General features: G+C 71.4%; 50 protein-coding genes (2 of these 50 running past the window's edge). 34 read left to right on the top strand and 16 right to left on the bottom strand.

Annotated features, from left to right (window positions below; translation table 11 throughout):
• From QMG73_RS12510 to QMG73_RS12530, 5 genes are all read right to left on the bottom strand, one after another.
• A protein-coding gene (locus tag QMG73_RS12510; RefSeq protein ID WP_281894877.1) for a multifunctional oxoglutarate decarboxylase/oxoglutarate dehydrogenase thiamine pyrophosphate-binding subunit/dihydrolipoyllysine-residue succinyltransferase subunit crosses the window boundary here: on the bottom strand, positions 1-3,391 show its 5' portion. It extends 284 nt beyond the left edge of the window; only the first 3,391 of its 3,675 coding nucleotides appear in the window; its start codon is at positions 3,389-3,391; its stop codon lies beyond the left edge, outside the window.
• A 165-nt stretch (positions 3,392-3,556) separates the two neighbouring features.
• On the bottom strand, positions 3,557-4,384 hold the full coding sequence (locus QMG73_RS12515) for an ABC transporter permease (protein ID WP_281894878.1): 828 nt from the start codon (positions 4,382-4,384) through the stop codon (positions 3,557-3,559).
• Positions 4,381-5,295 carry an ABC transporter ATP-binding protein gene (locus QMG73_RS12520; protein WP_281894879.1) on the bottom strand — a complete coding sequence of 305 codons (915 nt, stop codon included), beginning with the start codon at positions 5,293-5,295 and terminating at the stop codon, positions 4,381-4,383. The genes QMG73_RS12515 and QMG73_RS12520 overlap by 4 nt, the downstream gene beginning before the upstream one ends.
• A gap of 73 nt (positions 5,296-5,368) precedes the next feature.
• The gene (locus QMG73_RS12525) at positions 5,369-6,031 is read right to left on the bottom strand and encodes a hypothetical protein (RefSeq protein ID WP_281894881.1); all 663 of its coding nucleotides are present in this window, start codon (positions 6,029-6,031) and stop codon (positions 5,369-5,371) included.
• The gene (locus QMG73_RS12530; protein ID WP_281894882.1) at positions 6,028-6,417 is read right to left on the bottom strand and encodes a DUF3052 domain-containing protein; all 390 of its coding nucleotides are present in this window, start codon (positions 6,415-6,417) and stop codon (positions 6,028-6,030) included. Before QMG73_RS12530 ends, QMG73_RS12525 begins: the two co-directional genes overlap by 4 nt.
• Positions 6,418-6,496: 79 nt before the next feature.
• Between QMG73_RS12530 and QMG73_RS12535 the strand changes: the two genes are divergently transcribed.
• The 10 genes from QMG73_RS12535 to QMG73_RS12580 all read left to right on the top strand — a co-directional run bounded on the left by QMG73_RS12535 (position 6,497) and on the right by QMG73_RS12580 (position 20,219).
• A complete protein-coding gene (locus QMG73_RS12535; RefSeq protein WP_281894883.1) occupies positions 6,497-7,270 on the top strand; it encodes a GNAT family N-acetyltransferase in 774 nt (257 codons plus the stop codon).
• Positions 7,267-8,073, top strand: coding sequence for a lysophospholipid acyltransferase family protein (locus tag QMG73_RS12540; protein WP_281894885.1), 807 nt, complete (start codon positions 7,267-7,269; stop codon positions 8,071-8,073). The genes QMG73_RS12535 and QMG73_RS12540 overlap by 4 nt, the downstream gene beginning before the upstream one ends.
• Positions 8,074-8,114: 41 nt before the next feature.
• Entirely contained in the window at positions 8,115-8,939 is an 825-nt protein-coding gene (locus tag QMG73_RS12545) for a DUF4097 family beta strand repeat-containing protein (protein ID WP_281894888.1), read from the top strand.
• Positions 8,936-9,535 carry a PadR family transcriptional regulator gene (locus QMG73_RS12550; protein ID WP_281894889.1) on the top strand — a complete coding sequence of 200 codons (600 nt, stop codon included), beginning with the start codon at positions 8,936-8,938 and terminating at the stop codon, positions 9,533-9,535. The genes QMG73_RS12545 and QMG73_RS12550 overlap by 4 nt, the downstream gene beginning before the upstream one ends.
• A gap of 73 nt (positions 9,536-9,608) precedes the next feature.
• Positions 9,609-10,310, top strand: a complete 702-nt coding sequence (locus QMG73_RS12555; protein WP_281894891.1) for a response regulator transcription factor — start codon at positions 9,609-9,611, stop codon at positions 10,308-10,310.
• Entirely contained in the window at positions 10,285-11,859 is a 1,575-nt protein-coding gene (locus QMG73_RS12560) for a sensor histidine kinase (protein ID WP_281894892.1), read from the top strand. The genes QMG73_RS12555 and QMG73_RS12560 overlap by 26 nt, the downstream gene beginning before the upstream one ends.
• A 63-nt stretch (positions 11,860-11,922) precedes the next feature.
• Entirely contained in the window at positions 11,923-13,578 is a 1,656-nt protein-coding gene (locus tag QMG73_RS12565; protein ID WP_281894894.1) for a trypsin-like peptidase domain-containing protein, read from the top strand.
• Positions 13,579-13,881: 303 nt separating this feature from the next.
• Positions 13,882-17,334 (top strand): cyclic nucleotide-binding protein, encoded by a 3,453-nt coding sequence (locus QMG73_RS12570; protein WP_281894896.1) that lies wholly within the window; start codon positions 13,882-13,884, stop codon positions 17,332-17,334.
• A 255-nt stretch (positions 17,335-17,589) separates the two neighbouring features.
• Positions 17,590-18,783, top strand: a complete 1,194-nt coding sequence (locus QMG73_RS12575; protein ID WP_281894897.1) for an Os1348 family NHLP clan protein — start codon at positions 17,590-17,592, stop codon at positions 18,781-18,783.
• Between the two features lie 122 nt (positions 18,784-18,905).
• Entirely contained in the window at positions 18,906-20,219 is a 1,314-nt protein-coding gene (locus QMG73_RS12580; protein ID WP_281894899.1) for an ABC transporter ATP-binding protein, read from the top strand.
• A 7-nt stretch (positions 20,220-20,226) separates the two neighbouring features.
• Here QMG73_RS12580 and QMG73_RS12585 read toward each other — a convergent pair whose 3' ends face one another.
• Entirely contained in the window at positions 20,227-21,693 is a 1,467-nt protein-coding gene (locus QMG73_RS12585) for a serine/threonine-protein kinase (RefSeq protein ID WP_281894901.1), read from the bottom strand.
• 144 nt (positions 21,694-21,837) lie between these two features.
• On the opposite strand from QMG73_RS12585, the gene QMG73_RS12590 reads away from it, so the two are divergent.
• From QMG73_RS12590 to QMG73_RS12630, 9 genes are all read left to right on the top strand, one after another.
• The gene (locus QMG73_RS12590; RefSeq protein ID WP_281895066.1) at positions 21,838-22,674 is read left to right on the top strand and encodes a patatin-like phospholipase family protein; all 837 of its coding nucleotides are present in this window, start codon (positions 21,838-21,840) and stop codon (positions 22,672-22,674) included.
• Positions 22,674-23,696, top strand: a complete 1,023-nt coding sequence (locus QMG73_RS12595) for a 1-acyl-sn-glycerol-3-phosphate acyltransferase (RefSeq protein ID WP_281894903.1) — start codon at positions 22,674-22,676, stop codon at positions 23,694-23,696. The genes QMG73_RS12590 and QMG73_RS12595 overlap by 1 nt, the downstream gene beginning before the upstream one ends.
• 11 nt (positions 23,697-23,707) lie before the next feature.
• Positions 23,708-24,028, top strand: a complete 321-nt coding sequence (cutA, locus tag QMG73_RS12600) for a divalent-cation tolerance protein CutA (protein ID WP_265252876.1) — start codon at positions 23,708-23,710, stop codon at positions 24,026-24,028.
• A 48-nt stretch (positions 24,029-24,076) separates the two neighbouring features.
• On the top strand, positions 24,077-27,406 hold the full coding sequence (locus QMG73_RS12605) for an SCO7613 C-terminal domain-containing membrane protein (protein WP_281894905.1): 3,330 nt from the start codon (positions 24,077-24,079) through the stop codon (positions 27,404-27,406).
• A gap of 131 nt (positions 27,407-27,537) precedes the next feature.
• On the top strand, positions 27,538-28,560 hold the full coding sequence (locus QMG73_RS12610; RefSeq protein WP_281894907.1) for a fatty acid desaturase family protein: 1,023 nt from the start codon (positions 27,538-27,540) through the stop codon (positions 28,558-28,560).
• Positions 28,561-28,660: 100 nt separating this feature from the next.
• Positions 28,661-29,758 carry a golvesin C-terminal-like domain-containing protein gene (locus QMG73_RS12615; RefSeq protein WP_281894909.1) on the top strand — a complete coding sequence of 366 codons (1,098 nt, stop codon included), beginning with the start codon at positions 28,661-28,663 and terminating at the stop codon, positions 29,756-29,758.
• Positions 29,759-29,785: 27 nt separating this feature from the next.
• The gene (locus QMG73_RS12620) at positions 29,786-30,838 is read left to right on the top strand and encodes a cation diffusion facilitator family transporter (RefSeq protein WP_281894911.1); all 1,053 of its coding nucleotides are present in this window, start codon (positions 29,786-29,788) and stop codon (positions 30,836-30,838) included.
• The gene (locus QMG73_RS12625; RefSeq protein ID WP_281894913.1) at positions 30,777-31,037 is read left to right on the top strand and encodes a 4a-hydroxytetrahydrobiopterin dehydratase; all 261 of its coding nucleotides are present in this window, start codon (positions 30,777-30,779) and stop codon (positions 31,035-31,037) included. The genes QMG73_RS12620 and QMG73_RS12625 overlap by 62 nt, the downstream gene beginning before the upstream one ends.
• Before the next feature lie 46 nt (positions 31,038-31,083).
• The gene (locus QMG73_RS12630; protein WP_281894915.1) at positions 31,084-32,220 is read left to right on the top strand and encodes an FHA domain-containing protein; all 1,137 of its coding nucleotides are present in this window, start codon (positions 31,084-31,086) and stop codon (positions 32,218-32,220) included.
• A gap of 594 nt (positions 32,221-32,814) precedes the next feature.
• Here QMG73_RS12630 and rocD read toward each other — a convergent pair.
• From rocD to QMG73_RS12645, 3 genes are all read right to left on the bottom strand, one after another.
• Positions 32,815-34,023: an ornithine--oxo-acid transaminase gene (gene rocD / locus QMG73_RS12635; protein ID WP_281895069.1), complete on the bottom strand. Its 1,209-nt coding sequence runs from the start codon at positions 34,021-34,023 to the stop codon at positions 32,815-32,817.
• Positions 34,023-34,823 carry a dimethylargininase gene (gene ddaH, locus QMG73_RS12640; protein WP_281895072.1) on the bottom strand — a complete coding sequence of 267 codons (801 nt, stop codon included), beginning with the start codon at positions 34,821-34,823 and terminating at the stop codon, positions 34,023-34,025. Before ddaH ends, rocD begins: the two co-directional genes overlap by 1 nt.
• A gap of 128 nt (positions 34,824-34,951) precedes the next feature.
• Positions 34,952-35,554, bottom strand: coding sequence for a DUF308 domain-containing protein (locus QMG73_RS12645; RefSeq protein ID WP_281894917.1), 603 nt, complete (start codon positions 35,552-35,554; stop codon positions 34,952-34,954).
• A gap of 75 nt (positions 35,555-35,629) precedes the next feature.
• Between QMG73_RS12645 and QMG73_RS12650 the strand changes: the two genes are divergently transcribed.
• Entirely contained in the window at positions 35,630-36,436 is an 807-nt protein-coding gene (locus tag QMG73_RS12650; protein WP_281894918.1) for an Fpg/Nei family DNA glycosylase, read from the top strand.
• A 12-nt stretch (positions 36,437-36,448) separates the two neighbouring features.
• On the opposite strand, the gene QMG73_RS12655 is transcribed toward QMG73_RS12650, so the two are convergent.
• Entirely contained in the window at positions 36,449-37,546 is a 1,098-nt protein-coding gene (locus tag QMG73_RS12655) for a carboxylate-amine ligase (protein ID WP_281894919.1), read from the bottom strand.
• 88 nt (positions 37,547-37,634) lie between these two features.
• Between QMG73_RS12655 and lysX the strand changes: the two genes are divergently transcribed.
• From lysX to QMG73_RS12670, 3 genes are all read left to right on the top strand, one after another.
• Positions 37,635-40,712 (top strand): bifunctional lysylphosphatidylglycerol synthetase/lysine--tRNA ligase LysX, encoded by a 3,078-nt coding sequence (gene lysX, locus QMG73_RS12660; RefSeq protein ID WP_281894920.1) that lies wholly within the window; start codon positions 37,635-37,637, stop codon positions 40,710-40,712.
• A 160-nt stretch (positions 40,713-40,872) separates the two neighbouring features.
• Positions 40,873-42,279 (top strand): carbohydrate-binding protein, encoded by a 1,407-nt coding sequence (locus QMG73_RS12665; RefSeq protein WP_281894921.1) that lies wholly within the window; start codon positions 40,873-40,875, stop codon positions 42,277-42,279.
• A gap of 60 nt (positions 42,280-42,339) precedes the next feature.
• Positions 42,340-43,665, top strand: coding sequence for a cellulose binding domain-containing protein (locus QMG73_RS12670; protein ID WP_281894922.1), 1,326 nt, complete (start codon positions 42,340-42,342; stop codon positions 43,663-43,665).
• Here QMG73_RS12670 and QMG73_RS12675 read toward each other — a convergent pair.
• Positions 43,662-44,297 carry a DedA family protein gene (locus QMG73_RS12675; RefSeq protein WP_281894923.1) on the bottom strand — a complete coding sequence of 212 codons (636 nt, stop codon included), beginning with the start codon at positions 44,295-44,297 and terminating at the stop codon, positions 43,662-43,664. The genes QMG73_RS12670 and QMG73_RS12675 overlap by 4 nt on opposite strands.
• 10 nt (positions 44,298-44,307) lie before the next feature.
• Positions 44,308-45,324, bottom strand: coding sequence for a LacI family DNA-binding transcriptional regulator (locus QMG73_RS12680; RefSeq protein ID WP_281894924.1), 1,017 nt, complete (start codon positions 45,322-45,324; stop codon positions 44,308-44,310).
• 100 nt (positions 45,325-45,424) lie between these two features.
• Here QMG73_RS12680 and QMG73_RS12685 point away from each other — a divergent pair, with 100 nt between their 5' ends.
• Entirely contained in the window at positions 45,425-47,068 is a 1,644-nt protein-coding gene (locus tag QMG73_RS12685; protein WP_281894925.1) for an alpha-amylase family protein, read from the top strand.
• Between the two features lie 10 nt (positions 47,069-47,078).
• On the top strand, positions 47,079-47,834 hold the full coding sequence (gene fabG / locus QMG73_RS12690) for a 3-oxoacyl-ACP reductase FabG (RefSeq protein ID WP_281894927.1): 756 nt from the start codon (positions 47,079-47,081) through the stop codon (positions 47,832-47,834).
• 60 nt (positions 47,835-47,894) lie between these two features.
• Here the strand turns inward: fabG and QMG73_RS12695 are convergent, their stop codons facing one another.
• Together QMG73_RS12695 and QMG73_RS12700 are read right to left on the bottom strand one after the other, a co-directional pair.
• Positions 47,895-48,293, bottom strand: a complete 399-nt coding sequence (locus QMG73_RS12695; protein WP_281894929.1) for a hypothetical protein — start codon at positions 48,291-48,293, stop codon at positions 47,895-47,897.
• A complete protein-coding gene (locus QMG73_RS12700; protein ID WP_407676787.1) occupies positions 48,286-48,711 on the bottom strand; it encodes a hypothetical protein in 426 nt (141 codons plus the stop codon). The genes QMG73_RS12695 and QMG73_RS12700 overlap by 8 nt, the downstream gene beginning before the upstream one ends.
• A 29-nt stretch (positions 48,712-48,740) precedes the next feature.
• Between QMG73_RS12700 and QMG73_RS12705 the strand changes: the two genes are divergently transcribed.
• The gene (locus QMG73_RS12705; RefSeq protein ID WP_281894931.1) at positions 48,741-49,445 is read left to right on the top strand and encodes a hypothetical protein; all 705 of its coding nucleotides are present in this window, start codon (positions 48,741-48,743) and stop codon (positions 49,443-49,445) included.
• A gap of 27 nt (positions 49,446-49,472) precedes the next feature.
• Complete coding sequence (locus QMG73_RS12710; protein ID WP_281894933.1) at positions 49,473-50,381, top strand: Gfo/Idh/MocA family protein; 909 nt, start codon at positions 49,473-49,475, stop codon at positions 50,379-50,381.
• Here the strand turns inward: QMG73_RS12710 and QMG73_RS12715 are convergent.
• Positions 50,365-52,188: a hypothetical protein gene (locus tag QMG73_RS12715; protein WP_281894935.1), complete on the bottom strand. Its 1,824-nt coding sequence runs from the start codon at positions 52,186-52,188 to the stop codon at positions 50,365-50,367. The two genes, QMG73_RS12710 and QMG73_RS12715, sit on opposite strands and share 17 nt — an antisense overlap.
• A gap of 59 nt (positions 52,189-52,247) precedes the next feature.
• On the opposite strand from QMG73_RS12715, the gene QMG73_RS12720 reads away from it, so the two are divergent.
• The 6 genes from QMG73_RS12720 (at position 52,248) to QMG73_RS12745 (ending at position 56,817) form a co-directional block, all read left to right on the top strand.
• The gene (locus QMG73_RS12720) at positions 52,248-52,502 is read left to right on the top strand and encodes a helix-turn-helix domain-containing protein (protein ID WP_281894937.1); all 255 of its coding nucleotides are present in this window, start codon (positions 52,248-52,250) and stop codon (positions 52,500-52,502) included.
• Positions 52,503-52,577: 75 nt separating this feature from the next.
• Positions 52,578-53,198, top strand: coding sequence for an ATP-dependent Clp protease proteolytic subunit (locus QMG73_RS12725; protein ID WP_281894940.1), 621 nt, complete (start codon positions 52,578-52,580; stop codon positions 53,196-53,198).
• A gap of 113 nt (positions 53,199-53,311) precedes the next feature.
• Complete coding sequence (locus QMG73_RS12730) at positions 53,312-54,208, top strand: ABC transporter ATP-binding protein (RefSeq protein ID WP_281894941.1); 897 nt, start codon at positions 53,312-53,314, stop codon at positions 54,206-54,208.
• Positions 54,205-54,972, top strand: coding sequence for an ABC transporter permease subunit (locus QMG73_RS12735; RefSeq protein WP_281894944.1), 768 nt, complete (start codon positions 54,205-54,207; stop codon positions 54,970-54,972). The genes QMG73_RS12730 and QMG73_RS12735 overlap by 4 nt, the downstream gene beginning before the upstream one ends.
• Positions 54,973-54,982: 10 nt before the next feature.
• Entirely contained in the window at positions 54,983-56,146 is a 1,164-nt protein-coding gene (locus tag QMG73_RS12740; RefSeq protein ID WP_281894946.1) for a sensor histidine kinase, read from the top strand.
• Positions 56,143-56,817: a response regulator gene (locus tag QMG73_RS12745; protein ID WP_281894948.1), complete on the top strand. Its 675-nt coding sequence runs from the start codon at positions 56,143-56,145 to the stop codon at positions 56,815-56,817. Before QMG73_RS12740 ends, QMG73_RS12745 begins: the two co-directional genes overlap by 4 nt.
• A gap of 12 nt (positions 56,818-56,829) precedes the next feature.
• On the opposite strand, the gene QMG73_RS12750 is transcribed toward QMG73_RS12745, so the two are convergent.
• Complete coding sequence (locus QMG73_RS12750) at positions 56,830-57,324, bottom strand: hypothetical protein (protein WP_281894949.1); 495 nt, start codon at positions 57,322-57,324, stop codon at positions 56,830-56,832.
• A gap of 188 nt (positions 57,325-57,512) precedes the next feature.
• On the opposite strand from QMG73_RS12750, the gene QMG73_RS12755 reads away from it, so the two are divergent.
• A protein-coding gene (locus tag QMG73_RS12755; protein ID WP_281894950.1) for an RNA polymerase sigma factor crosses the window boundary here: on the top strand, positions 57,513-57,671 show its start. It continues 291 nt past the right edge of the window; only the first 159 of its 450 coding nucleotides appear in the window; its start codon is at positions 57,513-57,515; its stop codon lies beyond the right edge, outside the window.

Genomic DNA, 57,671 nt, shown 5'->3' on the forward strand with positions numbered 1-57,671 from the left:
CGGTGACGCCCCGCTCGGCGCGCGCCTGGAAGAGGTCGTAGTAGACCTTGCCCGTGCACAGCAGCACGCGCTTCACGGCCTCTGGCTTGAGCCCGCCGGGGTCGCCCATCACCGTCTGGAACGTGCCCTGGGTGAAGTCTTCGACCGCGGACACGGCCAGCTTGTGCCGCAGCAGCGACTTAGGCGTGAACACCACCAGCGGCTTGCGCTTCGGCGACAGGGCCTGGCGGCGCAGCAGATGGAAGTGGTTCGCCGGCGTGGTCGGTATCGCGACCCGCATGTTGTCTTCGGCGCAGAGCTGCAGGTAGCGCTCGGGGCGGCCGGACGTGTGGTCGGGGCCCTGACCCTCGTGCCCGTGCGGCAGCAGCAGCACCAGCGACGACTGCTGGCCCCACTTCACCTCACCGGACGAGATGAACTCGTCGACCACGGACTGCGCGCCGTTGGCGAAGTCGCCGAACTGCGCCTCCCACGCCACCAGCGCCTCGGTGTTCTCCACCGAGTAGCCGTACTCGAAGCCCATCGCCGCGTACTCGGACAGCAGCGAGTCGTGGATGAACAGCCGGGCCCGGTCCTTGCGCAGCGCGTACAGCGGCATGTGGTCCTGCCCGGTGCGAGCGTCGACCACCGACGCGTGCCGCTGCACGAACGTGCCGCGGCGCGAGTCCTGCCCCGCGAGCCGGACCGTGATGCCGTCGTTGAGCAGCGACCCGAACGCGATCAGCTCGCCGTAGCCCCAGTCGATGTTGCCCTCGGCCGACATCTTCGCCCGGCGCTCCAGCAGCTGCTGGACGCGCTTGTGCGGCGTGAAGCCCTCGGGCAGGTTGACGTGCGCGTCGCCGATCGCCTTGAGGACCGCCGGATCGACCGCGGTGGCCACCACCGGCTCCGGCTCGGGCTGCCGCGAGCGCGCTGGCCGGGTGCCCGTGAGCGCCGCGTCGCGGGTGGCCTTGAAGACCTGCTCCAGCTGCGACTGGTAGTCGCGGAGCAGCTCCTCGGCGTCGTCGACGGTGATGTCGCCGCGGCCGATCAGCTCCTCGGTGTACAGCTTCCGGACCGAGCGCTTCTTGTCGATGATCGCGTACATCAGCGGGTTGGTCATGGCCGGGTCGTCGCCCTCGTTGTGGCCACGCCGCCGGTAGCAGACCAGGTCGATCACGACGTCCTTGTTGAACGACTGGCGGTACTCGAACGCCAGCCGCGCGACCCGCACGACCGCCTCGGGGTCGTCGCCGTTCACGTGGAAGATCGGCGCCTGGATCATCCGGGCCACGTCGGTCGAGTAGAGCGACGAGCGGCTGTACTCCGGGGCGGTGGTGAAGCCGACCTGGTTGTTGACCACCACGTGCACCGAGCCACCGGTGCGGTACCCGCGGAGCTGGCTCAGGTTGAGGGTCTCGGCGACCACACCCTGGCCGGCGAACGCGGCGTCGCCGTGCACCGCCAGCGGCAGCACCGTGTAGCCCTCGAGCTTGAGGTCGATGCGGTCCTGCTTGGCCCGGACGATGCCCTCCATCACCGGGTCGACCGCCTCCAGGTGCGACGGGTTCGCGGTCACCGACACGGTGATCGCGTGCTCGCCGTCGGGGGTCGTGAACTTGCCGACCTGACCCAGGTGGTACTTCACGTCACCCGAGCCGTGCGCCGACTTCGGGTCGATGTGGCCCTCGAACTCGGAGAAGATCTTCTCGTACGGCTTGCCGACGATGTTGGCCAGCACGTTGAGCCGGCCACGGTGAGCCATGCCGATGACGACCTCGTCCAGGTCTGCCTCGGCCGCCGCCTGCAGGATCTCGTCGAGCAGCGGGATCAGCGATTCGCCGCCCTCCAGCGAGAACCTCTTCTGCCCCACGTACTTGGTCTGCAGGAACGTTTCGAACGCCTCGGCCGCGTTGAGCCTGTTCAGGATGTGCTTCTGCTCGTCACGGTCGGGCTTCTGGTACTGCAGCTCGATCCGCTCCTGGATCCAGCGGCGCTCTTCCGGGTCCTGGATGTGCATGTACTCGACGCCGACCCGGCGGCAGTACGAGTTGCGCAGCACACCGAGGATGTCGCGCAGCTTCATCCGCTGCTTGCCGGCGAAGCCGGCGACCGGGAAGCTGCGGTCGAGGTCCCAGAGCGTGAGACCGTGCTGAAGGACATCCAGGTCCGGATGCTTACGCATCGCGAATTCCAGCGGGTCGGTGTCCGCCATGAGGTGTCCGCGCACGCGGTACGCGTGGATGAGCTCGTGTACGCGGGCGGTCTTGTTGATCTGGCCCTCGGAGCTGACCGCGACATCGCGTACCCAGCGCACGGGCTCGTACGGGATCCGCAGCGACGTGAAGATCTCGTCGTAGAAGCCGTGCTCACCGAGCAGCAACTCGTGCACGATCTTGAGGAACTCGCCGGACTGCGCGCCCTGGATGATCCTGTGGTCGTACGTGCTGGTCAGCGTGATGATCTTGCTGACGGCCAGGTCGGCGAGGGTCTCCTCGGACATGCCCGCGTACGGCGCCGGGTACTCCATCGCGCCAACGCCGATGATCGTGCCCTGCCCGGTCATCAGGCGCGGCATCGAGTGCACCGTGCCGATGCCACCCGGGTTGGTCAGCGAGATCGTGGTGCCGGAGTAGTCCTCCATGGTCAGCTCGTTGCGGCGGGCGCGCCGGACCACGTCTTCGTACGCCTGCCAGAACTGCCGGAAGTCCATCTCGCCGGTGCCCTTGATGCTCGGCACCACGAGCGTGCGCGAACCGTCGGGCTTGGCGAGGTCGATCGCGATGCCGAGGTTGACATGCTCCGGCTCGACCATCACCGGCTTCCCGTCGACCTCGCCGTACGAGTTGTTCATCTCGGGATGCACGCGCAGCGCCTTGATCAGCGCGTACCCGATCAGGTGCGTGAAGCTGACCTTGCCGCCTCGCCCGCGGGCGAGATGATTGTTGATCACGATGCGGTTGTCGACCAGCAGCTTCGCCGGCACGGCGCGGACGCTGGTCGCGGTGGGAACCGCCAGCGAGGCGTCCATGTTCTGCACGATGCGGGCCGCGACACCACGCAGCGGCACGGTCTTCGCGCCAGTGGGTGCCTTGGCCGGCTCCGCCTTCGCCTTCGGGGCCGCCTTGGTCTCGGCCTTGGCGGCCGGCTTCGAGGCGGGCTTAGCGGGGGCGGCCGTCGTGGCCTGTGCGGGCGTGGCTTTGGTGGGGGATGCGGAGCTAGCCTGGGGGGAGGCCGCCGCTGGGCTCGCCGTTTGCTCGACGGCAGGCTTGTAGTCGGCGAAGAAATCGTGCCACGCCGGGTCGACGCTAGCTGGATCGGCGAGATACTTCTGGTACATCTCCTCGACGATCCACTCGTTCGGACCGAAGCCTGCTAGCGGGTTCTCCTGCGAGGTCTGTTGGGTCGACACGGCCGGTAATCGCCTCTTTCGCGCGCGGTACATGCCACACGAGGTGGGAGTCGGAAGTCGGCTTCCAGGCTACGCCGTACCGAAACGGCGTTCGCTGTCGCGGTCCTCCCGTGGCGCGTTTCACACCGCCCCACCCCTGCGCGCAGGGGTGGGGCGGGAAGCGGGTCAGGAGATGTCGCGGGTGCGCATCAGGAGGGTGCCGACCGTGCCGGCCACGATGGCGTAGCCGATCAGGACCAGGGCGCCTGCCCACTGCGGCGGGTTGCCGGGCAGCTCGGTGCCGGAGACCATCAGTTGCGACGCCAGCGACGGCACCAGCAGCTGCAGGTTGTTGAACCAGTCGCCGAACCGGTCGGACAGTACCCCGAAGAAGATCGCGGCGCCGATGTATCCGGCGAAGTAGAGCACCAGGGCGGTGATCGTGGCGCCGATCTGGCTGCGGATCAGCACCCCGAAGCCGACGCCGAAGATCGCCCATAGGAGGTACGCCAGGCCGTTCAGCGCGATCGCCCGCCAGACCGTCCCGTCGCCCATGTAGCTGGCCTCGTCGTTGGCGCCCATGATGAGCGCGCCCGCCGGCAGGTTGGCGGCCGTGGTGATGACCCACAACACGAGGCCGAACACGCTGGCCGCGAACAGCTTGGCCAGTACCACGCGGGTGCGGTGCGGGGTGGTCAGGAACGTCGTGGTGACCGTCTGGTGGAAGTACTCGTTCGTGACCACGATCGCGCCGAGCAGCATGACGATGGCGACGCCGAAGAACTGCCCGTTCGTGTAAAGGTTGGCGGCCACGTTTGCGGGATCGCCCGCCGCGATGATCTGCTCGGCGTCTTCGCCCGACATGCCCTCGGCCGCTTCCGGGCTCAGGAGGTACGCGGACTGGAAGCCGTTGAACATCAGCGTCAGGCCCCACAGCGGGAGCGTGATCAGCAGGAAGATCCACCACGTGCTCGTGGAGCGGATCTTGAGGAGTTCCGCGCGGATGAGGTTCATCGGATAGCCGCCTTCCCCGCGGTCAGCTCCAGGAACACGCGCTCCAGGTCGGGGCGCTCGGTGGTCAGCTCGTGCAGCTCGACGCTGGCCTTCAGCGCGGCGCGCCCGACCGTGGGCGCGTCGACGCCGGTGACCAGCAGGACGCCGTCGCCGTTGGGCGTGATCGTGGCCTGCTCCACGGCGCGAAGAGCCTCGGTCAACTCGGTCGCCTGCGGAGTGCGCACGCGGACCTGCGCGGTGTGCGCCATCGAGTCCATGACCTGGGAAACCGTGCCCTGCCGGACCAGCTTGCCGGCCGCGATGATCACCAGGTCGTCGGCGAGCTGCTGCATCTCGGACAGCAGGTGGCTGGAGACCAGCACCGTGCGGCCCTGCGCGGCGAGCGACTTGAGCAGGTCACGCATCCAGCGGATGCCCTCGGGGTCGAGCCCGTTGGCCGGCTCGTCGAGGATGAGCACCTGCGGGTCGCCGAGCATCGCGGCAGCGATGCCGAGGCGCTGGCGCATACCGAGCGAGTACCCCTTGAACTTGCGTTTCGCCGCGGGCGTCAGCCCGACCAGCGCCAGCGCCTCCTCGGCGCGCTGCCGCGGGAATCCGGCCGCCGCGCAGACCACCCGCAGGTGGTTGATGCCGGTGCGGCCCTTGTGAGCGCTGGACGCCTCAAGCACCGCGCCGACGCGGCGGAGCGGATCGGCCAGGTCGGCGTACCGCTGGCCACCGATCGTCGCGTCGCCAGCCGTGGGCTTGACCAGGTTGAGCAACATCCGGAGCGTGGTCGTCTTGCCCGCGCCGTTGGGGCCGAGGAAGCCGGTGACCCTGCCGGGCTCCACTGTGAACGACAGGTTGTCGACGGCCCTGACGTTTTTATAGAGCTTCGTCAGTCCGGAGACGACGATCTGCCCGTCAGCCATTGTTCTCCTCCCGTGAACGCGCCCGCGTCATCGTGCGCGCCGTCACACAGGGTGGCGGGCGCGCGCAAGTACGTCAAACCGTCACCGCGATCCATGTCGCCCTGGCCCGTGCCAGCTCAGCGCCGTCCGGCCCGTACAGCGCCGTGTGCACAAGGGCCTTACGACCCTCGGTCGCCGCGAGCGCTCCGACCACCACGCACTCTTGACCGGATACTGGCAGCGCCTGTACCTGTGCGGCCATCCGCCCGAGCACGTAGGCCCTTCCCGGGGTGATGATCGCCCAGCCGCCGGGGCAGTCGAGAGCGGCCCACACGGTCGGCACGGTCACCTCGGCCGGCACCGTCCACGGTGCGGCGGTGCGGTGACCGGGCAACTGGCCAGGGTAGATGCGCAGCCCGCCGGCGTGCTCGGGGCCGCAGACGTAGCAGGTGGGAAACGGGTGGTCGGTGAAGCCGGGGTACGCCTTCGACGCGGTGACCGCCTCGGCGGGACTGACCGGTGGCACGGCGACGGTGATCGGCTCGGCCGGTGCCAGGGTGGCCACGACGGTGTCGTCCGGCCCCCGCACCTCGCCGTCCGCCGTGGTCAGCGGCGTGTCGAGGGGCGGTGGGCGCCGCAGGGTCACCTCGACGGGTTGACCTTCGACGAAGGCGGGAAGGCCAGCGGCGAACAGGCCCGCTGAGTACCCGCCGTTGCCCGAGCCGGGCGGCCCGTTGAACCGAGCCGGAATGATCACCGGTCCGCCTTCCGGATCACGTGCTTGAGGCCGGACCACGTGTCGTCGATCGCGCACACCTTGACGTCTACCCGACCGTTTACCAGGGCGTAGTCCCGAATGGAGTTCTCGTTCAGGTCGGTGGGGATGCCGGACGACCGCTTCGGCCAGGCGATCCACAGGCTGCCGGCGGGCGTGGTCAGCGGGTGCAGTACCGGCCAGCGCTCGGCCAGCCGCGCGTGGTCGGGGCAGAAGCACAGCACCACGTCGTACGGCGGCGCGCCGGGGCGCAGGTCGGGCGCTATCCCGTCGAGGACGAAGCCGTCCGGAGCGCCGTCGAGCAGCACGCGCGAGTCGGGGCTCATGCCCAGCTTGCGCACCAGTGGAGTACCCGAGTAACCCGCCACGCCCTACGGTCTCACAAGCGCAAGACGGCCGACATGCCGGAGCAACTCGCCGATCACCGACGGTGTCTACACAGAGAGCATGGCTGTACTGCTCACCGCCGACGCGCCAAAGGGCGCCACCGGCACCAGCGGATACTCGCTGCTGATCGCCGACGATGCCGCACAGGTGGCCGCCGCACAGCGGCTGCGTCACGCGGTCTTCGCCGGCGAACTGGGCGCCGATCTGCCCTCCGCGGTGGATGGGCGCGACGTCGACGAGTTCGACGAGCACTGTGACCACCTGATCGTGCGCGAGGAGCCGACCGGCGCGGTGGTCGGCACGTACCGGATGCTGCCGCCGAAGAACGCGATGGCGGCCGGCCGGCGGTACGCGGACACCGAGTTCGACATGTCCGCGCTCAGCCCGCTGCGCGACCACCTCGTCGAGACCGGACGGTCCTGCGTGCACCCCGATCACCGCTCGGGTGCCGTCATCAACCTGATGTGGGCCGGCATCGCCCGGTACCTGCACCTCAAGAACCTGCGGTGGCTGGGCGGTTGCGCCTCGGTCCCGCTGGACGCGGCGGCGGGTGTGTGGCAGCTCGCGCGCGCCAAGCACCTGTCGCCGCCGGCCCTGCGGGTGCGCCCGCGCCACCCATGGCTCGCCGAGCCCGGGGCGGCCGAAGCCGTCGACGCGCACACCGGCCGCCCCGCGGTCCCACCGTTGCTGCGCGGGTACCTGCGGCTGGGCGCCTGGATCTGCGGCGAGCCCGCCTACGATCCAGCCTTCGGCGTCGCCGACCTCTACGTGCTGCTCTCCATGGACCGGGTGGATCCGAGATACCGGCGGCACTTCCTGGGAGCGTCCCGATGAGCACGCTCTGGCAGCCGCGGTCGACGTGCGGGCCGGCGTGCCTGCCGGCCACCGACCGTTGTGCGCGCGCCTCGCGGGTGCGGCAGGCGGCCCGGCTCGTGGCCCTGCTCGGCGCGCTACTGCTCGGCGTGGCGCTGGTCCCCGTACTCCCACTGCTGAATGGGGACGGGCGGCGTGCTGCCGCGCGGACCTGGGCACGCGCGGTCCTCGGGGCTCTTGGTGTGCGGCTGGTCGCGCGCGGCCGGCCGCCGGCCGGGCGGGCGCTGCTGGTCGCGAACCACATCTCGTGGTTGGACATCGTGGCGCTGATGGCGGCCGCGCCGGCGCGGTTGGTGGCCAAGCACGAGGTGCGGCGGTGGCCGCTGATCGGCGCGCTCGCCGCCGCCGGGGGCACGATCTTCATCGACCGCACCCGGCCGCGGAGCCTGCCGGCCACGGTGGCCGAGGTCGCCGCGACGCTGCGGGCAGGTGGCCTGGTCGCGGCGTTCCCGGAGGGGACGACGTGGTGCGGCGTGTCGGCGGGACGGTTCCGCCCGGCGCTGTTCCAGGCGGCGCTGGACGCGGGCGCGACGGTCGTGCCGGTCTCGATCCGGTACGGGCGGGGCGCGACCACGGCGGCGTTCCTGGGTGACGACAGCCTGTGGACGTCGTTGCGGCGGGTGCTCGCGGTGCCGAGGCTGGAGGTCACGCTGACGGCGACGCCAGCGCTGCATCCGGAGGCGGCCGCGACGCGCCGGCAGCTCGCGGGGGTGGCTGAGTCGGCGGTCAGGGGACGCGTGTCGCAGTTCGGACTCGCGGCTTAGTCAACCTTGGCTATCGCGATGTATCGCGTTATGCTTCGTGCATGACTCGTTGGACGGTGGAGGAGGCGCGCCGGTTCAGCTTCGACGAGCCGGTGACCAGCCTCGTTGTGCACCTGATCGCCGGCCGGCTCAATGTGGTCGGCACCGATGGCCCCGCGCGGGTCGAGATAGCCGCGCACGGCGGCAAGCCGATCATCGTCGAGCACGAAAACGGAAAGCTCACCGTCCGCCACGAGATCAAAAAGACGTGGCCCGGGTTCATGTGGTGGTTCGGGTTCGGCAAGAAATACCGGGCCGACGTCTCCATCGCGGTCCCGCATGGCACCCGCGCCCGGCTGCGGATCGTCAGCGGCACGGCGATCGCGTCCGGGCTCCGTGAGGACACCGACGTCGACGTCACCTCCGGCCGGATCACGCTGATGGGCCTCGGCGGCCGCACCGTCGCCAAGCTCGTCTCGGGGCCGGTCGAGGCGCTCGGCATCGTCGGCGACCTCACGATGGAGACCGTGTCGGGCGAGCTGGTGCTGGCCGACAGCCCCGCACAGCGGGTGCACGCCCGCGCGATCTCGGGCTCGATCACCTGCGACCTCGACAACCCGCGCGACAGCGAGATCCGCCTCAGCACCGTCTCGGGCGGCGTCACCGTGCGGATCCGGGAAGACAGCGACCTCAGCGTCCAGCTGCACACCGACTCCGGGCGGATCACGAGCGCGTTTCCGGAGCTGAGATCCGGCGACGCGCCGAGCTGGTCGAAGGATGTGCACGGCGTGCTCGGCAGCGGTGCTGGCAAGCTGTGGGCCAACACCACGTCGGGCAGCATCTCGTTGCTCGCTCGCCCGGCTCCGGACCCCGAGGACGTCGAATGACCGCCGTGTTCAGCCATGGACGGCTGCGGCTGTACCTGCTCAAGCTGCTCGACGACGGCGCCAAGCACGGGTACGAGCTGATCAGGCTGCTGGAGGAGCGCTTCCTCGGCCTGTACGCGCCTAGCGCCGGCACGATCTACCCGCGGCTCGCCCGGATGGAGGCCGAAGGGCTGGTCACGCACACTGCGGCGGGCGGCCGGAAGGTGTACGAGATCACCGAGGCCGGGCGCACCGAGCTGCGAGATCGCGCCGGCGAGGTGGCGGCGCTGGAGTCCGACATCCGCGCGTCGGTCGAAGACCTGGCCTCGCTGGCAAACGAGATCCAGCACGAGGTGCGCGGATCGGTCCGCGACCTCAAGCGGGAGCTCCAGGAGGCGACCCGGGAGACCCTGCGCGGTGGCGGTGGGGTGCCGCCCCGGCCGGCTCCGGCGTACGCTACGCCCGGGACCGCCGATGAGCTCGACCGGCGCATCGAGGCTTTCGCCGCCGAGGTGCGCTCTCTGGTGCGGGGTGCCCGGCTCACCGAGACGCAGGCGCTGGCGGCCGTGCGCGCCCTCGACACGGCGCTCTCGGCGCTACGGAGGGTGTTCCGGTAAGCCTGAGACTACTCACAGCTTGTTCTCAGCCAGTCTTCAGGCGTATGCCAGTCCGAGGGGCCAGTATGGTTCCATGGCCGCACCACAGACCGAGGCGAGACTGCTCGTCGTCGAGGACGATCCCAACATCCTCGAGCTGCTGTCGGCCAGCCTGCGCTTCGCGGGGTTCGACGTCTCGACCGCCACCAGCGGCAGCGCGGCGGTCACCGCGGCCAAGGACCGTCGGCCCGATCTCGTGGTGCTCGATGTGATGCTGCCCGACCTCGATGGTTTCGAGGTCATCCGGCTCATGCGGGAGTCGGGCACGCGCACGCCGGTGGTGTTCCTGACCGCGCGCGACGCGACCGACGACAAGATCCGCGGGCTCACGCTGGGCGGCGACGACTACGTGACCAAGCCGTTCAGCCTCGAAGAGCTGACCGCGCGCATCCGTGCCGTGCTGCGCCGCACCACCAGCGGCGACCGGTCGCCGTCCCGGCTCACCTTCGCCGACCTGGAGCTCGACGAGGAGACGCACGAGGTCTACCGGGCGGGGCAGCGGGTGCAGCTGTCGCCCACAGAGTTCAAGCTCCTGCGATACCTCATGTTGAACGCCAACCGGGTGCTGTCCAAGGCACAGATCCTCGACCACGTCTGGAACTACGACTTCCGCGGCGACGACAACATCGTCGAGTCCTACATCTCGTACCTCCGGCGCAAGGTCGACACTCAGCAGCCCCGCCTGATTCACACGCTGCGCGGTGTGGGGTATGTCCTTCGCAAGCCTGCGACCTGACCGGCGCTGGGGAGTGAAGAGGCTGCTGCGCCGGACGCCGCTGCGCGTCAAGCTGGTCACCGCGGTCCTCGCGCTGGTCACCGTGGCGCTCGCGGTGATCAGCGTGACGAGCGCGTTCGCCCTCCAGTACTACCTGACGGCCCGGATCGACGGCCAGCTCAACGACACCTCCGCCCTGCTGCGCGACGCCGACCCCGAGGTGCTCGCCGACAACCTCCCCATGCTCGTGCTGCCCAGCGAAAACGTGCTCGCGTTCTCGGCGCCGGGCAAGTGGGAGGTCATCAAGTACGTCTACCTGGACAAGGACCTGCTGCCCAAGCTGCCCGACAGCAAGGAAGACGCGCTCACGCGGGCCAACAAGCACTACACGACGACGTCAATGAACGGAAAACTGGAGTGGCGGGTCCTCGTCACCGCCCGCCCCGACGGCCGCGCGCTCGTCGTCGCGCAGTCGATGTCCGATGTGGACTCCGCGGTCAAGCGGCTCATCTGGATCGACGCGCTGGTCGGCACCGCCGTGCTCCTGCTGCTCGCCACGCTCGGTGCGGCCATCGTGCAGACCAGCCTCGGCCCGCTCCTGGAGATCGAGCGCACCGCGGGGGCGATCGCCGGAGGTGACCTGAGCCGCCGATTGCCCGAGCCCGAACCCGGCGCCGAGATACCGGAGACCGAGCTGGGGCGGCTGTCCCGCGCACTCAACGCCATGCTGACGCAGATCGAGGCCGCGTTCACCGCGCGCGCCGCCTCCGAATCCGCCGCGCGCGCCGCCGAGACGGCCGCCCGCGACGCGGCCTTCGCCGCGCAGGCGTCCGAGGCGCGCGCCCGGCGGTCGGAGGAGCGGATGCGGCAGTTCGTCGCGGACGCCTCGCACGAACTGCGGACGCCGCTCACCACGATCAGAGGCTTCGCCGAGCTGTACCGCCAAGGCGCGGCCAACTCGCCCGAGGAGACCGCCCGGCTGCTGCGCCGTATCGAGGACGAGGCGTCCCGGATGGGCCTGCTCGTCGAAGACCTGCTGCTGCTCGCCCGGCTCGACCGGGAACGGCCCGTGGAGTTGGCGCCGGTCGAGCTGCGCGTCCTGGCCGCGGAGACGGTACAGGCGGCTCGCGCGGTGGCACCCGAGCGCACGATCGAGCTGGAGACCGCGTCCGGCGCCGGCCACCTGGTGGTACTCGGCGACGACGGCCGGCTCCGGCAGGTGCTTGGCAACCTGGTGACGAACGCGCTCACCCACACGCCACCCGACACCTCGGTGACGGTGCGGCTGAGCACCGAGCCGGGGGAGCGGGCCGTGATCGAGGTCGCGGACAGCGGTCCGGGGCTCTCGCCCGAGCAGGCCGACCGGGTCTTCGAGCGCTTCTACCGTGCCGACGCGGCACGCACCCGCAGGGCGGACGGCGTCACCGGCACCGGCCTCGGACTGGCCATCGTGGCCGCCCTGGTGGCCGCGCACAACGGCACCGTCGAGGTGGACAGCGCGCCCGGAAAGGGCGCCACTTTCCGGGTACGGTTGCCGCTCGCGCCAGTGGTACCCGTCGATGATGACTGATTCACAGGCAACGTCCAGCGCAGCTTCAGGACTGTTGCAGAGCGAGCGGGAAAGGTAAGAGGCATGAGCGAGAACGAGACCAACCCGCCGCGGCAGCCGGTCAATCCCGACGCCGAGCCGTCGCACCCGACCACCGAGCTGCCCCCGGTAACGCGGGAGCAGTCCGACTCGTCGGCCACTCAGGCCATCCCCGCTACGGAGCCCGCACCGGCACCCGCCTCGCCGTGGTCCGCGCCCACCGCGGCGGCACCGGTATCGGACGCACCGCCGCCCGCTCCCGGTGCTCCCGGCACCGATGCGCCTGGATCGCCCGCGCCGGGCACCCAGTACGCGCCCAGCCCGTGGCACCCGGCCGCCCAGCACCAGCCCGGCTGGCCCGGCAACGCCGGCTACGCCCACCCGACCTCCGGCGCCGCCGGCCACGCCTCCGGGCCGGCGGCCGCCGGGCCAATCTCCGGTGCCGCTGCCGGGCCCGTCCCGCCCGGCAGCGGCCCGGGCCAGCCTTTGGGTCACGCCGGGCACGGGCCGGTGCCGCCCGGCTACGGGCCTGCGCCCGCACATGGGCCGCAGCCCGCACACGGGCCGCAAGGTCCGCTGCCGCCCGGCCAGGTGCCCGTCTGGGCCCAGCAGCCCGGTGCGCACGCCCAGCCGGCGGGCCCCGGCAAGGTCGGCAAGGCGGTGCTGCTCGGCGTCGTCGGGCTGGTCCTGATGGCCGGCTCCGGCATCGCGGGTGGCGCGGTGGCGCTCGCGGTCAACGACGGCGGCACGACCACCAAGACCTACACCGCCGCCCCGGTGATCAACTCGGCCGACCTGCCGAAGATCGCTTCCCAGGTGGAAAACAGCGTCGTGTCGATCACCACCAACAACGGCGAGGGCTCCGGTGTGATCATGAGCGCCGACGGGTTCGTGCTGACGAACAACCACGTGGTCGCTAGTGCCAGCGGCGACACGGTCACCGTGGTCTTCGCCAACGGCAAGACCGCCACGGCGAAGATCATCGGCACCGACCCGCGTACCGACCTCGCGGTCGTGAAGGCCGAGGGCGTATCGGGTCTGACCGCCGCGAAGTTCGGTGACAGCGACGCGATGCAGGTCGGCGACACGGTACTGGCCATCGGCAGCCCGCTCGGCCTCCAAGGCTCGGTGACGTCCGGCATCATCAGCGCCACCGACCGCACCATCCAGACCGGCGGCGAGCAGGAGCAGCAGAACCCGTTCCAGCCCCAGCAGCAGACCGCGGTCAGCTCGATCTCCGGCCTGTTGCAGACCGACGCCCCGATCAACCCTGGCAACTCGGGCGGCGCTCTGGTCAACACCAACGGCGAGGTGATCGGCATCAACACCGCGATCGCCACCTCCGGCCAGAGCACCGGCAACATCGGCGTGGGCTTCGCGATCCCGAGCAACCGGGCCAAGGACGTCGCCGACAAGCTGAAGAACGGCGAGAAGGTCAGCCACGCGTCGCTCGGCGTGAGCGTGGGCACCGCGGAAAACGGCGGCGCGCTGATCAACTCGGTCAACGCCAACAGCCCCGCCGCTCAGGCCGGGTTCCAGCAGGGCGACGTGATCACGAAGTTCGGCGACAAGGCGATCGGCAGCTCCGACGAACTGGTGGGCGCCGTGCAGGCCAGCAAGGTCGGTGACCGGGTGACCATCACGTACACCCGAAACGGTGAGGTGAAGACGGCAACCGTGACGCTGGCTGAAGCGTCCTAACAACGAGGACCCGCATCACGAGCGGGACAGATTCCGCAAAACGGAAGTCTCGCTTCCTCCCCAAAAAGCGGCGGGCGACGTAGACCTAGGGGGTTGGTCACGTCGCCCGCCGCTCTGTGTCTGTCGTTGAACCGTCGTCTTTCTGGTTGAACCGCGAGCGCCCTCGCATCCGTGACCAACATGAAGGCGCTGCGGGGCGCATAAATAGCACATCGACGAATGAACGCGACCGGATCGGGGGTCGCGCTGGTCGATATATGAGCCCTACTCTGCTACCCGCAGCCAGGGGAGGGGCAGGTAGCGGTGACGGTCGTCGAGACCCGCGTGAGTCTGTGGGAAGCGCTGGCCGGGCGAGCGCCAGGTCAGCCGACAGGTCCGGTCGATCCGGGGTTGTGGGCCGCTGTAGTCGAGCGGCTCAACCCGGCACGGGCCCGGCCGGTGCTGCGCCAAGGCGTCGAATCGGTCGAATTGATCAATGTGCGCGACGTGCCGTACGTCATGCTGCGCTCGCCCGACGGCCGAGGTGGCGCCTGCTACCTGCGGCTTTCCCCGGAAGAGTGGCAGCTCGCCGGCCTCATGGACGGCACCCGCACCGTCGCGCGCCTGGTCGCCGAGTTCGCCCGCATCAGCGGCCGGCTCGCGCCCGACCAGGTGACGCGCGTCGTCGCCGACCTCGCCGGCAACCGGATGCTCGCCGAGCTGCCGGTCGACGCGTTCCGTCCACTCGACGCGGTGACCCGCCGCCCCTGGCCCATCCGCCTCGGGCGGGGCCTGCTGGCCGTGGCGCGCGGCCGGCGGATGATCCTCGCCGACATCGACCCGCTGATCGGGTTCCTCTACCGGGCCGGTGGCCGGGCGCTCTTCACCCGCCCCGCGGCGGTACTGCTCGGCATCGTCGCCGTGCTCGGCCTCGGCATCTTCGGCTGGACGTGGTGGCGCGGCAGCCAGGCCGTCTTCCTCACCGGCGGCTCGTACGCGGCCGGTGCCGCCGTGCTGCTCGCGCTCAACGTGCTCGCGCTCGCCTGCCACGAGCTTGGCCACGCGCTCGCCACGAAACACGCGGGCCGCCGCGTGCCGGCGGCCGGCTTCCTCGTGTACTTCGGCATTCCGTCGATCTTCGTCGACACCACCGACGTGTGGATGGCCGGCCGCCGCGCCCGGATGATCACCACCGCGTCCGGCCCGGCCGCCGGGCTCATCCTGGCCGGCCTCGCGCAGATCGTCGGCCTGATCGTGCCGGAGACCGCGCCGTGGGCGTTCAAGCTCGCCTTCGCCTGGTACCTGAACGCGCTGTTCAACCTGAACCCGTTCCTCGCGCTCGACGGCTACTACCTGCTCATGGACTGGCTGGAGATCGCCAACCTGCGTGCGCGGGGCCTCGCGTACGTGGTGGCCCGGCTGCGCCGCCGCCCGCCCGCCTGGGCGCAACTCGACCGCGAAGGCCGGCTGGTCGCCCTGTACGGGATGCTGGCCGTGCTCTGGATCGTCATCGCCGTCAACCTCGGCTGGCGGATCTGGACCGACCGGGTCGCCGGCCTCGTCACGGGCCTGTGGCGCACCGGCTGGCCGGCGCGACTCCTGCTCGCCGCCGTCGTCGCCGGACTGGCCGCTCCGCTGGTGTACCTCGTCTTCGGCTGGCTGGGTCGCGCCTGGCGGCGCTTCCGCAGGCGGCTCGAAGAGCAGCGCCGCGGCACCGACATGCCTCGCCGGCTCGACGCGCTGCGCGGCTCCATCCTCGGCAAGCTCCCGCCCGACCAACTGACCGAGCTCGCCACCCACGCCACCTGGGTCCACCCGCGCACCGGCCAGCACCTCGTCTTCGCGGGCTCCGCGCAAAACTCGGTCTACGTCGTGGTCGACGGCGCGATGGAGGGTCGCCGTCCCGGCGACCCGGCCGGCACGGTGCGCGAGCGCCTCGGCCGCGGCGGCGTCATCGGTCTCGCGGCGGCTGTTTCGGGTACGCCGGCGGCGCTCACCTGGCACACCGCTGGCACGACCCTCCTCTCGGTACCGTCCGCGCTGGTCGCCTCGGCGGTCGGCCGGCTGCCCGGCCCGGCACCCGCCGACCGCGCCGAGGTCGAGGCGCTGTTCAGCGACACGCCGGCCCTCGACGGGCTGCCCGCCGAAGACAAGATCGGTCTGATCGCGCAGGCCCGCCCGACCGCACTCGAACCGGGCGCGCCGGTCGTCCTGCCCGCCGCTCACGCCGCCCTGATCGTCGGCACCGGCACGGTCACCCTGCCCGACGGCACCGAGCTGCGCCGCGGCACCATGATCGGCCCGATGGGGTACGCGGTCGAGGAGCCCGTCGCGCATGCCCGCACCCACGTGCGGCTGTGGACCATCCCGGCGGTGTCCGGCCTGCCCCTGCTGCTCGGTGCCTCCCCGGCCCGCGCCGCCGCCGAGCCACCGGCCGCCGCCAGCCCCGGCCGCGCGCCCGCCGCCGGCGCGCACGCGGGCGCCGACTACCCGCCGCTGGCCAGCCCGCCCGGGCCGCCGCCCGACGCCGACGACGAGGTCGACAAGCGGTTCGAGCGCCACCTCTGGTGGCTGGTGCTGTTGCTGGCCCTGCTCGCCATCACCACCGGTGTCGCCAACCTCATCCCCGGCCCCGCCTGGGCCGAGATGCCCGGCGACAAGGCGCTGCTCACCGCCGACCGGGGCCGCGTCGTGGCCACGCTCGACGGGCGGACCGTCGTGCTGACCCCGGGCGACCGGCTGTACGTCGCCGAGGGCAGCGACATCCAGGTGCGCACCAAGTCGACGGGCCGGCTGACGTTCCGGGGCGGTGCGGCGCTGATCCTGTGCGCGGAGAGCCGCCTCGACGTGGGTGCGTTGTGGAGCAACGGCACCCGCACAGTCGCGCCCAACGGGGTACTCACCGTCGACAGTGGACGCATCCTCGCCGATACCGCGTCGACCAGCGGCGCGTTCCGTGACCTGGCGCTGAGCCTGACCACCGGCAGCAGCACGGTCACCAACCGCGGCGCCGCATGGTTCGCCGCGAACGGCGGCACGGCCGAGGTGTCGAACGGCGAGGTACGGGTCGACGGCGCCCGCCAGCGCGAAACGAACGGGCCACTGACCTGTGGCGACGGCGTCGTGGTGCCGCCACCGGCCGGCACCCCGTCTGACAGCCCGTCTCCGTCGGAGGTGCCCACCCCGACACCGATCCCCACGCCGACACCGACGCCGACCGCGTCTCCCACCGAGGCGCCCGAAGACCCGGGCGTCCCGGAAGACCCTGACCCCGCCGACCCCACCACCGCCGCCCCAACCACGCCGGGCCGCACCACCCCCGCCCCGAACCCGAACCCGACGACACGGACGCCACCACCCCCGACGACGCCGGCCCCGACCTCCGCGTCACCAACGCCGCCGGCGAACAGTCCGCCCGTGATCACCTTCGTCCGTGATCCGGGCGGGACGGTCTCGCAGTCGTTCGGCGGCGAGGGTGGTCAGTGCTCGGAGGAGCCGGCCAGCGTCTTTCCGGTCGTCGCCGTCAAGGACGACAGGGACGGGAGCGGCGCCCTGACGGTGATCGTGCGGTGGACCGGGTTCGCGGCCGGCTCGGACCAGATGTCGCCGGACGGTAACTTCTACGGCCAGGTTGGGCCGGTCGACTTTCCCGGCCAGTCCAACGACGGCGGCACGCTGGGCATAGTGGTGACCGCGACCGACAGCGAGGGCGCCAGTTCCAGTGTGAGAGGTTCGGCCGTGGCGGTGGCGAGCTGTCGCCTAGATATTGTTGGCTAAGAGGAGATTCGGGTGCTGTGTTGGTTTTGTCCTAAGGCGGCGCGCGGGGGATGCCGCTTCTGCGGGCGGGGCGTCTGTGAAGACCACGCGCGCTTCGGCCCGTACCTTTTACAGGTACACAGGTCCGAGACGCGCAACCGGGTCGAGGGCCTGGTGGTCGAGGATGCCCTCCAGTGCGGCACATGCCGCCCCCGCCCGCAGCCGGTACCCATGCCGGAGCTGGACTGAAGGGCCTGGCACCCAGGGGGCGCGATCATGAGTGACTTCGACGACGTACTCGAAAGGCTGGTCACGGATCCGGCTTTCGCGGCGGCGCTCGCGGCCGATCCGGTGGCGGCGCTGGCCGGGTACCAGCTGGAGCCCGACGAGATCGACCTGCTGCGCAGCCAGGTGAGCGCCGATACCGGCGGGCAGACGGCCGTGGAGGTCCGCGCCAACCAGTCCAGCCTCTTCGGCATGCTCTCCCCGATCATCGGAGCGGTGGGCGGCCTGCCGTCGATCGGCGACTCGATCGCCGACGCGACCTCGCGTCCCGCCCCCGAGCCGACCGCGCCCCTGCCGCAGCCGAGCGGGCTCACCCCGACGGGGGAAGCCATCGGCATGCCCGCTCACCGGGAGGGCTTCGGCGCTCCGCTCGGCCACGGCGGCTTCGGTGCGGCGTACCACGAGGGCTTCGGCGCCGCGGACCAGGACGCGGCCGGCCCGCCCGGTACCGCCGGCTCCGCCATCGGCGGCCAGGCCGGCTTCGGTCCGGCGCTCGCCCACGGCGGCGGTGCGGGCGGTCCCGTGCCCGTCGCGGGCTTCGGCTCCTCCGTGCCCGGCTACGGCGCCGACGGTTCAGCGGCAGAAGCGGGCTTCGGCTCGCCTCCGCCCGGCCAGGACGCGGGAGGCACCGCGATCGGCGCGGGCTTCGGCCCGGCACTGCCCGGCGGGGCCGGTTTTGGTTCGTCGGGGGCTGGCGGAGCTCCGGCGGATGCGGGCATCGGTGCGGCCATGCCCGGTCAGGACGTTGGCGGGACCGCGATCGGTTCGGGCTTCGGCCCCGCCGTTCCTGGACATGGCACAGGCGGGCCGCAGACGAGCGAGGGCTTCGGGGCGGCGCCGGGCGGCGGGATCGCGGGGCTCGGTGAGGCGATCGGCGAGCGCCTGCACGGCAGCGGCGACACCGGATGGCTTGCGCCACCCGAGGGATACCGCACCGACGTCGACATGGACGGCGACGGCACGACCGACGAGTTCATCCTGCGCGGCCGCCGCGACGGCGGGGTCGACATCCTGGTGGACTCCAACAACGACGGCCGGGTCGACATCATCGGCCACGACGACGACGCGGACGGCCTCGTCGAGTCGGCGGACTACGACAAGAACCGCGACGGCACGTTCGAGAAGCACATGTACGACGACAACGACGACGGCTGGCTCGATCGCACCGTCATCGACCGCCGTTAGAGCGCAAGTTGCATAATGCGTGACGGTGCGTTACCGCCGAGCGCGTCCGATACGCCGTCCGGCGCGCCGGGGGTGGTGCCGGGGCCATCAGGGATCGACGATGTCCCCAGGAGGTGGTCCCCGTGGTCGCCATCGCCACCGACCGGCTGACGAAGGTCTTTCCCGATGGCACCGTGGCCGTCGACGAGGTCAGCATCGACGTGGCCTCGGGCGAGTTTCTCGTGCTGCTCGGCCCGACCGGATGCGGCAAGTCGACGATGCTCCGGCTCGTCGCGGGGCTCGAGCGGGAAACCAGCGGCCACGTGCTCATCGACGGCCGCGTGGTCGACGATCTCACCGCCCGCGAGCGCCGGGTCGCGATGGTCTTCCAGGACTATGCGCTCTATCCACACCTGACGGTGGCGCAGAACATCGCCTTTCCGCTGCGGGTCGCGCACGGCTTCACGGGCGACGTGAACGCCCGGGTGGCCGAGGTCGCGGAGCACCTCGGCATCCGGAGGCTGGTACACCGCCTGCCCGGCCACCTGTCGGGCGGCGAGCGGCAACGGGTGGCGATGGCGCGGGCGATCGTCCGCAAGCCGCAGGTCTTCCTCCTCGACGAGCCGCTGTCCAACCTCGACGCCGGCCTGCGCGCCGAGTTGCGTACCGATGTGGCGGCACTGGCGCGCCGGCTGGGCGTAACCACGCTGTACGTGACGCACGACCAGACCGAGGCGCTCACGATGGCCGATCGGGTGGCGGTGCTGCGTCGGGGCGTACTGCAGCAGATCGGCCCGCCCGCCGAGGTGTACAGCGATCCCGCGACCCTCTTCGTCGCGGCCTTCCTGGGCACGCCTCGCACCAACCTGTTGCAGGGCGCGATCTACGTCGAGGGCGATCGCACGGTGATCGACGTCGGTTCGCAGGTACTGGAGGTGCCGCCGTCCGACGCGCTCGCCGAACACCACAATGACCGGGTCACCGTGGCCGTACGGGCCGACGCCCTGCGCCCGGTACCGGACGGCGCCAGCAGCGGGCCGGTGTTGCGAGGCTCGGTGCGTATCGTCGAAAACCTCGGCCACGAGGCACTCGTGCACCTCGACACCGGCATCGTGCCCACGTCACCGGCCGAGTCCCGCCTCGAACTGCCGGACACCGGCCAGCACCTCGCCGACGTCGTGGCGGAGGAGCCGCCAACGGGCCACCCGTTCCGGCACACCCTCGCCCGGATGATCCCTCACGGCCGGCCGGCGGCCCAGCCCGCGACCGCGCGCACCCAGTACGGCTTCTACCCGGTCTACGACCCGGAAGTCACCGACGAGCCGCCACCGCTCGGCGACGTCGTGGTCCGCGTGCCGGCGCCGGTGCTGCCGCGCCGTGGCGAGTCGATGACGGTCGCGGTCGACCTGGCCAAGCTGCTCCTCTTCGATCGCGCCGGCGACCGCATCAGGCTCTGAGCGTGGGTTAGACGGCTGTTGACAGGCGTTCTAGGGCGGCGTCCAGCAGGTCGGCGTACTCGTCGTCTATCGAGCCCTCCAGCGCGCGCTGGGCGACTTTTCGGCGCAGGTCGCCCACCGGTCCGGTGAGGTCGGTCGGTCCGCTCACCAGGCGTGCCTCGAGGTTCTTCACGAGGTTGCGCAGGTCCTGGCCGGCGTCCCGGCGGATCGCGCCCTCGTTCAGGCCGTCGGTGATGAGCTGGTCGACCGTGCGCACGGCTTCGCGCACCGTCGGCCGTGCCGCCGCGGTCGGCGACGGCGGTGGCGTGTCCCGCTGTGGCGGTGCCACGGGCGCCGGTGCGGTCGCCGCCGGTGTGGTGGGGCTGGGCACGGACGGCATGGTCGTGGCCGCGTCGGTGCCCATCGGCGGGTCCGTCGCGGTCATCGTCCGCGGCGCCGATTCCGGCCGTCCGAGGTTCAGCCCGAGGAGTACCGCCGCGGCCAGCGCGACCGCTGACGCGGCTACCGCGACGATGATCCGGGTGCGGCGGGACCGGGGCCCTGGAACCGGGGCGGGGGACGGCTCCGGGGCGGCCGGCTTGGGCTGCGCTATGACGGTGGGCAGCGTGACGGTGGGCGACAGCATCGTCGCGGCCTGCGGGTCGGAGGGGAGCAGCTGATCGCGCAGCACCTCGCCGACCTGCCGTGCGGTGGGCCGGTCGCGCGGATTGCGGGAGAGGCAGCGAAAGCAGATGTCGGCGACCGCCGGCGGCAGGCCGGGCACCAGTAGCCGGGGGATCTCCTCGTCTTCCAGCGCGACCGTCAGCTCTTCCCAGGTGTCGGCCGGGTACGGCGGGTGGCCGGTCAGCGTCTCGAAGAGCAGCACACCCAGCGAGTACGTGTCGGTGGCGGGCTGGGCGGGGATGCCGTCGAGCCGCTCGGGCGCCACGTACGCCGGCGTGCCGAACGTGTCGCCCTCCTCGTCTTCGTCAGGCGCCCCGACGTGGGTCGCGATGCCGAAGTCGAGCACCTTCGCGCCCGTGGCGGTCATCATGATGTTGGCGGGCGTGACGTCACGGTGCACGATCCCGAGCCGGTGCGCGGCGGCGAGCGCCTCGGCGACCTGAGCGCAGATCTCGACCGCCTCCTGCCACGGCAGGGGCCCCTCGGAGAGCCGGGAGTCCAGCTCGTCGCCGGAGAGCAGCTCCATCACCACGAACGCGGTGACCGCGCCGTCCGGGGCGACCTGCTCCCCGTAGTCGTGCACCGCGGTCACGTGCGGGTGCACGAGTTGGGCGGCGGAGCGCGCCTCTTCCCGCACCATGTCGCGGAATTTGGCGTCCGCCGCGAGAGACGGTGCGAGCACCTTGACGGCGACCACGCGGTCGAGCACCTCGTCGCGGGCGCGCCAGATAACCGACATCCCGCCCGCACCGATGTTGTCGATGAGGCGGTACCTGCGGGCGAGCAGGCCGCCCGACTTGAGTGTTGGCATTTTGTGGTCGCACCTGCCTGGGAGGGGAAGGTCGTATCAGGCTCCGCGAATCAAACCGTCCTGTCAACGTGGTGTTACGTAGCCGGACTTTGTGTGGTTTAACCACCATCACTGGAGATCAGAGGGTGTGTCACGATGAACAGCATGGTCAGCGGCCCGGTGGCGTTCGTGCTCGGCGGTGGCGGCGTGCTGGGCGCCGTTCAGGTCGGCATGTTGCGTGCGCTGTTCCGGGCCGGCATCCGTCCGGATCTGGTCATCGGCACCTCCATCGGCGCGGTCAACGGCGCCCTGGTTGCCGCCGAGCCGACCGAGTCGGTCACTGAGCGTCTGGTCAGGCTGTGGGCGTCGCCGGAGGCGAGTGCCGTGTACGGCGACTCGGTGGCCCGGCAACTGCGCCGCTTCGCCGCCCGCACCCATCTGCACTCCCCGCAGCCGCTGCGCAAGCTGCTGGAGCGTGAGCTCGGCGAGGGCACCCGGTTCGAGGAGCTGAAGGTGCCGTTCCGGTGCTGCGCCGCGAGCATCGAGCGGGCCGCGGAGCACTGGTTCGACCGGGGACCAGTGATCGACGCCGTGCTCGCCTCGGCGGCGGTGCCCGGGCTGCTCCCGCCGAGCGAGATCGCGGGCGAGCACTACGTCGACGGCGGCATCGTCAACTCGATCCCGGTGGGCGAGGCGGTCGACGCCGGCGCCCAGCAGATTTTCGTACTCCAGGTGGGGCGGGTCGAGCGGCCGCTGACCCCGCCGCGGCGGCCGTGGGAGGTCGCGCAGGTGGCGTTCGAGATCGCCCGGCGGCACCGGTTCGCGCGCGAGATGGCGGCGCTGCCCGACGAGGTCGACGTGCACGTGCTGCCGACCGGTGGCGGCGAGCCGCGCGACGACACGCCGTGGGCGTACCGGGACATGGCCGCGGTGGGCCGGCGCATCAGCCGCGCCTACACGGCGTCCCGGCGATACCTCGCGTCCGTGGTGGACGTCCCCTGATGCGACTGCCGCCGCGCTGGATACGCCGGCTCGTGTTGGGGCCGGGTGTGGTGGTACTCGCCGTCGTAGCCGTCACCACGCTCCCCGTGTGGCTGCTGCTGGCCGCTGCCGCGTCCCCGCTCGTGCCGGGCCGGCTGCGGGTGCTCCGCCTACTGTGGATGGCCGTCGTGTACCTGGTGTGGGACGCCGCCGCGCTGGTGACGCTCTTCGCGCTGTGGGTGGCGTCCGGCTTCGGGTGGAAGACGCGCTCGCCACGGTTCCAGCGCGTCCACTATGTGCTCACCGGCTGGTTCCTCACCGCGCTCTTCTGGCAGGGCCAATGGGCGCTGCGGGTGCGCATCGACGTGGTCGGCACCGACCCGGACACCGCCGCGCCGGGGCGTCCCGAGGTTGTGCTGTGCCGCCATGCCGGGCCGGGCGACTCGTTCATCCTCATCCACGCGCTGGTGAACTGGTACGACCGCGAGCCGCGCATCGTGCTGAAGGACGCGCTTCAGTGGGACCCGGCGATCGACGTGATGCTCAACCGCCTGCCCAGCCGGTTCATCGCGCCGGGCCGGGTGCCCGGAGAGTCCATTGAGGAACAGATCGGCCACCTCGCCACCGGTCTCGACGACAACGACGCGTTCGTGATCTTTCCCGAGGGCGGAAACTTCACGCCCCGCCGCCGGCTGCGGGCCATCGAGCGGTTGCGGGCTCGGGGACACGAGAGCATGGCAGTACGCGCGGAGGCGATGCGCCATGTCCTCGCGCCGCAGCCTGGCGGCATGCTGGCGGCCCTCGACGCGGCGCCTGACTCCGGGGTCATCTTCGTGGCGCACACCGGACTCGACCGGCTCATGACGATCGGCGACATCTGGCGAGAGTTGCCGATGGACAAACGATTGATCATGCGATTCTGGTCGGTGCCGCCGGAAGAGGTGCCAACAGACCGAGCGGAGCGAATTGAATGGCTGTACGACTGGTGGACAAAGATCGATCGGTGGATAGAGGCTAACCGCACCGTATCGGCGGAAGCGTAGGGTGGCGGCCCGTGGATCAGATCTGTCTGGTGACGACGGTTGTGGATGCGCGATCCGTTGCTGATTTGCTGGCGGCGTCCGCGGTTGCCGGACGGTTGGCCGCCTGCGCTCAGGTGGGCGGTCCCCTCGACAGCACGTACTGGTGGGAGGGGAGGGTGGAGACCGCGCAGGAGTGGTCGGTGCAGTTCAAGACGAGTGCCGACCGTGTCGAGGCGCTGGTCGACCACGTGCGCGCCGCCCACCCGTACGACGTACCGGAGATCATCGTGACGTCGGTCGGCAGTGGCAACCCGGCCTACCAGATCTGGGTATACGAGCAGACCCGCGGCTGAGTACGCCGACTCTTTCCGCAGGTAGACAGCCCGCGCGAGGATGCTCACGTGACGTACCCCTGCCCTGCCTGCGGCGCTCCGGCCAATCTGGAGTCCGGTTGCCCGCGTTGCGGTCGCGGTCCCGACCCGGACGCGGCCGAGGTGATCCGCCTGAACGCGGAGATCGTCGATCTTTCCGCCCGCCTGCGAACCGCCGAGACGCGCAGGGCTGAGCTGGCGGCCCGGGTGCGGGTCCGTGCCCGACCGGCTCCCGCGCCACAGCCCTTGCCCCTGCCCGTACCCGTGCCGGTTGCCGCGACCACTGCCGCCGCACCGCGACCGGAGGCATCGACGCTGACGGTGCAGAGCGTGCTGTTCATTCTCGGTGGACTCCTGCTCGGGGCGGCGGCCATCGTCTTCACCGGGGTCGCGTGGGCGGCGTACGGCGTGGGCGGGCGGGCCGCCATCCTGGCGGTGGTCACCGCGCTGGCGCTGAGCGCGCCGCTGCTCGCGCTGCGCCGCAAGCTCACCGCCACGGCCGAGACGTTCGCGGCGGTCGGGCTGCTTCTGGTACTGCTCGACGGGTACGCCGCCTGGTACGTCAACCTGTTCGGGCTCGCCGACTGGCCGGGTACCCGATATGCCGCGCTGGTGTGCGGGGTGACCGCCGCCGTCGCGGCCGGCTACGCCGTGGCCACCGGGCTGTCCGGCCCGCGCTTCGCGGCTCTGGCCGTGGCCCAGCCGGTCCTGCCCCTCCTGGCGTACCGGGCCGACCCGGACGCGTTCGGCTGGGCTTTCGTGTTGGTCGCGGTCGCGCTGCTCGACCTGGTACTGGTGTGGCGCGCCTCGGGCCCGTTGCACGTCGCGGGCTGGGTGGCGCACGGCCTCGCGCTGGTCCTGGCGTGGCTGGCTGCGCTCGGCTCGGTGCTGGCGGGGTCCGGTCTGGCGCCGGCCATCGCGGGGGTACCGCTGGTCGTGGTCGCCTCGGTGCTGCTGCTCAGAGCCTTGGTGGCACGGTCGCGGCTCCTGGGAGCGGTGGCTGGCGCCGGGCTCGTGGTCGCCCTGGGCGTTGCGTCGTTGCGGCTCGTCGCCGAGGTACGGCCGAGCCTGACGCTGGTCCTGATGGCCGCGGTCGCGGCCGTCCTGGCAGCCGCCTCGGCCACCGCCGCCCGAGGGGTCCCGGCGCCTGGCGTCTTCGCGCCGGCCCCGGCGCAGGCTGTCTTCGCGCCGGCCCCGGCGCCTGGGGCTGCCGTGCCGGGCGCAGCCGTGCCGGGCGCAGCTGCGCTGGGCGCTGCCGCGCTGGGTGGAGTGGAGCCGGCGTCGGTCGGTGCGGCGGTGCGGGCGGCACGGTTTGGAACGCGCGTCGGTGCGGCGACCGTCGCCGGCCTGGTTGGCTTGGTGGCTGTCGTGATGGCCGGCGTCGTCGCCGCCGTGTCGGCCACTCGGGCGCTGCCGCCGTGGGACGCCGACCTCAACGAGCACGCGTTGCCGTACGACTGGCAGGTGCCGGTCGCCGTCGTGCTGGTCGCTGGAGCGGTGGCTCTCCTGATGCCGCGCGCTTACTGGCGGGACGCGGCGGTGTTCGGTGGCGCGTTCGCGGTACTGGCGCTGCCGCTGCCGTGGTGGCTGACGCCTCTCGTCGGCCTTGCCGCGGGCGGTGGCCTGGCTCTGGTGGCGGCGCGGCTGCGGCGCGTCAACTGGGCCGTGCTGGGCGGAGTGCTGGCGCTCCACGCCGCCGTGGCGAGCCTTGCCCGACCGCTCACGGGGGCGGTCGTGCTGGCAGCCGCGGCGGTGACCGGCGTGGCGGTGGCCGCTGCCGGGCGGCGCTCGGCGATCGGCGGCGTCGGGCTCCTCGCGGGCGTACTGGCCACACCCGCCGCGGTGGCTGCCGCGCTGGTGGCCGCCGAGGTCGAGCCGTGGTGGGTGGGGCGCGGCACGGTGGCCGCCGTCGCCACGCTCCTACTGGGGCTGATCGCCGTGCGCCGGATGTGGCCGGAGCACGCCCGGTACGCCGAAGCCGGCGTGCTCGCCCTGGCGCTGGTCATCGGCACGCTGCCGGAGGTGTGGCGCACCGGCGACCCGCCCGGTGTGTACGCCGCCGTCGCTCTGGTGCTTGGCGCGTTCGTGGTGCGCGACCGTCCGAAGTGGGCGGTGCTGCTGGCGCCACCCGCGATCCGGACCGTGGTGGCCCTCGCGCCCGCGCTGTGGGCGGTGCTCGCCGAGCCGTACCGGTGGCTGGGCGACATCTGGTCCGGCGCGCCCGACGGCGGATGGTCGGTCTCGGGCCCGGCCGCCGCGACGCTGATCGTCGCCACCGTCGCGGTTGGACTGTTCCGGCCGATGTGGACGCTGCCCCTCGCCGCGCTGGCGGTACCGGTGACGCTGGCCGCCGCCGACGCTCCCTGGCCCCTGGTGCCCGCCGCGAGCCTCGTGCTGGGCCTGGCCGGAATGCTGACGCGGCAGCGTGTCGCGTTCCTTCCGCTGGCCGCGGCCGGGCTGGTCGGCACGCTGCCCACGAAGGCCACGACGCTGGGCGGGCTGGGGCTGGTGGTCGCCGTGTCGGTGGCCGTGGCCGCCTCCGCCCGCACCGTCGCTGTGCGCGTGGCCGGCGCGCTGGCGGCCGTGGCGGCGGGTGTCGCGTTCGCGTTCGCGGCGGCCCAGGCGGCCGAGTTGCCGTTGCACGCGGCGGCGTTCGCGGTGCTGGCGGTGGGCGTGCTGGCACTCGCCGCCGGCGGAGCCGTGACCCCCACCTTGACGCGGCCTCTGGACGCGGCCGCGCTGTCCGTGGCGGCGCTCGCGGTGCTGCTGGCGCTCGGCGATCTCCGGTACGCCGCCGCGGTCGCCGCGATCTGGGGAGTGGCCGCCGGCGGGCGCGCACTGTGGCGTAAGTCACGACGGGTCGCGCTCGCCATGGTTGCCGCGTCCAGCGAACTGCTCGCCTGGTGGCTCTCGCTCGCTGCGGGTGACGTCACGATTACGGAGGCGTACACGTTGCCGGCCGCCGCCGTGGCGCTGGTGGCCGGCTGGCTAGCCCTGCGGGCCCGGCCCGAGCGGTCGAGCTGGCTCGCCTACGGGCCGGGACTGGCGGCCGCGCTGCTGCCCAGCCTGGCCTCGGTACTGGTCGAAGACGGCCAGCCGATCCGCAGGCTCCTGCTGGGCGCCGGCGCTCTCGGCGCCGTCCTGGCCGGATCGGTGTGGCGCCGGCAGGCACCGGTGGTACTCGGTGGGGTGACGCTGGTGGTGGTCACCGCCGCTGAGCTGGTCAGAGTGTGGGACCTGCTGCCGCGGTGGATCTTCCTGGCGGCGGGCGGGTTCGTGCTGATCGGCCTGGCCATGACGTACGAGCGGCGGCGGCGTGATCTTTTGCGCCTTCGAACCAGCGTGGGGCGGATGACGTGACCCTTAGGTAGCGGTAGCCCTACCGCACTTACGGGGGTTGTCAGGGTTACTCAGCCCCCCTACCCTCCGGAGACTTGAGTCAACGCCTCGCCGCGCGTCGGGCGAGTGCCCCCGACGACGTAGGGAGACGTATGACGGTCAACGCGGTGGCGGAGCCTGTCCAAAAAAGAGGCAGCGATTACGCGCGCCTATCGAAGATGGTGAGCGCGGCTGGCCTGCTCGAACGCCGGCCGGGGTGGTACGCGGCGAAGATCGTGGTGACCGCCGCGCTGTTCATCGGGGGATGGGTGGCCTTCGCTTTCGTGGGCGACTCATGGTGGCAGGCTCTGGTCGCCGTGTTCCTCGGCGTGGCCACGACGCAGGTGTCGTTCCTCGGCCACGACGCGGGGCACCGGCAGATGTTCCGGACCCGGCGTCCGAGTGAGGTGGCCGGCTACATCTCCGGCAACCTGGCCGTGGGGCTCAGCTACGGCTGGTGGATCGACAAGCACACGCGACACCACGCCAACCCCAACCACGAGGACGAGGACCCGGATGTGGGGGCGGGTGCTCTGGTGTGGACACACGAGCAGGCGTTGGCACGGGGGCGGTTCGGGCGCTGGTTCGCGCGCTGGCAGGCGTACCTGTTCTTCCCGTTGCTGACCCTGGAAGGTCTCAACCTGCACTACGCCAGCATCCGGGCGCTCTTCAACACGCCCATGCGGCACCGGCGCACCGAGGCCGTGCTGCTGGTGGTGCACACGATCGCGTACCTGAGTGCGGTCTTCCTCGTGCTGTCGCCCGGCAAGGCGCTGGTGTTCATCGCGATACACCAAGGGCTGTGGGGTGTCTACATGGGATGCTCGTTCGCCCCGAACCACAAGGGCATGCCGATGCTCACCGCCGAGGACGACCTGGACTACCTCCGCAAGCAGGTGCTGACGTCGCGCAACGTGCGGGGCGGTCCGGTGGTCGACTTCATGCTGGGCGGGCTCAACTACCAGATCGAGCACCACCTGTTCCCGAGCATGCCGCGGTCGAACCTGCGCAAGGCTCAGCCGATCGTCCGGGCGTACTGCGCCGAGCACGGCATCGCCTACGAGGAGGCGGGAGTGATCAACTCGTACGGCCAGGCTCTGCGCTCCCTTCATGAGGCGGGTAACCCGCCTAGTTGATCACGGGGGTTGAATCGACGGGTGTTTTTCTGGTAGGAATCTTCCAGCATTGGCCGATGTCCTTAAGGAAACCTTCAAACACCCCCCGTGGAGGTCCTCCGTGACCGGCAACCCCGTCAGCCGTCGGGACGTCATGCGCGGCGCCGTTGCAATCGGCGCCGGCATGGCAACCGGCGGTGCTTCGCTGGCTCATGCGTCACCTGCCCTAGCGGCAGAGTCATCCGCCCTGGCCGTAGCAGCGCCAACGATCGCGAGCTGCGCGACCTGGGGCGCCGCGGCACCACGCGGCACGATCAGCAGCGTCACGACCAACCCGAACAAGATCCTCGTCCACCACACCGCGTCCGCGAACGTCACCGACTATTCGCAGGCTGCCGCGTACGCGCACGCTCGCGAGATCCAGCAGTGGCACTTCGACTTCGGCTGGGTCGACAGCGGGCAGCACTTCACGATCAGCCGGGGCGGATACGTCATGGAAGGGCGGCGCGGCAGCCTCGGCAAGCTCAACGCGGGCAGCGGCGCGATCGTCGGCGCGCACTGCCCCGGGCAGAACTCGGCGGCGATCGGCATCGAGAACCAGGGCACCTACACCAGCGCCACCCCGCCCGCCGCGCTCTACAACAAGCTGGTCGACATGTGCGCGTACATCTGCGACCAGTACGGCATCGCGCCCACGCAGATCTACGGGCACCGCGACTTCCTCGCGACCGCGTGCCCGGGTGACGTGCTGTACGCCCGGCTGCCGCAGTTGCGCACCGACGTGGCCGCCGCGCTCAATGGCACGACGCCGACGTGGAGCACGATCGTCGACAACACGTCGAGCGGGTTCGCGGCCGGCGCCAACTGGTCGGTCTCGTCGTACTCCGCCGAGCGGTACGGCGCGGACTACCGGTACGCCAACCCGGAGGAGGTCAGCGACCTCGCCACGTACTCGGCGACCATCCCGGCCACCGGCAACTACAAGATCGAGACCTGGTACCCGGGCATCGCCGGCTACAACACGTCCACCCCGTTCATCGTGTACGCCTCGGGCGGCAGCCAGGTCGTGCGCGTCGACCAGAGCACGGGCGGCGGCGCGTGGAAGTCGCTCGGCACGTTCGCGCTCACGTCCGGCGCGAAAACCGTCGCCGCGGTGAGCCGGTGGACCACCACGACGGGGTACGTCGTCGCCGACGCGGTGCGCATCAGCCGGGTTTGATCACGCTCGCGGGGGCAGTATGTACCCATGAGCGGTTGGTGGCACCGGGTGCGGCACGCGATACGTCCACACTCGCACGACGCCGCTGACCAGGTCGACTCGGCGCTCGAAACCAGCAAGGAGGGCATGCGGGCAGTCTGGATCTCTCTCGCGATCCTGGCCCTGACCGCTGCCCTCCAAGCGCTGGTCGTCGTCTGGTCGGGCTCGGTGGCCCTGCTCGGCGACACCCTGCACAACGTGGCCGACGCGCTCACCGCCGTGCCGCTCGCCATCGCGTTCCTGATCGGCCGCCGGCCCGCCACCAGGCGATACACGTACGGCTTCGGCCGGGCCGAAGACCTCGCCGGCATCGTGATCGTCGGGTTCATCGCGGCGTCGGCGGCGGTCGCCGGGTACGAGGCGGTTCGCCGGCTGCTCAACCCGGCCGACGTCGACCACCTCGGCGCGGTGGCGGTCGCCGGGATCGTCGGGTTCGCGGGCAATGAGCTCGTGGCCCAGTACCGCATCCGGGTCGGCCGGCGCATCGGGTCAGCCGCCCTCGTGGCCGACGGGCTGCACGCCCGCACCGACGGTTTCACCTCCCTGGGCGTACTGGTCAGCGCCGGCGGCCTCGCCCTCGGCTGGCGATGGGCCGACCCGGTGGTCGGTCTCGCGATCACCGCCGCGATCCTGGTCGTGCTCGCCGGCGCGGCGCGGCAGGTGTACCGCCGGCTCATGGACGCCGTCGACCCCGAACTGGTCGACAAGGTCGAAGACACGCTCCGGGAGACCGACGGGGTGCTCGACGTGGGCGCGGTCAAGGTGCGCTGGATCGGCCACCGGCTGCGTGCCGAGTGCGAGATCGTGGTCGACGCCGACCTCACCCTTCTGGCGGCACACGCGGTCGCCGTCCACGCCGAGCACCGCCTGCTGCACGACGTACCAAAGCTCGGATCCGCACTGGTGCACGCGGACCCGCAGCCGCGCGCGGGCCATGACCATCACGAGGCCCTCGCCCACCACCACGAGAGGAGCTCACATGGCGCTGGCCGACCTGCCCGAGTGGAGCGGCGACGACACCACCATCACCCGCACGGTTGAGCTGCCCAGCTTCATGGACGCGATCGCGGTCGTCGACCGGGTCGCGGTCGTCGCCGAGGAGATGGATCACCACCCCGACATCGACATCCGGTGGCGAAAACTGACGTTCCGGTGCAGCACCCACTCCGCCGGCAAGGTCACGGAGCGTGACTTCAAGCTGGCGAGGCGCATCGACGATATCGTCGCAAACCAGGCGTAACGCGGGGCTGTCCCTGCCGTTGGCGACGATCAGGCAGTATGGCGGCGTGAGGTTCGAAGTCAGCAAGGTGCTCGACGCCATCGAACGGCGGCTCAGCACCGATCCCGCGCTCGCCCGAGGCGTGGTCGACCTCGCCGAGGTGGTGCGATACGCGGACCTCGACGGTGGTCGGCCCGCAAACCTGCTGCGCCTGGGGCTCGTCGTCGACGCGTTCGCCGCCCAGCTCGGCGAGGAGAACGCCGCCGTCTACACGGTCGTGCACCGCGGCCTGCTCTCCGACGCCGATCTGACGTCGAACGAGCGCATGGTCGTGCGACGCTGGGCCGACGACGGCCTGGTCGAGGTCGTGCCGTCGGTCGGCGATCGGGTACTGGAAGTGGCCGACCTGCTCGGCCTGCCCGTGCTGAGCCGGCTGCGGTTCGAGGGCGTGCGCGAGCGGTACGGATGGCTGGCCGGCCAGGCCGGACGGCTCATGGCACCCGTGCCCGGCAAGAACGGCGCCGTGCTCGTCGCACAGATGGGCGGCGGCTCGCTGCCCGTGACGGGTGCGCCCGCGCCCTCGGGAGCCCAGATGCTGAGCCGGCTGTGGCGCTGTGGCGAGCCCGGCTGCGCGCTGTTCGGCGGTGGCGGCGGCGCCTTCGCCGACCTCGCCCCGGCCCGCCGCGCGGGCGGCCAGCCCCCGCCCACCCTGCACACCGGCCGGCCCACCTGCCCCCGGCACGAGACCCAACTGTCCGACGTCGGCGCCCGGCCCGTGGCCGAGGCTCTGGCTGTTCGGGTCGGCGGCGTGGTGCGGCAGCGGTTCGTGGTCGCCGAGGGCGAGCCCATGACCGTCGGGCGCGCGCCCGAGCAGGGCGGCATCATGCTCGGCCAGTGGCTCACCGACGAGGCACGGCGGTGGATCAGCCGCAGTCACGTCCGGTTCGAGATGCGCGGCACCGAGGTGGTCGCTCAGGATGTGAGCACCAACGGCACCGGCGTGCGCCCCGGCGGTTCGATGGACGAGGCCGAGCGCATGATCCTGAAGGGCCAGAGCCGGTCGCTGGGACCGGGTGACCTGATCGAGCTGTACCCAGGCGTCCACGTGGGCCTGGCCCGCCACGTAACCTCCACGGGCCCGGTAGCGTCCCCATCCGTGATGGCGGAAGCCCCAACGATGTCCATGCGCGTAGTAGACCGCTAACCCACCCCCACCCAGCGCACTGCCCCGCAACCCCGCCCTCCCGCGCCGCGCCCTCCGCGCGGAGCGCGCCCTCTTGCGCCGATCAAGGGCGAATGCACGCGGTTGGATCTCTTTCCGCGTGTATTCGCCCTTGATCCATGCGATTGCCCTTGATCGCGGCCGCGTGGGGCGGCCCCTCGGGGGGCAGCCATTCGCCACAGTCGGCACCCGCCGCGGCGACAAATGCCGCGTTACGACACCCACGGCGTCGGCGAGCGGGCGTCAGGCGTGGCATGCGCGCAGAGCGCGGCGCGCAGGACCGCGCGGTGGGTGCTAGATGATCTATTCCTAGGCAAACCAGGATGTGAGCTACCGCGATGCCCGCCGCGCGTAGGACCGCTGCTCCCGCGGCCTCACCCTCCGCATCCAGTCACGCTCAAGATCCCGACAACATCCCTGATTTTGTCGCCTCGAACGCGCCCGGAGGCAGCGAAATCCGGGATTTCGCTGCCACGTCCGGGCGGGTCGTGTAGCCGCGGAGGGTGAGGCTGCGGGAGCAACGGCCCGGCGCGCGACGGCCGTCGCGGTAGCCCAATGTCCCTCGGTATAGATCGTCTAGAGGATCGCGGCTAGGCGCTCCACTGCCCAGTCGAGTTCCGCGGGCTCGATGACCAGCGGGGGCGCCAAGCGGAGCGTCGAGCCGTGGGTGTCCTTGGCCAGTACGCCGTGCTCGGCCAGGCGCTCGCACGCCTCGCGGCCGCTCATCAGCGACGGGTCGATGTCGATGCCCGCCCACAGGCCGCGCCCGCGCACAGCGATCAACCCATGCCCGATCAGCGCGCTCAGGTCGGTGTGCAGGCGTGCGCCCAGTTCGGCGCTGCGGCGCTGGTACTCGCCGGTGCCCAGCAGCCTGACCACCTCGGTGCCCACGGCACACGCGAGCGGGTTTCCACCGAACGTGGACCCGTGTGAGCCCGGGCTCAACACACCGAGAACCGAGGCGTCCGCCGCCACCGCGGAGACGGGCACGATGCCGCCGCCGAGCGCCTTGCCGAGCACGTACATGTCCGGCACGACGCCCTCGTGGTCGCAGGCGAACGTGCGGCCGGTGCGGCCGAGTCCGGACTGGATCTCGTCGGCGATGAAGAGGGTGCCGCGCGCCGTGCACAGGTCACGGATGCCCTGAAGGTACCCGGGCGGCGGCACGATCACGCCCTGCTCGCCCTGGATGGGCTCGATGAGGACCGCGACCGTGGTGTCATCGATCGCCGCGTCCATCGCCTCCAGGTCGCCGTACGGGACGATCTTGAAGCCGGGGGTGTACGGGCCGTAGTCGTCGCGAGCCGACGGATCGGTGGAGAAGCTGACGATCGTGGTGGTGCGCCCGTGGAAGTTGCCATCGGCGACTACGATCGTGGCGGCGTTGGCCGGTACACCCTTGACCTGGTACCCCCACTTGCGGGCGACCTTGATCGCCGTCTCGACGGCCTCGGCGCCCGTGTTCATGGGCAGCACCATGTCCTTGCCGCACAGCTCGGCGAGGCCCCGGCAGAACGTCGCGAACTGGTCGTGGATGAACGCGCGGCTGGTGAGCGTGAGCCGGTCGAGCTGGGCGTGCGCGGCGGCGATCAGCGAGGGGTGCCGGTGCCCGAAGTTGAGCGCGGAGTACCCGGCGAGGCAGTCGAGGTACCGCTTGCCGTCGACGTCGGTGACCCAGGCGCCCTCGGCCTCCGAGATGACCACGGGGAGCGGGTGGTAGTTGTGCGCGGTCCATCGCTCGGCGTCGGCCACCGCAGCGGGGGTGCGAACGAGGTCGTCGACGATCACTTCCGGACTACCAGTGTGCAGCACTTAGGACCGCCTCCAGCCTTGCGCAACTCGGACAAATCAATGCCAATTGTCTCGTACCCGCGCTCCCGGAGCGCGGCCGCCAGGCCGGTGGCCTGCGATGGGAGTACGACGTGCCGGCCGTCGCTGACCGCGTTGAGGCCGAGCACCTCGGCGTCGGCGGGAGCGGCGAGGACCGCGTCCGGGAAGAGCCGGCGCAGTACCGCCTGGCTGCCCGGCGAGAACGCCTCCGGCAGGTACGCCACCGTGCGCTCGTCGAGCACGCAGAGCGCGGTGTCGAGGTGGTAGAAGCGCGGGTCGACGAGCTGCAGTGTGATCACCGGGCGACCGAAGATCTCCTGAGCCCGGTCGTGCGCGGCGGTGACGGTGCGGAAGCCGGTGCCGGCGAGCAGGAAATCGCCGGCGAGCAGCATGTCGCCTTCGCCCTCGTTGACGTACTTCGCCTCGTGCGTCTCGAAGCCGGCGCGCTCGAACCAGTCCCGGTACGCCGGGGCCTCGTCGGCGCGCTGCGGGTCGCGGAACTCGACCGCCAGCACGTTGCCGTCGATCACGGTGGCGCCGTTGGCGGCGAACACCATGTCGGGCAGGCCGGGAAGGGGCTCGATCTCGTCGACCGTGTGGCCGAGGTCGAGGTAGATCCCGCGCAGCGCTTCCCACTGCCGGATGGCAAGGCCAGCGTCGACCGGGGCCGTGGGATCCATCCACGGGTTGATCGCGTATTCGACCGCGAAGTACGTCGGCCGGCACATGAGGTAGTGCCGGTGGGTGGCGTCCATCGTCATGCCAGCAACGCTATGCGTCACCAGCCGTCGAGAACCACCGTAGAATCTTGCGTTGACAGTTTAATCGTTGCGTATCTTGGCCTTGGGAGGGGCGAATCGTTGCGGACCCGCCCCTCACACCCTTAGAACCGGTCCACGGTCTGGTTGTCGAGCCACGTACGCAGGTCGCCGACCTTGTCGCTGGCCGTGGTGAGCCACGACAGCGAGTCGGTGAGCACCAGGATGCCGACCACGATGGCACCGATGCCGAGCAGCAGCCCGATCATCGCGTCCGACTTGCCGGCGACGTGCCGGCGGCTGGTGGCCGAGAAGCCACCGACGGCGAACAGCACCGCCAGGGCGGCGAGCACGATTCCGTACCCGGCAAGCACGCCCGTGAGCACGAAGAGCGCGCCCGCGACGCCGCTGATCAGCGCCAGCGTCGCCATGAGGCTGGCCCGCGGCCGCGGGCCCCGGACCTCGGGCTCGGTGACGGGCTCGGGCGCAAGGCCCGGCTCCCGACGCCGGGAGATCCGCTCGGTCTCGGCGCGGTCCGCCGCCGCACGGTCGGCCTCGGCACGGCGGTCGACCGCCGCGGCCCTCTCGCGGGCCGCGCGCTCGTCCTCCTGCGTCCGTACGTTCATGGCCGTTGTATCGGCGGTCCGGCGCTCGTCGACGCGCTCTTGATCGGTCGTGGTCGAGTCCGTCGCGGTCGAGTGGCGGGAGAACGATGGCATCCGCACCACGGGACACCTCCTAAAACATGGGGGGACAACCTGGTGTACCCCGATGCCCCAGTAACCATGCATTAGCATCCTCCGGTGCCCGAGGGACACACGATCCACCGTCTCGCCGCCCACCACCGCTCGCTGCTGGCCGGGCGGCCGGTGGCCGTTTCAAGCCCGCAGGGCAGGTTCGCGGCCGGCGCCGCCGCGCTCACGGGTGCCGAGCTCCTCGACACCGAGGCGTACGGCAAGCACCTGCTGCACCACTACGCGGGTGACCGGATCTTGCACGTGCACCTCGGCCTGTACGGCGTGTTCAGCGACGGCGAGCAGCCGGTCCCGCCGCCGATCGGGCAGGTGCGGCTGCGGCTCACCACCGACCGGCACTGGATCGACCTGCGCGGGCCGACCGCCTGCGAGCTGCTGAGCCCGCCCGAGGTGGCGGTGCTGCGCGCGCGGCTCGGCGCCGACCCGTTGCGCGACGACGCCGACCCGGATGCCGCGTACGCGCGGATCAGCCGCAGCGGCATAGCGCTGGCCGCGCTGCTGCTCGATCAGTCCATCGTGGCCGGTGCGGGTCTGGTGTACGTGTCGGAGGTGTTGTTCCGCGCGGGCATCCCGCCAACACGGCCGGGGCGCGAGCTGAGCGCCGAGGCGTGGCAGGCGATCTGGATTGATCTGCGCGAGCTGATGAAGGAAGGCGTGACGCGGGGCCGGATCGACACCGTCCATAGCCGACACATGCCGGAGGCGATGGGGCGGGCGCCGCGGGTCGACCGGCACGGCGGCGAGGTGTACGTGTATCGCCGCGCCGGCCAGCCGTGCCTGGTGTGCGGCACGGAGATCCTGCGCTCGGGCCTCGCCGGTCGCAACTCCTACTGGTGCCCCGCCTGCCAGCCCTGATCACGGGCAGGATCACGAAGCGCGGGCGCGGGTCTGTGCGGCCAGGTAGTCGAGGACCGCTGACATCTCGCCGGTGCGGGCGTACACCGCGCGCTGGCGGGACGCTCCGGTGCCACGGGCGCGCAACCGTCCCATGAGGACGGTGACGAGCTCAAGGTCGCCATGCGCCGCGAGCGCCGGCCGTACCGTGTCGAAGAGGCGGCGCATGAGGTGCCATGCCGGGCGGCTGCGCTGATCGGCGGGGTCGACGGCGAGCCCGGCCAACCCGTCGTGCGCCGCCCGCCAGTGCGCCGCCGTGAGCAGGTGATGGGGCACCCGCGGCGCGACGACGCCACGCTCGATGTCATCGAGCACCGTGGCCACGAGCCCGCGCACCAGGGCGGCGAGGAGCACCGTGTCATCGACGCTGGGACACACGTCGCCGATCCGGATCTCGACGGTCGGATAGCTCGCCGAGAGCCGCGCGTACCAGTACAGCATTCCCTCGTCGAGCATCGCGCCGGTGGCGATGAGGTCTGCGACCATCCGCTCGTAGTGTTCGTGCGACTCCAGATACGGCGTCGGGCCGACCGAGGGCCAGCGTGCCCACATCACCGACCGCCAACTGGCGTATCCGGAGTCGAGACCGTCGGCGAATGGTGAGTTGGTCGTGGCGGCGTGCAGCAACGGAAGCCACGGCCGCAGGTGGTTCAGCACCCGCACCCCGGTCTCGGGATCGGGGATGCCGATGTGGACGTGGAGCCCGTTGAGCCCGGGACCGGGGGATAGCGCACCGAACCGCTCGACCATCCGGTGAAATCTCGGCTTGTCGACGACCGGCGGTTCCGGCCCGGTCACGGGAGAGCAACCGATAGCGACGACCCGCACACCGGCCCGCGAGGCGGCGTCCGCCACGCCGCCGCGCAGCAGGCTCAGCGCGTGCCGCAGCGCGCCGAGGTCGAGACCGGGCGGGCTGTTTATCTCGATCTGGCTGGTGAGGTATTCGTGTGTCACCTGACCACGCAGGTCAGCCGGCACCTCGGCGAGCACGGCGTCGGCCGCGGCCGCTGCCTGTGTCTTCTCGGCGTCCAGGAGCAAAAACTCCTCTTCGACCCCAACAGTGAGCGTCACGGCCATCAATTACCCGGAAATCACCATCGGCGAACCATCCTTTTGGCCCATTATGTGAGCTAGATCCCTTCAACGGGGGAGGTACGCCGTGACCGCCACCATGGGCCGACCCGCGACCGCCGCACCGACTCGGGAGGCGCGCGTGCTCCGCGCCGCGCGACCAACCTGGCGGCGACGTATCCCGACGATCCTGGCGGCAGCCCTGTGGGCGGTCGCGGTCGCCTGCGCGGTCTGGGCCGTCGTGGGTGCTTTCCCCGATGTGGTACGCCCACCACGCGCGATGCCCACCCCCGCCAACCTCGCTTTCGCGGCGTTCGCGGGAGTGCTCGGCATGGCCGTGGCGCACCGCCGCCGGATCGCCTTCTGGGTACTCACCGGCTACCTCCTGATCGCCATCGTGGTGGCCATCGGCAGCGGTCACGATGTGGTGCGGGCGGTCGGCACCCCGCTCGCCGCGCTTGGCCTGCTCCTGACGCTCGTCGCGTACGGGGAATTCACCACGCGGGCGCGCTGGGCCGGCCTGCCCTGGGCGGTCGGTCTCTTCGTGGTGCTGGCAGCCGCGGGCATCTGGGGTGGTCGCTGGCTGGTGACCGAGTACCCGGGCACCGTCGGCCAGTACCGGCTCGGATACGCGGCGGAGATGGTGCTCGGCGGCCTCATCGTCGACCCCGACCGCGAAGGACGCGCTCCCGGCTGGGTGGACCTGTTGCTCGGCCTCGCGGGCGCGGTGGCGCTGCTCGCCGCCGTGGCGGTGGTCCTGCTGCGCTCGCGGCGCCGCGCGACGCCCCGGGACGCCGGTGCCGAGCAGGGCGTCCGTGACCTGCTGGCGCGGTACGGCGACCGTGACCCCCTCGGGTACTTCGCGACCCGGCGCGACCTGGCCGTGGCGTTCTCGCCCACCGGCAAGGCGGCTGTGCCGTACCGGGTCGTGCGCGGGGTCAGCCTCGCCGCCGGTGATCCGATCGGCGATCCCGAGGCGTGGGGACCGGCGATCGACGCCTGGATGGCGCGGGCGGAGAAACACGGCTGGAAGCCGGCGGTGCACGCTGCGAGCGAGGAGGGCGCGTCCGCGTACGCCCGTGCGGGTCTGGCCGGCGCGCACCGGGGCGATGCGGCGACGCTCCTGAGTGGAGAGTTCACTGTGGAGGGGCGGGACATGCGGCCGGTACGCCAGGCGGCGGGTCGCGCCGAGGCCGCCGGGTACACCGCACTGGTGCGCCGGAGCGCTGACGCGTCCCCGGAGGAGCTGGCGACCGCCCGCGCGCTCGCCAACGGGTGGCCGGCGGCGTTCGGGCCCGCGCTGGGGCGGCTCGGCGACCCGGCCGACGGTCGCTGCGTGCTCGTGGAGGCGTTCGACGCCGACGGGGCGCGCAAGGCGCTGTTGGCGCTCGCTCCGTGGGGCGAGCGCGGGCTGGTGCTCGACCTGCTCCGCCGCGCGCCCGACGCGGTGGACGGTGTGGTGGAGTTCCTGATGGTGGCGCTCATGCGCGACGCGGCCAGGCTGGGCGTCGACCGGGTCTGTCTCGGCGTGGCCGACTCTCCGGAGCGGTACCGCTTCCAGGCCCGGTACCAGCCGCTGTGGCACCCGCGATACCTCTGCGCCAACCACGATGTCACCCGCGCACTGGTGTCGGCGGGGCGCGTCACCCGGTTGGCGGCGCCGGCGGTCGCGCAAGCCACCGCGGCGGCGGAGCCGGCGACGGATACGCCCATGCCAGAACAGGCGCAGGTGCGGCTCGCCAAGCGCGAACGGCTGGTCGCGGCCGGGATCGACCCCTACCCGGTCGGCTTCCACCGCACCGACAACAGCGTGGCGCTGGCGATCCGGTACGAGGGCCTGCCGCCAGACAGCGCCACCGGTGACCGGGTGGCGGTGGCGGGCCGCGTGGTGCTACTGCGCGACCACGGTGGCGTGTGCTTCGCGACGATCCGCGACTGGACCGGCGACCTCCAGGTACTCGTCGACAGTGGACTGTCCGACTGGCGGTCCACAGTAGACCTGGGTGACCACCTGGGTGTACGGGGCGAGGTGGTCACCAGCAAGCGCGGGGAGCTGTCGGTGCGCGCCGAGTCGTGGGAGCTGACCGCCAAGTGCCTGCGCCCGTTGCCGGACAAGCGTCGCGGGCTCGCCGACCCCGAGGCGCGGGTGCGCCTGCGGTACCTGGATCTGATCACCAGCGCCGAGACGCGCGACCTGCTGCGCGCCCGCAGCGCGGCGACCCACAGCCTCCGCGAGACGCTGATCGACCGGGGCTACCTGGAGGTGGAGACGCCGGTCCTGCAGCGCGTGCACGGCGGCGCGTGCGCCCGCCCGCTGGCCACGCACCTGCACGCCTACGACGCTCGCCTGTACCTGCGCGTCGCGCACGAGCTGCATCTCAAGCGGCTGGCCGTGGGCGGCGTGGAGCGCGTCTTCGAGATGGGCAGGGTGTTTCGCAACGAGAGCGTCGACCACACGCACAGCCCGGAGTTCACGCTGCTGGAGGCGTACCAGGCGTACGCGGACTACCGGACCATGCGGGAGCTGGCGCAGGCCCTCGTGCAGCGGGCGGCGCTGGCGGTGTACGGGTCGACGGTGGCGCACCAGCCAGGCCCGTACGGCGTACCGGTGGAGCACGACCTGTCCGGCGAGTGGCCGGTCGTGACGGTCAACGAGGCGCTGTCGACGGCGCTGGGGGAGTGGGTCACGGCGGACACCGGGCTCTCCGCGCTGCGCCGGATGTCCGACGCGGCGGGTGTGCCGTACGACCCGCGGTGGGAGCGCGGCGCGCTGCTCCAGGAGATGTACGAGCGGCTGGTGCTCCCGCGCACGACCACGCCGGCGTTCTACACGGACTTTCCGCTGGAGTCGGCGCCGCTGGCCCGGGCGCACCGGAAGGACCCGCGGCTGGCCGAGCGGTGGGATCTGGTGGCGTTCGGCGTGGAGTTGGGCACGGCGTACTCGGAGCTGACCGACCCGGTCGAGCAGCGCCGGCGGATGACCGAGCAGTCGCTGCTGGCGGCGGGCGGCGATCCGGAGGCGATGGAGCTCGACGAGGATTTCCTGCAGGCGCTGGAGTACGCGATGCCGCCCACCGGCGGGCTCGGTATCGGCGTGGATCGCCTGGTCATGCTGCTGACCGGACGGGCCATCCGCGACACTCTGCCGTTCCCCCTGGTGCGTTAACGGCCTTTTATGCCTTTCCCTATGATCTGTTAAAAAAATATTGACAATTCGTTTCCATCGAAGTACAAACCTCTCAGAGAGCGCTCTCACAGTCGCGAACCTCGATGCCGCCCGCGCGCGAGCAATCGCTCTCAAGCCCCGTCCTGAGAGAGGTCTGTCGATGAATCCAGAAGCGTCCACTCGCCACCCCGCTAGACGCCTGCTCGGCGTCGCGGTCGTCGTCACCGCCGTCTCCGCACTGCTCGCCGTCACGCTCAACGCCCGCGCCGCGCTCCCGCCCACCCCGTCGGGGTGGTCGCTGGTGTGGAGCGACGACTTCACCGGTGCGGCCAACACCCTGCCGTCGTCGTCGAACTGGATCATCGACACCGGCACGTCCTACCCCGGTGGCCCGGCCAACTGGGGCACCGGTGAGATCCAGACGTACACCAACAGCACCACGAACGTGAGCCACGACGGCTCCGGCAACCTGCGGATCACGCCCATCCGCAACTCCTCCGGCGGGTGGACCTCGGCCCGCATCGAAACCACCCGCACGAACTTCAAGCCGCCGTCCGGTGGCGTACTGCGCATCGAGGGCCGCATCCAGATGCCGAACGTGACCGGTGCGGCGGCCGCTGGGTACTGGCCGGCGTTCTGGGCACTCGGCGCGCCGTACCGGGGCAACTACCAGAACTGGCCCAGCATCGGCGAGTTCGACGTCATGGAGAACGTCAACGGCATCAACTCCGTCTGGGGCGTACTCCACTGTGGAGTCAACCCCGGCGGCCCGTGCAACGAGACCAACGGCCTCGGCGCCTCCCGCGCCTGCCCGGGTAGCTCGTGCCAGTCCGCGTTCCACACGTACCGCTTCGAGTGGGACGCCAGCGTCAGCCCGCAGCAGCTGCGCTGGTACGTCGACGGCCAGCACTTCCACACCGTCACCCAGTCTCAGGTGGGTGAGCCGCACTGGTCCAACATGACCAGCCACTCCGGGTACTTCCTGCTGCTCAACGTGGCGATGGGCGGCGCCTTCCCGAACGGCGTCGCGGGCAGCGCGACCCCGACCGGCAGCACTGTCTCCGGCGTGCCGATGCTCGTCGACTACGTGGCCGTCTACACCAGCGGCGGCGGCACGACGCCCACGACACCGGCCGTCACGACCCCGCCGCCCGGTGGTAGTCGCGACGCGTACGCCCGGATCGAGGCGGAGTCGTTCAACGCGCAGAACGGCGTGCAGACCGAGACGTGTAGCGAGGGCGGGCTCAACGTCAGCCACATCGCGAACGGCGACTGGGTCCGCTTCGACAACGTCAACTTCGGGTCGACCCGGCCCCTCGACTTCGTGGCCCGGGTCGCCTCGGGTGCGGCGGGCGGGGTGAGTGGCCTGGTGGAGGTGCGTCTGGACAGCCCAACGAGCGCGCCGATCGGCAGCTTCGCCCTCGCCAACACGGGCGGCTGGCAGACCTGGACCTCGGTGCCGGGCAACGTGTCCGCGGTGACGGGCACGCGCACGGTGTACCTGACGTTCACCAGCGGCCAGCCCGCCGACTTCGTCAACGTGAACTGGTTCCAGTTCCGTCGTTAAGAGTCTTTACATTTCCGGTTAGGAATCTTAATAATTGGGCATCCGTCTATGGGAGGCCCAATGAAAGCCCTACGGGTTCTGGGCGGCGCCGGTGTCCTCGCGGTCGTCGGCGCCACCACCGTGATCCTGGCGACGCCCGCGTCCGCCGAGACCGCGACGTTCGTCCGGACGTCGAGCTGGGAGACCGGCTACGAGGCCAAGATCACCGTCACAAACAACACGTCGTCGACCATCACGGCCTGGAACGTGCAGTTCGACCTGCCGTCCGGCAGCACGATGGGCACGTACTGGGACGCGCTGCTGACCTCGTCGGGCCAGCACCACACGTTCACCAACCGCTCGTGGAACGGGACGCTGTCACCGGGTGCGACAGCGTCCTTCGGGTTCATCGTCACCGGTACCGGCAATCCCGCCAACTGCCGCGTCAACGGGCAGTCCTGCGCCGGTGGCGGCAACCCCACCACGCCCCCACCCAGCACTCCGCCGCCGACCACACCGCCGCCGGTGACCGGCGCGATGAGGGCGGCGCCCTACCTGTACCCGGGCTGGGGCGACCCGCCCGCGCCCGGCACGGTGATGAGCGCGACCGGCATCCGCTGGTTCACGATGGCGTTCATCCTCTCGGCGGGCGGCTGCTCGCCCGGCTGGGACGGCAACGCGCCGCTCACCGGCGGCGTGCACGCCAGCACGATCAGCGCGATCCGGGCGGCCGGCGGCGACATCATCCCGTCGATCGGCGGCTGGAGCGGCAACAAGCTCGGGCCGAACTGCTCGACGCCGCAGGCGCTCGCTGGCGCGTACCAGCAGGTCATCAACGCGTTCGGGCTCAAGGCGATCGACGTCGACATCGAGAACACCGACGAGTTCGAGAACGAGGCGGTGCAGGACCGCATCCTGAACGCCCTGAAGATCGTCAAGCAGAACAACCCGGGCATCAAGACGATCATCACGTTCGGTACGAGCACGTCCGGCCCGTCGTGGTGGGGCACGCGCCTGATCAACCGAGCCGCGGCGCTCCAGTCGAACATCGACGTCTTCACGATCATGCCGTTCGACTTCGGTGGCGGCGCCAACATGTACCAGAACACCGTCAACGCCTCCGAAGGACTGAAGAACGCGCTGAAGACGGCGTTCGGCTGGTCGGACGCGACCGCGTACGCCCACATGGGCATCTCCGGCATGAACGGCCTGTCGGATCAGCAGGAGCTGACCAGCCCCGCGACGTGGACGCAGATCCGCGACTGGGCCAAGGCGCGTGGCCTCGCGCGGCTGGCCTTCTGGTCCGTCAACCGCGACCGGCCCTGTCCCGGAGGCGGTGTCGTCTCCAACTGCAGCGGCATCTCCCAGGCGAACTGGGAGTACACCCGAATCACCGCCGGGTTCTAGCGGCTGCGGGCCTGGCGGCGGCGCTTGACCACCCAGGTCAGCACCGCCGCCAGGAACGCCGCCAGGAGGGCCAGGTCGAACCAGTGGCTGTACCGCTCGACGTCCTGCCACCGGTCACCCAGCGCGTACCCCAGCCCAACGAATATCGAGTTCCAGACGCCGCTGCCCAGCGCGGTGAGACCGGCGAACTGGCCGAGCGGCATCCGGTTCGTGCCGGCCGGCACCGACACCAGGCTCCGCACCACCGGCACCATCCTGCCGAACAGCACCGCCCACCTGCCGTACTTCTCGAACCACCTGTCGGCCCGGTCGAGCTCCTGGCTGTCGACGAGCGGAAGGCGGTCCAGCCAGCGGCGCAGCCGCTCCTCGCCGATCGCGGCACCGGCGTAGTACAGCGCCAGCGCACCGACCAGCGACCCGGCGGTGGCCGCGACGATCACCAGGACGACGTTGACCCTGCCGGCGCTCGCCAGGTACCCGGACATCGCGAGCACCACCTCGCTGGGCACCGGTGGCACCACCGTCTCCAAGGCGACGAGCAGGCCGACGCCTATCTCGCCCAACGCGTCGACCACCTGGGCGACCCATCCGGTGATTCCGCCGAGTTCCGTGGGGTCCGCTTCGGTGATCACGGCACCGGACTTACCCGCCGTGACGCAGATCCACACCCCGCACCGAGCTGTCGCGGATCTGGAGCTTCGTGTTCAGCGTGATCGTGGAGGGCGCCCGGTCGGGGTTGGCGATCCGCTGGCTGAGCAGGTCAGCGGCGGTGCGCCCCAACTCGTACGTCGGCTGCGCGACGGTGGTCAGTGAGGGCCGCACCAGGTGCGCCCAGGGCACATCGTCGAAACCCACCATGCCCATCTCGCCCGGCACCTGCACGCCACTGTCCACAAGACACTCCATCGCGCCGACCGTGGTGAGGTTGTTGCCGGCGAAGACCGCGTCGGGACGCGGTCGCAGGGTCAGCAGCGCCGCCATCGCGCGGTAGCCGCCCTGCTCGCGGAAGTCGGCGTATCGCACCAGCTCGGGATCGAACGGCCGGCCGTGCGACTCCAGGGCCCGCCGGTACCCGAGCAGCCGCTGGTCGGCCGTGAAGACGCTGTGCGGGCCGGTGATGCAGGCGATCCGCTGGTACCCGGACTCGATCAGGTGCGTGGTGGCCAGCTCGGCGGCGTGCTCGTTGTCGACCAGTACAGTGTCGGCCCGCACGTCGTCGGCCTGCCGGTCGATCACGACGACCGGTACGCGGGCTTCGATGAGCCGGTTGACGTTCGCGGCGTCACCGGACGGCGAAATGATCACACCCGCCATCTGCTCGGCGAGCGCGGCGTCGACGTACTGCCCTTCCTTGCCCGCGTCGTCGTCGGAGTTGCACAGCACCACCGAGTACCCGGCACCCTGCGCCACATCCTCCACGCCGCGTACCAGCGCGGTGAAGAACGGGTTGCCGATATCGGCGATTATCACGGCCCACAGCGTCGTGCGGCTGCGGCGCAGGTTTCGCGCCACCGCGTTCGGCCGGTAATTCAACTCGCGCATCGCGGTGCGGACGCGTTCGGCCAATGCCGGGTCCACATTGGCGTGTCCGTTCACCACCCGCGAAACCGTCGCCGGTGACACCTCCGCACGCCGCGCGACGTCATAGATGGTCGCCATCGCCCCTCCCCCCAGCCCGGCAGCCCAGCCCCGATGATCGCAGAAGCGTGCGAGTAGCGGTTAGTTTGACCTTGGCCGGCAACGGAAAAGCACATACCTCATGGGAGAGCGCTGGTACTCCGAAGCGGTTGTCTACTGCCTCGACGTCGACTCGTTCGCCGATTCGGACGGCGACGGCGTCGGCGACATTCGAGGGCTGATCGGGCGGCTCGACTATCTCGCCAGGCTGGGCGTGACCTGCGTCTGGCTGCACCCGATCCACCCCTCGCCGGGTGGTGACGACGGGTACGACGTGACGGACTTCTACGGCGTGGATCCCCGGCTGGGCAGCCTCGGTGACTTCGCCGAACTGCTGCACGAAGCCCGAAACCGTGGCATCCGGGTGATCATCGATTTGGTCGTCAATCACACGTCGGACGAGCATCCGTGGTTCCAATCGGCGCGTTCGTCACCCGATTCTCCGTACCGAGACTGGTATGTGTGGTCGGAGACCGAGCCGCCGGACCGGCACCAGGGCATGGTGTTTCCGGGGGAGCAGCGGGAGACCTGGACTTACGACCGCACGGCCAAGGCGTGGTACTACCACCGCTTCTACAAGTTCCAGCCGGATCTGAACTTCGCGAACCCGCGGGTGCGCGAGGAGGTCAAGAAGATCGTCGCGTTCTGGCTCCAGCTCGGCGTCTCCGGATTCCGCATCGACGCGGCGCCGTTCATCATCGAGCTGACCGAGCCCGGCAACGCCAACTCGCCCAAAGACTTCGAGTTTCTCACCGACCTGCGCGCGCACGTCCAGTGGCGCGGCGACGACGCGATCCTGCTCGCCGAGGCAAACGTCGAGCCCGACAGCCTCGTCGCGTACTTCTCCGACGCCGGCGGCTCGGCCAACCGGCTGCACATGCTCTTCGACTTCATGCTCAACGGCAAGCTGGTGCTCGCGCTCGCGCGGCAGGACCCGGAACCCATCATCGACGCGCTGCGCGATACGCCGATGCTGCCGGCCGACTCGCAGTGGGCCACGTTCATCCGCAACCACGACGAGATCGACCTCTCCCGGCTCACGGCTGAGCAGCGGGAAGAGGTGTACCAGCAGTTCGGCCCGGATGAGAACATGCGCCTCTACGACCGGGGCATCCGTCGGCGGCTCGCCCCGATGCTGGGCGGCGACCGCCGGCGGCTGGAGTTGGCGTACGCGCTCCAGTTCAGCCTGCGCGGCACGCCGGTGCTGCGGTACGGCGACGAGATCGGCATGGGCGAAGACCTGGCGCAGACCGGCCGGTACGCGATCCGCACCCCCATGCAGTGGTCGTCAGCGCCGAATGGCGGCTTCTCCAGCGCACCGGCCGGCCAGCTGGTGCGGCCCGTGATCTCGGGTGGTGAATTCGGGTACGAGAAGGTCAATGTGACCGCCCAGCGCCGCGACCCGGCGTCCCTGCTGGCGTGGTTCGAGCGCATGATCCACACCCTGCGCGAGGCGCCGGAGGTCGGCTCGGGCGGTTGCACACACATCGACGTACCCGCGCCGCCCGGCGTGCTGGCGCACCGGGCCGACGGGCCGTCCGGCACGATGGTCTTTCTGCACAACCTCGGGACCGACGACGTCGAGGTCGACCTGGGCGCGCTCGCCAAAGAGGCCGACCTGCCCGTCGAGGTACTGGCCGACCAGGAGTACGGCGAGCTGACGTTCGACGCGCTGGCCCTCGGCGGGTACGGCTACCGGTGGATCAGGCTTCGTCGCGCCGCGTAGGCTCCGGCACATGACTGAGCAGCGGATCGCGATCGTCACCGGTGCGGCGCGTGGCATCGGTGCGGCTACCGCCCGCCGGCTGGCCGCCGACGGTATGGCAGTGGGCGTCGTCGACCTCGACGAGGCGGCCGGCAAGGACACGGTCGACAGCATCGTGGCGGCCGGCGGGCGGGCGCTCGCCGTAGGCGCCGACGTGGCCGACAAGCCGCAGGTGGAGGCCGCCGTCGAGCGGGTGGCCGCCGAGCTGGGCCCGCCGACGGTACTTGTCAACAACGCCGGCGTGCTGCGCGACAACCTGCTGTTCAAGATGAGCGAAGACGACTGGGACACCGTGCTGGGTGTGCACCTGCGGGGCGCGTTCCTGTTCAGCCGCACCGTGCAGAAGCACATGGTCGAGCAGCGCTGGGGCCGGATCGTCAACCTGTCGAGCACGTCCGCGCTGGGCAACCGCGGGCAGGCCAACTACGCGGCGGCCAAGGCCGGCATGCAGGGCTTCACGAAGACGCTGGCGATCGAGCTGGGACCGTTCGGCGTGACGGCCAACGCGGTCGCGCCCGGGTTCATCGTCACCGACATGACGGCGGCCACGGCGGCGCGCGTCGGCGTCGGCTTCGAAGACTTCCAGGAGCAGACGGCGGCGCAGATCCCGGTGCGCCGGGTGGGGCGGCCGGAAGACGTCGCCCACACGATCTCGTTCCTGGTCAGCGAGGGCGCCGGGTTCGTCTCCGGCCAGGTCATCTACGTTGCGGGTGGCCCTCGCGCCTGACGGCCTCCCCGTGATCATTGCGTCATTCAAGTCATAAGGGCGACTTGAATGACGCAATGATCATGCTGGGACGCGGGCGGTGCGGCGCAGCCAGTACAGGCCGACGATCGGCAGGATCAGCGGCACGAAGCCGTACCCCTTGCCGAACCCGGACCACACCGTGTCGTCCGGAAACGCGGACGAGGCCACTAGGCTCGCCGTGCCCACCGCCAGCACACCCGCCAGCTCGATCGAGCAACAGATGAGCGCGAGCCGCCGCCCGCCGGGCCCGCCGCGCACCAGCGCGATCGTCGCCACCAGGTAGATCGCCGCCGCGAACGCGGAGAGCAGGTACGCGCCCGGTGCCTCGCCGAACTTCGTGCCGATCTGCACCGCCGCGCGGGCACCGGCGGAGAGCGCGAAGATCCCGTACACCACGATCAGGACCCGGCCCGGTCCCGAGTTGACCCGCTCACGCACCGGTCGCCTCCCATAGCTGCTGGAGTCGCGCCACGAGCACCGGCATGACCAGGCAGGCGACGGTGAGGATCACCGATCCCCACCGGGTGGGTTCCATCCGGGCGAGGTACACGGCCACCGGCGGCAGACCGAGGAACGTGATCAGGTACCCGACGAAGGTGCCCGCCTCGCCGGGCCGCTCGCCGCCGATCATCGCGACGATCGCCACGACGGTCAGCACGAGCGCGGCCAGCTCGACCACGGCCACGCCGATGACGTGACTGCGGTCCGGCGGCCGGTTCCGGACGGCGGCGATCGCGCACCAGGCCGCGACGGCGAGCGCCGCGACGATGACCACGACTCCCAGGGTGTCGTTCACGGAGGCAACCCTACTAATGCACGTAGTAGGCCGTGACCTGGCCGCGCGTATAGTTGACATCGCTCGATGGGCCTGGGGAGTTGGGTCGAGTGAACGTCACCGCTGTATGGGCGCTGCTACTCACCGCCGGGGTCGTAATCCTCGCTCTGGTGGCGCTCGCGGCGGTCGCCGAGCGCCCCCGCACGCGGCGGCCAGACCCACGCAAGCTGCGCGCCGCCGCCGAAGAGCTCGCGGCACACGCCAACAACGCGCACACCGAAGCCGGCCGCGCCGCCGGAGCGGCGGCCGACGCTCGCGAACGGCTCGCCGAGGCCGAGCGCGCCCGCGAAGAAGCGTGGGCGGCGCAGGAAGCGGCCGATCAGGTCCACCAGCGGGCATGGCAAGCGGTACTGGCCGGCCGCGCCGCCCAGGAAGAGCGGATGGCCGACCCCGACGAGCAACAGCGGGACGTCTCCCGGGCGGCTCTGACCGCGTACCGGAACGGCGACATCTCGGTCGAGCAGCTCCGCGAGGTGTGGTTGCGCGCGAGTGGCGACTGGGATCCCGATCAGGAGGAGCGGGAGCGGGCGGCGTACCGGTACAAGCTGGAGGAGCGTGCGGCCCGGCGGGTGTACCACCGCGCGGACGTGGCCGTGCGCTACGCCGAGCAGGAGGTGCAGGTGGCCGAGGTGGCCCTGCAGGCCCTGCGCGACGAGGCCGCGGAGGCCGCCGTCGAGGCCCATGAGGCCCTACTGGCCACCGAGCGTTACGCCCAGCGCCGCAGGTTGCCCAGACCCCGGCCGCGCACGGAGTAATGCCTGGTCACACGTAGGCTGGCCGGCATGGGACTCAGGTTTGGCCTGCTGGGCACGGGGCATTGGGCGGCCGAGACGCAGGCGGCGGGGCTCACCGCACACCCGGACGCGGATCTCGTCGCCGTCTGGGGGCGTGACCCGGCCAAGGCGGAGGCGCTCGCGAAGCGGTACGACATCGCGCCGTACGACGACGTGGACGCGCTGCTCGCGGACGTCGACGCGGTGGCCGTGGCGGTACCGCCGGACGTGCAGGCCGGCCTTGCGCTGCGAGCCGCCGAAGCCGGCCGCCACCTGCTGCTCGACAAGCCGGTCGCGCTCGACACCGCCATGGCCGACCGGATCGTCGCGGCGGTCGACGAGCGCGGCCTCTCCTCGGTGGTCTTCTTCACCAACCGGTTCTACGGCAGCATCACCGACTTCCTCACCGCGACCGCCGCGGCCGGCGACTGGCACGGCGCCCGGCTGACCCAGTTCGCGTCGATCTTCCAGCCGGGCAACCCGTACGGCCTGTCGCCGTGGCGCCGCGAGCGGGGCGGGCTGTGGGACATCGGCCCGCACGCGCTGTCGGTACTGTGGCCGGTGCTCGGCCCGGTCGCCGAGGTGACCTGCGTCGACGCGCCGCGCTCCACCGTTCACCTCACGCTGCGGCACACCGGCGGCGCGGTCAGCACGGTCTCGCTCACCCTCGACGCGCCGCCTGAGGCCGGCATCCGCGACTGCGTGTTCTATGGCGAGCACGGTCTCGCGACGCTTCCGGGTGCCGACGGCACGGCGGTGGACGCGTTCACGAAGGCGATCGGCGAGCTCGTCCGCGATGTGGCGGCCGGCGCGACCCGGCACCCGTGCGACGTGCGCTTCGGGCGGGACGTGGTGGCCGTACTGGAAGCCGCCGAGACCGCCCGCCGCGAGGGCCGTACGGTCAGCGTGGCGGCGTAGGCAGTACCGGCACCGAGCGCCCGTCGCGACCGGTCGCGTGGACGGTCGCGGGGCTGCCGGGCTTGTCCGGGTACGGGCCGGAGGCGACCACCGTGCCGCCGCGCTTCGTGGCGCCGTCGACGGTGACCTCGATGCCCTTCACGTCGCGACTGCCCACCGCCACGTGGTACCAGTCGCCGGCCGGCGACTGCCACCACCAGCCGACGACGACGTGCCGGGCGAGATGGCTGCACAGCCGGGTACCGGTGGCTTCGGCGACCACCGCGGGCGCCTCGGCGCCGACCTGGGTGACCGCCCAGACCCGGTTTCCGTCGCCGGGCAGGGCGGCGCGCACGCACGCCACCTGCGCGCTGATGTCACGGGGTTTCGTGTCGCGCTCGCTGGCGCTGGCCCGCAGCCGCCCCGACCAGACCTGCCACGCGGTGACGGACTCGGCGGCGGTGCCCCGCAGGCCGCTCACGGTGCAGCCAAGCCGCCGCCAGAGGCCCGCGCCCGCGTCCAGTTCGGCCGGGCGGGTCATGTCGTTCGACGGCCGGGTCGGCACGTACATGAGGTGGGCGAGCGCGGCGGTGCCCAGGTCGGCGAGCGTGAACGGCCCGTCGCGGGACACCTCGACCGAACGCAGCCGCAGCAGCGGGCCCTGCCAGCACCCGGATCCGGATTCGAGCGGTGGCGGCCCGGCATCGGTGAGGCCGTCCGTCACCTCCAAGCGGTGCCAGTCCTCGGCGTCCAGGTCGCCGGCCTCGGCACCCGCTACCCACGGCGCGAGCAGGTACCGCCCGGGCGTGAGCCGGATCGCGCTGGCCGCGTACCCGTCCGGGCGGGGCGCCGGCTCGACGCGCAGCGCCCGCTCGGTGCCCTTCTCGGTGTACGTGGCGATCCGGGTGGCGTCGGCCAGTACGGCCACGGTGGTGCCGTCCACGTCACCGGCGTACAGCACCTGCGGCGGCTCGCTGGGCGGGCCGCCGTTCACGTGAACCGACTCCAGCCGCCCGTCGTACCAGGCGGTCAGCGCGGTACGCAGCAGCGCGTCGTCGCCCGCCCGAGCCCCCCTCGTCGGCCAGGTGTTCAGCGTCAGCTCGGTCGCCTTGGACCACGCGTTCGCGGCGACCCGTCGCACCTGGAGCCGCTCCTGGTCGCCCGGTGTCCCGGGTATCCCGAACACCAGACCGCCCGCGAGCACCGCCGCGAGAGCGGTGGCCAGTGCCGTCGCGCCCAGCCGGGTGCCCCGCCACAGCCGGATCATCAGCGGGTCGGGGGCGCGCAGCTGGACCAGCGTGGGATCGGCGGGCGCCTCGGAGAGCAGGTGGCGCTGGTGGTCGGGGCTGAGCCCGTACGCCTCGTGGATGCGCTGGCGCAGCGCGGACGCGGCGGCGAGCTGGCGTACCGCGTCGCTCCAGCCCGCCTGCTGGAGCAGCAGGACGGCGTCGCGGGCCGGAAGGTTCTCCAGCATCGTCAGGGCGTACCCGGCGCGCACGCTCGGCTCGGCGGTGGCGAGCGCCTCGTCCAGCTCCCGGTGGGCACGGCTGCCAGTCAGCGGCGTGTGCCACGCCCAGGTGACCACCACCGGCAGCGCCCGGCGGTGCGGCTTGGCGGCGCGGCGCAGTACGCGAACCACCAGTTCGGGGTACGTCAAAGGAGTGCGCGCGCGCCACGGCAGCGCCCGGTGGACCAGCCGGTGCGCCCGCACCAGCCGTGACTGCCGGCCCGGCGGAGCGGGCGCGATCAGGTACGCGAGCCGCACCAGGCGCTCGTACTGCCGCACGAAGACGGTCTCGGCCCGGGCGGGCGGCGCAGAGGGCTCCACGGGGGAGACAACGTGGCGGGCTTGTGCGCGGTCACGGCCATCGGTATATCGTTTTTGATATGGAGGACGACCTGCCGCTGCTCCCGGGCTTCCGGGAGATGGCGATCCGGCGCCGCGAACTGCTCGCTCAGCTCGCGGAGCAGCGCCGTGCCGCCGGGCTGTCGCAGGCCGAGGTCGCCGTCCGGATGGGCACGTCCCAGCCGGCGGTCGCCCGCCTGGAGGCCGGTGAGGTCGACGTACGGATGTCTACTGTGGAGCGCTACGCGGCCGCCGTCGGAGTGCGGCTGGAGATGCGCCTCCACCCCCCACCGTGATCAGGGCGTCCCTCAAGTCGCCCTAACGACTTGAGGGACGCCCTGATCACGGGAAGGACCGAGGAGGGAACAAGCGTGAGACTGCGACTCGATCCGCCGGGGCCGGCTGGCCCGCCGTGGCGGCCCGGCGCGCCGCCGCCCATGCCGGACGAGCCGGCCATCGGCGGCATGCCGCCCTGGCTTCAGGAGCGGATGTTCGAGCAGCGCATGGTGATCGTCACCGGCCCGCTGACCGGGGACGCCGCCACCCAGGCCGCCGCCGCGCTGCTCACCCTCGACGCGTTGGGCACCGAGCCGGTACGCCTGCACCTGGCGACACCCGACGGTGACCTGACCGCCGCGTTCGGGCTGATCGACGTGCTGGACTCGATGCGCGCCCCGGTGCACGCCCTGGTCACCTCGCTCACCGGTGGCGCCGCGATCGGGGTGCTCGCCGCGGCCAAGCGCCGGCTGGCGTACTCGCACGCCCAGATCCGCCTCACCGAGCCGCGCGCCGGCGCGGTCAGCGGTACCGCCGACGAGGTGGCCGCGGCGGCTGGGCAGTACCTGCGCGAGCTGGAGGAGTTGGCGCTGCGCGTGGTCGCCGCGACCGGTCAGCCCCGCAACCGCATCGAGGACGACATGTCGGCGGGGCGCACGTTCACGGCCGAGGAGGCCCGCGAGTACGGCCTGCTCGACGAGATCGTCGGCCGCTGACCCCCACCTCACCGCGGGATGAGGGGTGTACGACCTGCGGCGTACGAGCGGGGGCGGCGGGACCAGTCTCGCGGGGGTCGGCCTGGAGCGACGCCGCTCATAGCGTCGAAGGCATGATCGAGGCTAGGGCGCTGACGAAGCGCTACGGCGACAAGGTCGCCGTCGACGAGCTTTCCTTCACGGTACGGCCGGGGCAGGTCACCGGGTTTCTCGGGCCGAACGGTGCCGGCAAGTCCACGACGATGCGGATGATCGTCGGGCTGGACCGTCCCACCGCCGGCACCGTGACCGTGAGCGGCCGGCCGTACCGGGAGCACGCCGCGCCGCTCCGCCAGGTCGGCGCGCTGCTGGAGGCAAAGGCGGTCCACCGGGGCCGCACCGCGCACAGCCACCTGCTGGCGCTCGCGCAGACACACGGCATCGCCGCCCGGCGGGTCGACGAGGTACTGGGGCTCGCCGGGCTGTCGGACGTCGCCGGCAAGCGGGTGGGTGGCTTCTCGCTCGGCATGGGGCAGCGGCTCGGCATCGCGGTGGCGCTGCTCGGCGATCCCGCGACGGTGATGCTCGACGAGCCGGTCAACGGGCTCGACCCGGACGGCGTGGTGTGGGTGCGCAACCTGCTCAAAGGGCTCGCCGCCGAGGGCCGTACCGTGCTCGTCTCCAGCCACCTCATGAGCGAGATGGCCGTGACCGCCGAGCATCTGGTGATCATCGGACGCGGGCGGCTGCTGGCCGATACCACGGTCGACGAGCTGATCGCGCGCGTCGCCGTCGGGTCCGTGCTGGTGCGCTCGCCTCGCGCGGCCGACCTGCGCGACCTGCTCGTCGCGCACGGCGCCGCCGTCACCGCCACCGACTCGGATGCCGTGCAGGTCGTCGGGCTGACCGCCGAAAAGATCGGCGACCTCGCCCTCGACGGCGGCCTGCCCCTGTACGAGCTGACCCCGCGCCGCGCCTCTCTGGAAGAGGCGTACATGGAGCTGACCCGGGAGGCGGTGGAGTACCGATGATCACTTTTCGACACGTGCTCCGTTCGGAGTGGACCAAGCTTGTCTCGCTCCGGTCGACGTGGGCGACGCTCGGCACCGTCGCGGTGCTGACCGTCGGATTGGCTGGCGCGATCGGGTACGGCGTGAGCCGGTCCGACCCGCCCGCCAACGCCGGGGAGGCGGTCGGCGCCGCGTTCCTGCCACTCGACTTCTTCGTACTGGTCATCGGCGTGCTCGGCGTCCTCCAGATGACCGGCGAGTACGGCTCGGGCCTGATCCGGGCCACCCTCACGGCGGTGCCGCGCCGGCTGCCGGTACTGGCCGCCAAGGCACTCGCCCTCGCGGCGCTCACCTTTCCCGTCATGCTCGTGGTGTGCCCGGCGGCGTTCCTGGTGTGCCAGGCGTTCATCGGCGAGGGCGGCGCGTCGCTCGGCGACCCGGGCGTGCCCGGCGCGATTCTCGGCGCCGCCGCCTGCCCCGTGCTCGTGGGTCTGCTGGGCCTCGGCGTCGGCGCGCTGGTGCGCCACACGGCCGGTGCTGTCACCGCCTTGGCGGCCGCGCTGCTGGTGATACCCGCGCTGCTGACACCCGTGCTGCCTGGCGATTGGGACGAGCGCGTCATGAAGTTCGTGCCCACCATCGCCGGACAGGCGATGTACGCGGTGGGCGGCGACAACACGCCCTTCGAGACGCTGGCACCGGCCGCCTCGGCGGCGGTACTCGTCGCATGGGTGCTGGTGGCGCTCGCGGGCGGAGCGGCACTGCTAGCGCGCCGGGACGCGTAGCTTGCTGGTCATGGGCAAGCTAGGGGCGGCCGCTCTGCGGGCGACACTGCGCCGGCATCCCCGGATGGTGGATGCCGGCCTCGCCGCGTTGCTCGTGCTCTTCAACGTGGCGGCGCTGGAGCCGGGCGACGGTCCGGTTTCGTTTCTGTGCCTCCTCGCCGTCCACGCGCCGCTGACGTGGCGGCGGCGCTGGCCCGTGCCGGTCTTCTGGGCGGTCTTCGGGCTGGCGGTACTGGTAGCCGTGGCGGTCGAGGTGCGCCTGGAGGGCTTCTACCCGGAGTCGGTCATCGCCGTGGCGCTCTACACGGTCGCCCGGTACGGGCCGCGCCGGCAGCTCGTGCCGATCGTGGTGGCCATTGGTGTACCCGCGGTTGTCGCGCTCTTCTGGAACGGTCCGAACTGGACGGTCGCCGGCTTCATCGGCTCGGCCCTCGCCGCGACGATCCTGCTCGGCCTGATGGTGCGCACCCGCGAGGCGTACCTGGCGGAGCTGGAAGAGCGGGCCTTGCGCCTGGAGCGCGAACGCGACCAGCGGGCCCGGCTGGCGGTCGCCGCCGAGCGCGCCCGGATCGCTCGCGACGTGCACGACATCGTGGCGCACAACATCGCGGTCATGGTCGCGCTGGCCGATGGCGCCGCGTTCGCCGCCGCGACATCGCCCGAGCGGGCCACCGACGCCATGCGGCATGTGTCCACCACCGGCAGGCAGGCGCTCGCCGAGATGCGACGCCTGCTCGGGCCGCTGCGCGACGCCGACGACGGCCGCGCGCCGCAGCCCGGGCTCGACGACCTCGACGGTCTGATCGCGCGGGTCCGCGCGGCGGGCGTGCGGGTGGCGGTCACCCGCGAGGGCACACCGGGAGACTGGGGTCCGGGTGCGGGACTGGCCGTGTACCGGATCGTGCAGGAGGCGCTGACCAACGTGCTCAAGCACGGCGGACCGCGGGCCACCGCGGAGGTGCGGCTGCGCTACGAGGACGGCGGGGTGGAGGTCGAGGTGAGCGACGACGGTTCGCCGATCGCCGAAGCGAGGCCGGGGGACGGGCAGGGCGTCACCGGCATGGCGGAAAGGGCCGCCGCGTACGGCGGCGACGTCGAGGCTGGGCCGCGCGCCGATGGTCCGGGCTGGCGGGTACGCGCACGCCTGCGCCCCGATACCCGGGAGCCGGCGTGAGTATCAGGCTGTTGCTTGTGGACGACCAGTCCTTGCTGCGGCTCGGATTTCGCATGGTGCTGGAGACGCAGCCCGACCTGGAGGTGGTCGGCGAGGCGGGTGACGGCGCGCAGGGCGTCTCCATGACCCGCGCGCTCGCACCCGACGTGGTGCTGATGGACGTGCGCATGCCGGTGCTGGACGGCATCGAGGCGACCCGGCAGATCGTGGCGTCCGGCTCCGCCGCCCGGGTACTCGTGCTCACCACGTTCAACCTCGACGAGTACGTCTACGCCGCGCTCCGCGCCGGAGCCAGCGGTTTCCTGCTCAAGGACGTGCCGCCGGCGGATCTGATCAGCGGGATCCGTTCGGTCGCGGCGGGCGACGCCGTGGTCGCGCCGAGCGTGACCCGTCGACTCATCGACGCGTTCGCCGATCACCTGCCCGACCCGTCAAGCGGCCGGTCGACGGTCGGTGAGCGGCTGCACCGGCTCACCGACCGCGAGCGGGAGGTACTGATCGAGTTGGCGCGCGGCGGGTCGAACGCGGAGATCGCCGAGCAGCTCACGGTCGCCGAGGCGACGGTCAAGACACATGTCGGCCGGGTACTGGCCAAACTGGACCTGCGTGACCGCGTCCAAGCGGTGATCTTCGCGTACGAGGCGGGCCTGATCAGGCCGGGTCAGCAGTAGCGGTCGGCCGGGTCAGCAGTAACGGTAGACATAGTCGGCCCGGTTGCGGTTGGGTGCCACGTCGGGGACGGTCCGCTTGGTCGTGCTGACCGTGAAGAGGGCGGTGTCGGTCGCGCCGGTCTCGGCGATGAAGACCAGTGATCCGGTCGACATGTTGTAGTGCACCGACTCGGTGCGGTCGCGCCAGCTCCACCAGCCGAGGTCCTGCCAGCCACATGAGCTGAGCTTGCCGCGGGGGTAGTTGTAGTTGAGGCCGTCGTAGAAGCAGAACCAGCCGACCGGGCAGTCGGGTGCGGCGTAGGCGCCGACCGGTGCCGCCACCTCGACGATCACGGCGCCGTACGCGATCTCGTTGTCGCCCAGTTGCTGGCCACCGGGGTGTGCGGCGAGGAACTCGGAAACGAGTCGCTGGTTGGTGTCCGCATCGGACGGTGCCGCGGTGGCGGTGCCGCCGATGGACAGGACGAGGGCGAGGATGGCGACTGGGATGAGGGTGAGCCTTGTCATTGCGATCCCCATTGCAATAAGTGGTCGCTCCAACACTGTGAGCGACCATTCGCCTCAGGCTAGGTAGCAAGGCGCCAGATTGCTAGATCGCGATGCGTTTTTGGGCGGGGCGTGCGAATGTCGGTCTCGCCCCAGAGCGCCCGGCGGGATATACACGTGGGTGACGACACGGCGTCCAAGGAGTCCCGTTGCGAACCGGCGCAGACGACGAGGCGTGGCTGGACGGCATCTGGCGTCGACACCGGCCGCGGGTGGTGGGCTTCCTCAGGCGTGCCAGCGAGCCGAACGAGGCCGAAGACCTCGCCGAGCAGACGTTCATCGAGGCATGGCGTCGCCGCGTCGCCGCG

The sequence above is a fragment of the Phytohabitans aurantiacus genome (assembly GCF_027923225.1).
GTDB classification, from domain to species: Bacteria; Actinomycetota; Actinomycetes; order Mycobacteriales; family Micromonosporaceae; genus Phytohabitans; species Phytohabitans aurantiacus.

Coding starts and splice junctions, on each gene's coding strand:
- QMG73_RS12665 (WP_281894921.1), top strand. CDS start 40,873: ATGAATCCAGAAGCGTCCACTCGCCACCCCGCTAGACGCCTGCTCGGC.
- QMG73_RS12670 (WP_281894922.1), top strand. CDS start 42,340: ATGAAAGCCCTACGGGTTCTGGGCGGCGCCGGTGTCCTCGCGGTCGTC.
- ddaH (WP_281895072.1), bottom strand. CDS start 34,823: ATGGACGCCACCCACCGGCACTACCTCATGTGCCGGCCGACGTACTTC.
- QMG73_RS12555 (WP_281894891.1), top strand. CDS start 9,609: ATGGCCGCACCACAGACCGAGGCGAGACTGCTCGTCGTCGAGGACGAT.
- QMG73_RS12710 (WP_281894933.1), top strand. CDS start 49,473: ATGGGACTCAGGTTTGGCCTGCTGGGCACGGGGCATTGGGCGGCCGAG.
- QMG73_RS12545 (WP_281894888.1), top strand. CDS start 8,115: ATGACTCGTTGGACGGTGGAGGAGGCGCGCCGGTTCAGCTTCGACGAG.
- QMG73_RS12730 (WP_281894941.1), top strand. CDS start 53,312: ATGATCGAGGCTAGGGCGCTGACGAAGCGCTACGGCGACAAGGTCGCC.
- QMG73_RS12595 (WP_281894903.1), top strand. CDS start 22,674: ATGCGACTGCCGCCGCGCTGGATACGCCGGCTCGTGTTGGGGCCGGGT.
- QMG73_RS12515 (WP_281894878.1), bottom strand. CDS start 4,384: ATGAACCTCATCCGCGCGGAACTCCTCAAGATCCGCTCCACGAGCACG.
- QMG73_RS12565 (WP_281894894.1), top strand. CDS start 11,923: ATGAGCGAGAACGAGACCAACCCGCCGCGGCAGCCGGTCAATCCCGAC.
- QMG73_RS12540 (WP_281894885.1), top strand. CDS start 7,267: ATGAGCACGCTCTGGCAGCCGCGGTCGACGTGCGGGCCGGCGTGCCTG.
- QMG73_RS12620 (WP_281894911.1), top strand. CDS start 29,786: ATGAGCGGTTGGTGGCACCGGGTGCGGCACGCGATACGTCCACACTCG.
- QMG73_RS12550 (WP_281894889.1), top strand. CDS start 8,936: ATGACCGCCGTGTTCAGCCATGGACGGCTGCGGCTGTACCTGCTCAAG.
- QMG73_RS12750 (WP_281894949.1), bottom strand. CDS start 57,324: ATGACAAGGCTCACCCTCATCCCAGTCGCCATCCTCGCCCTCGTCCTG.
- QMG73_RS12680 (WP_281894924.1), bottom strand. CDS start 45,324: ATGGCGACCATCTATGACGTCGCGCGGCGTGCGGAGGTGTCACCGGCG.
- QMG73_RS12685 (WP_281894925.1), top strand. CDS start 45,425: ATGGGAGAGCGCTGGTACTCCGAAGCGGTTGTCTACTGCCTCGACGTC.
- QMG73_RS12700 (WP_407676787.1), bottom strand. CDS start 48,711: ATGTCAACTATACGCGCGGCCAGGTCACGGCCTACTACGTGCATTAGT.
- QMG73_RS12610 (WP_281894907.1), top strand. CDS start 27,538: ATGACGGTCAACGCGGTGGCGGAGCCTGTCCAAAAAAGAGGCAGCGAT.
- QMG73_RS12740 (WP_281894946.1), top strand. CDS start 54,983: ATGGGCAAGCTAGGGGCGGCCGCTCTGCGGGCGACACTGCGCCGGCAT.
- QMG73_RS12625 (WP_281894913.1), top strand. CDS start 30,777: ATGGCGCTGGCCGACCTGCCCGAGTGGAGCGGCGACGACACCACCATC.
- QMG73_RS12720 (WP_281894937.1), top strand. CDS start 52,248: ATGGAGGACGACCTGCCGCTGCTCCCGGGCTTCCGGGAGATGGCGATC.
- QMG73_RS12560 (WP_281894892.1), top strand. CDS start 10,285: ATGTCCTTCGCAAGCCTGCGACCTGACCGGCGCTGGGGAGTGAAGAGG.
- QMG73_RS12520 (WP_281894879.1), bottom strand. CDS start 5,295: ATGGCTGACGGGCAGATCGTCGTCTCCGGACTGACGAAGCTCTATAAA.
- QMG73_RS12590 (WP_281895066.1), top strand. CDS start 21,838: ATGGTCAGCGGCCCGGTGGCGTTCGTGCTCGGCGGTGGCGGCGTGCTG.
- fabG (WP_281894927.1), top strand. CDS start 47,079: ATGACTGAGCAGCGGATCGCGATCGTCACCGGTGCGGCGCGTGGCATC.
- QMG73_RS12585 (WP_281894901.1), bottom strand. CDS start 21,693: ATGCCAACACTCAAGTCGGGCGGCCTGCTCGCCCGCAGGTACCGCCTC.
- QMG73_RS12575 (WP_281894897.1), top strand. CDS start 17,590: ATGAGTGACTTCGACGACGTACTCGAAAGGCTGGTCACGGATCCGGCT.
- QMG73_RS12535 (WP_281894883.1), top strand. CDS start 6,497: ATGGCTGTACTGCTCACCGCCGACGCGCCAAAGGGCGCCACCGGCACC.
- QMG73_RS12735 (WP_281894944.1), top strand. CDS start 54,205: ATGATCACTTTTCGACACGTGCTCCGTTCGGAGTGGACCAAGCTTGTC.